50 protein-coding genes (2 of these 50 only partly in view) are annotated in these 57,671 nt (G+C 57.2%); 25 read left to right on the plus strand and 25 right to left on the minus strand.

What is annotated here, in order from left to right; all coding sequences use genetic code 11:
* The 3 genes in view from NBV64_RS16135 to mutY are tightly spaced (each overlapping or abutting the next) and all read left to right on the plus strand, a layout consistent with a single transcriptional unit that may run on beyond the window.
* Window positions 1–70: the 3' portion of a cell division ATP-binding protein FtsE gene (locus tag NBV64_RS16135; protein ID WP_009460544.1), read on the plus strand. Its footprint begins 602 nt before the window's first position; 70 of the gene's 672 nt are visible here — the last part of the coding sequence; its start codon lies off the left edge, out of view; it ends in the stop codon at window positions 68–70.
* Window positions 67–975 (plus strand): cell division protein FtsX, encoded by a 909-nt coding sequence (locus tag NBV64_RS16140; RefSeq protein WP_009460542.1) that lies wholly within the window; start codon window positions 67–69, stop codon window positions 973–975. The genes NBV64_RS16135 and NBV64_RS16140 overlap by 4 nt, the downstream gene beginning before the upstream one ends.
* A complete protein-coding gene (mutY, locus tag NBV64_RS16145; protein WP_250756139.1) occupies window positions 975–2,066 on the plus strand; it encodes an A/G-specific adenine glycosylase in 1,092 nt (363 codons plus the stop codon). Before NBV64_RS16140 ends, mutY begins: the two co-directional genes overlap by 1 nt.
* Before the next feature lie 35 nt (window positions 2,067–2,101).
* On the opposite strand, the gene rodA is transcribed toward mutY, so the two are convergent.
* The 5 genes from rodA to NBV64_RS16170 form a co-directional block, all read right to left on the minus strand.
* Window positions 2,102–3,244 (minus strand): rod shape-determining protein RodA, encoded by a 1,143-nt coding sequence (rodA, locus tag NBV64_RS16150; protein WP_009460538.1) that lies wholly within the window; start codon window positions 3,242–3,244, stop codon window positions 2,102–2,104.
* A complete protein-coding gene (mrdA, locus tag NBV64_RS16155) occupies window positions 3,241–5,100 on the minus strand; it encodes a penicillin-binding protein 2 (protein WP_009460384.1) in 1,860 nt (619 codons plus the stop codon). Before mrdA ends, rodA begins: the two co-directional genes overlap by 4 nt.
* Window positions 5,101–5,114: 14 nt before the next feature.
* Window positions 5,115–5,696, minus strand: coding sequence for a rod shape-determining protein MreD (mreD, locus tag NBV64_RS16160; RefSeq protein WP_009460382.1), 582 nt, complete (start codon window positions 5,694–5,696; stop codon window positions 5,115–5,117).
* Window positions 5,680–6,561: a rod shape-determining protein MreC gene (mreC, locus tag NBV64_RS16165; protein ID WP_009460381.1), complete on the minus strand. Its 882-nt coding sequence runs from the start codon at window positions 6,559–6,561 to the stop codon at window positions 5,680–5,682. The genes mreD and mreC overlap by 17 nt, the downstream gene beginning before the upstream one ends.
* 61 nt (window positions 6,562–6,622) lie before the next feature.
* Window positions 6,623–7,666 (minus strand): rod shape-determining protein, encoded by a 1,044-nt coding sequence (locus NBV64_RS16170; RefSeq protein ID WP_003801946.1) that lies wholly within the window; start codon window positions 7,664–7,666, stop codon window positions 6,623–6,625.
* A gap of 270 nt (window positions 7,667–7,936) precedes the next feature.
* Between NBV64_RS16170 and gatC the strand changes: the two genes are divergently transcribed.
* From gatC to gatB, 3 genes are read left to right on the plus strand one after another with little or no spacing between them, the layout of a single operon-like run.
* Complete coding sequence (gene gatC, locus NBV64_RS16175; RefSeq protein ID WP_003801948.1) at window positions 7,937–8,245, plus strand: Asp-tRNA(Asn)/Glu-tRNA(Gln) amidotransferase subunit GatC; 309 nt, start codon at window positions 7,937–7,939, stop codon at window positions 8,243–8,245.
* A gap of 9 nt (window positions 8,246–8,254) precedes the next feature.
* A complete protein-coding gene (gatA, locus tag NBV64_RS16180; protein ID WP_035270405.1) occupies window positions 8,255–9,775 on the plus strand; it encodes an Asp-tRNA(Asn)/Glu-tRNA(Gln) amidotransferase subunit GatA in 1,521 nt (506 codons plus the stop codon).
* On the plus strand, window positions 9,775–11,232 hold the full coding sequence (gene gatB, locus NBV64_RS16185) for an Asp-tRNA(Asn)/Glu-tRNA(Gln) amidotransferase subunit GatB (protein WP_035270404.1): 1,458 nt from the start codon (window positions 9,775–9,777) through the stop codon (window positions 11,230–11,232). The genes gatA and gatB overlap by 1 nt, the downstream gene beginning before the upstream one ends.
* A 90-nt stretch (window positions 11,233–11,322) precedes the next feature.
* On the opposite strand, the gene pyrE is transcribed toward gatB, so the two are convergent.
* Together pyrE and NBV64_RS16195 are read right to left on the minus strand one after the other, a co-directional pair.
* Window positions 11,323–11,997 (minus strand): orotate phosphoribosyltransferase, encoded by a 675-nt coding sequence (pyrE, locus tag NBV64_RS16190; protein ID WP_026484434.1) that lies wholly within the window; start codon window positions 11,995–11,997, stop codon window positions 11,323–11,325.
* A 53-nt stretch (window positions 11,998–12,050) separates the two neighbouring features.
* Window positions 12,051–12,941 carry a LysR family transcriptional regulator gene (locus tag NBV64_RS16195; protein ID WP_022983609.1) on the minus strand — a complete coding sequence of 297 codons (891 nt, stop codon included), beginning with the start codon at window positions 12,939–12,941 and terminating at the stop codon, window positions 12,051–12,053.
* A gap of 219 nt (window positions 12,942–13,160) precedes the next feature.
* Between NBV64_RS16195 and NBV64_RS16200 the strand changes: the two genes are divergently transcribed.
* The 3 genes from NBV64_RS16200 (at window position 13,161) to NBV64_RS16210 (ending at window position 15,295) form a co-directional block, all read left to right on the plus strand.
* Window positions 13,161–13,562 carry a DoxX family protein gene (locus NBV64_RS16200; RefSeq protein ID WP_026484436.1) on the plus strand — a complete coding sequence of 134 codons (402 nt, stop codon included), beginning with the start codon at window positions 13,161–13,163 and terminating at the stop codon, window positions 13,560–13,562.
* A 56-nt stretch (window positions 13,563–13,618) separates the two neighbouring features.
* Window positions 13,619–14,428, plus strand: coding sequence for a DODA-type extradiol aromatic ring-opening family dioxygenase (locus NBV64_RS16205; protein WP_026484437.1), 810 nt, complete (start codon window positions 13,619–13,621; stop codon window positions 14,426–14,428).
* A gap of 72 nt (window positions 14,429–14,500) precedes the next feature.
* A complete protein-coding gene (locus NBV64_RS16210) occupies window positions 14,501–15,295 on the plus strand; it encodes an exodeoxyribonuclease III (RefSeq protein ID WP_250756140.1) in 795 nt (264 codons plus the stop codon).
* 24 nt (window positions 15,296–15,319) lie between these two features.
* Here the strand turns inward: NBV64_RS16210 and NBV64_RS16215 are convergent, their stop codons facing one another.
* The 8 genes from NBV64_RS16215 to NBV64_RS16250 form a co-directional block, all read right to left on the minus strand.
* Entirely contained in the window at window positions 15,320–15,649 is a 330-nt protein-coding gene (locus NBV64_RS16215; RefSeq protein ID WP_009460372.1) for a c-type cytochrome, read from the minus strand.
* Between the two features lie 196 nt (window positions 15,650–15,845).
* A complete protein-coding gene (gene nirK, locus NBV64_RS16220) occupies window positions 15,846–16,991 on the minus strand; it encodes a copper-containing nitrite reductase (RefSeq protein WP_009458792.1) in 1,146 nt (381 codons plus the stop codon).
* A 229-nt stretch (window positions 16,992–17,220) separates the two neighbouring features.
* Window positions 17,221–17,685, minus strand: a complete 465-nt coding sequence (locus NBV64_RS16225) for a MarR family winged helix-turn-helix transcriptional regulator (RefSeq protein WP_009458790.1) — start codon at window positions 17,683–17,685, stop codon at window positions 17,221–17,223.
* A gap of 128 nt (window positions 17,686–17,813) precedes the next feature.
* On the minus strand, window positions 17,814–19,589 hold the full coding sequence (locus NBV64_RS16230; RefSeq protein ID WP_250756141.1) for an acyl-CoA dehydrogenase family protein: 1,776 nt from the start codon (window positions 19,587–19,589) through the stop codon (window positions 17,814–17,816).
* Window positions 19,590–19,591: 2 nt separating this feature from the next.
* On the minus strand, window positions 19,592–20,962 hold the full coding sequence (locus NBV64_RS16235; RefSeq protein WP_009458788.1) for an MFS transporter: 1,371 nt from the start codon (window positions 20,960–20,962) through the stop codon (window positions 19,592–19,594).
* A 69-nt stretch (window positions 20,963–21,031) separates the two neighbouring features.
* Window positions 21,032–23,155: an acetate--CoA ligase family protein gene (locus tag NBV64_RS16240; RefSeq protein WP_250756142.1), complete on the minus strand. Its 2,124-nt coding sequence runs from the start codon at window positions 23,153–23,155 to the stop codon at window positions 21,032–21,034.
* 85 nt (window positions 23,156–23,240) lie between these two features.
* Entirely contained in the window at window positions 23,241–24,083 is an 843-nt protein-coding gene (locus NBV64_RS16245) for a p-hydroxycinnamoyl CoA hydratase/lyase (RefSeq protein ID WP_250756143.1), read from the minus strand.
* 267 nt (window positions 24,084–24,350) lie between these two features.
* A complete protein-coding gene (locus tag NBV64_RS16250; protein ID WP_009458786.1) occupies window positions 24,351–26,630 on the minus strand; it encodes a nitric-oxide reductase large subunit in 2,280 nt (759 codons plus the stop codon).
* A 306-nt stretch (window positions 26,631–26,936) separates the two neighbouring features.
* On the opposite strand from NBV64_RS16250, the gene norR reads away from it, so the two are divergent.
* Together norR and NBV64_RS16260 are read left to right on the plus strand one after the other, a co-directional pair.
* Window positions 26,937–28,478, plus strand: a complete 1,542-nt coding sequence (gene norR / locus NBV64_RS16255) for a nitric oxide reductase transcriptional regulator NorR (protein ID WP_250756144.1) — start codon at window positions 26,937–26,939, stop codon at window positions 28,476–28,478.
* A complete protein-coding gene (locus NBV64_RS16260) occupies window positions 28,471–29,169 on the plus strand; it encodes a Crp/Fnr family transcriptional regulator (protein ID WP_250756145.1) in 699 nt (232 codons plus the stop codon). The genes norR and NBV64_RS16260 overlap by 8 nt, the downstream gene beginning before the upstream one ends.
* 8 nt (window positions 29,170–29,177) lie before the next feature.
* Here the strand turns inward: NBV64_RS16260 and NBV64_RS16265 are convergent, their stop codons facing one another.
* Window positions 29,178–29,981 (minus strand): formylglycine-generating enzyme family protein, encoded by an 804-nt coding sequence (locus NBV64_RS16265; RefSeq protein WP_250756146.1) that lies wholly within the window; start codon window positions 29,979–29,981, stop codon window positions 29,178–29,180.
* Between the two features lie 173 nt (window positions 29,982–30,154).
* Between NBV64_RS16265 and NBV64_RS16270 the strand changes: the two genes are divergently transcribed.
* A complete protein-coding gene (locus NBV64_RS16270) occupies window positions 30,155–30,625 on the plus strand; it encodes a nuclear transport factor 2 family protein (protein WP_009458783.1) in 471 nt (156 codons plus the stop codon).
* Between the two features lie 64 nt (window positions 30,626–30,689).
* Here the strand turns inward: NBV64_RS16270 and NBV64_RS16275 are convergent, their stop codons facing one another.
* Window positions 30,690–31,346, minus strand: a complete 657-nt coding sequence (locus tag NBV64_RS16275; protein WP_009458777.1) for a TetR/AcrR family transcriptional regulator — start codon at window positions 31,344–31,346, stop codon at window positions 30,690–30,692.
* A gap of 143 nt (window positions 31,347–31,489) precedes the next feature.
* On the opposite strand from NBV64_RS16275, the gene NBV64_RS16280 reads away from it, so the two are divergent.
* The 9 genes from NBV64_RS16280 (at window position 31,490) to NBV64_RS16325 (ending at window position 41,141) form a co-directional block, all read left to right on the plus strand.
* Window positions 31,490–32,839 carry an NAD(P)/FAD-dependent oxidoreductase gene (locus NBV64_RS16280; RefSeq protein ID WP_250756147.1) on the plus strand — a complete coding sequence of 450 codons (1,350 nt, stop codon included), beginning with the start codon at window positions 31,490–31,492 and terminating at the stop codon, window positions 32,837–32,839.
* A complete protein-coding gene (locus NBV64_RS16285) occupies window positions 32,836–33,588 on the plus strand; it encodes a DUF1365 domain-containing protein (RefSeq protein ID WP_009458773.1) in 753 nt (250 codons plus the stop codon). The genes NBV64_RS16280 and NBV64_RS16285 overlap by 4 nt, the downstream gene beginning before the upstream one ends.
* Complete coding sequence (locus NBV64_RS16290; protein WP_250756148.1) at window positions 33,585–34,856, plus strand: SAM-dependent methyltransferase; 1,272 nt, start codon at window positions 33,585–33,587, stop codon at window positions 34,854–34,856. Before NBV64_RS16285 ends, NBV64_RS16290 begins: the two co-directional genes overlap by 4 nt.
* Window positions 34,849–35,418 (plus strand): chalcone isomerase family protein, encoded by a 570-nt coding sequence (locus NBV64_RS16295; protein WP_250756149.1) that lies wholly within the window; start codon window positions 34,849–34,851, stop codon window positions 35,416–35,418. Before NBV64_RS16290 ends, NBV64_RS16295 begins: the two co-directional genes overlap by 8 nt.
* Before the next feature lie 13 nt (window positions 35,419–35,431).
* On the plus strand, window positions 35,432–36,727 hold the full coding sequence (locus tag NBV64_RS16300; protein WP_250756150.1) for an MFS transporter: 1,296 nt from the start codon (window positions 35,432–35,434) through the stop codon (window positions 36,725–36,727).
* Window positions 36,724–37,284 (plus strand): DUF3833 domain-containing protein, encoded by a 561-nt coding sequence (locus NBV64_RS16305; RefSeq protein WP_003801994.1) that lies wholly within the window; start codon window positions 36,724–36,726, stop codon window positions 37,282–37,284. The genes NBV64_RS16300 and NBV64_RS16305 overlap by 4 nt, the downstream gene beginning before the upstream one ends.
* Before the next feature lie 5 nt (window positions 37,285–37,289).
* Window positions 37,290–38,081 carry an SDR family NAD(P)-dependent oxidoreductase gene (locus tag NBV64_RS16310; RefSeq protein ID WP_250756151.1) on the plus strand — a complete coding sequence of 264 codons (792 nt, stop codon included), beginning with the start codon at window positions 37,290–37,292 and terminating at the stop codon, window positions 38,079–38,081.
* Between the two features lie 12 nt (window positions 38,082–38,093).
* Window positions 38,094–39,653, plus strand: a complete 1,560-nt coding sequence (locus NBV64_RS16315) for a cryptochrome/photolyase family protein (RefSeq protein ID WP_250756152.1) — start codon at window positions 38,094–38,096, stop codon at window positions 39,651–39,653.
* Window positions 39,654–40,238: 585 nt separating this feature from the next.
* Window positions 40,239–41,141, plus strand: a complete 903-nt coding sequence (locus tag NBV64_RS16325) for a TIGR01777 family oxidoreductase (RefSeq protein WP_022983620.1) — start codon at window positions 40,239–40,241, stop codon at window positions 41,139–41,141.
* Window positions 41,142–41,324: 183 nt separating this feature from the next.
* On the opposite strand, the gene gltS is transcribed toward NBV64_RS16325, so the two are convergent.
* Window positions 41,325–42,554, minus strand: coding sequence for a sodium/glutamate symporter (gltS, locus tag NBV64_RS16330; protein ID WP_009458760.1), 1,230 nt, complete (start codon window positions 42,552–42,554; stop codon window positions 41,325–41,327).
* 253 nt (window positions 42,555–42,807) lie between these two features.
* Window positions 42,808–43,773, minus strand: a complete 966-nt coding sequence (gene ispB, locus NBV64_RS16335; protein ID WP_009458758.1) for an octaprenyl diphosphate synthase — start codon at window positions 43,771–43,773, stop codon at window positions 42,808–42,810.
* 173 nt (window positions 43,774–43,946) lie between these two features.
* Between ispB and NBV64_RS16340 the strand changes: the two genes are divergently transcribed.
* Genes NBV64_RS16340 through NBV64_RS16350 form a run of 3 tightly spaced genes read left to right on the plus strand, consistent with a single transcriptional unit; the run spans window position 43,947 to window position 46,529 of the window.
* Window positions 43,947–44,813 (plus strand): ATP-binding protein, encoded by an 867-nt coding sequence (locus tag NBV64_RS16340; protein WP_009458756.1) that lies wholly within the window; start codon window positions 43,947–43,949, stop codon window positions 44,811–44,813.
* Window positions 44,806–45,807: a Nudix family hydrolase gene (locus NBV64_RS16345; RefSeq protein WP_250756153.1), complete on the plus strand. Its 1,002-nt coding sequence runs from the start codon at window positions 44,806–44,808 to the stop codon at window positions 45,805–45,807. The genes NBV64_RS16340 and NBV64_RS16345 overlap by 8 nt, the downstream gene beginning before the upstream one ends.
* Window positions 45,804–46,529 (plus strand): spermine/spermidine synthase domain-containing protein, encoded by a 726-nt coding sequence (locus NBV64_RS16350; protein WP_247966405.1) that lies wholly within the window; start codon window positions 45,804–45,806, stop codon window positions 46,527–46,529. The genes NBV64_RS16345 and NBV64_RS16350 overlap by 4 nt, the downstream gene beginning before the upstream one ends.
* Window positions 46,530–46,853: 324 nt before the next feature.
* On the opposite strand, the gene NBV64_RS16355 is transcribed toward NBV64_RS16350, so the two are convergent.
* The 6 genes from NBV64_RS16355 to coaE all read right to left on the minus strand — a co-directional run bounded on the left by NBV64_RS16355 (window position 46,854) and on the right by coaE (window position 57,429).
* Window positions 46,854–48,329 carry an efflux transporter outer membrane subunit gene (locus NBV64_RS16355; RefSeq protein WP_250756154.1) on the minus strand — a complete coding sequence of 492 codons (1,476 nt, stop codon included), beginning with the start codon at window positions 48,327–48,329 and terminating at the stop codon, window positions 46,854–46,856.
* A gap of 6 nt (window positions 48,330–48,335) precedes the next feature.
* Window positions 48,336–51,440 carry an efflux RND transporter permease subunit gene (locus NBV64_RS16360; RefSeq protein ID WP_250756155.1) on the minus strand — a complete coding sequence of 1,035 codons (3,105 nt, stop codon included), beginning with the start codon at window positions 51,438–51,440 and terminating at the stop codon, window positions 48,336–48,338.
* On the minus strand, window positions 51,437–54,523 hold the full coding sequence (locus NBV64_RS16365) for a multidrug efflux RND transporter permease subunit (protein ID WP_026484447.1): 3,087 nt from the start codon (window positions 54,521–54,523) through the stop codon (window positions 51,437–51,439). The genes NBV64_RS16360 and NBV64_RS16365 overlap by 4 nt, the downstream gene beginning before the upstream one ends.
* Window positions 54,524–54,526: 3 nt before the next feature.
* A complete protein-coding gene (locus NBV64_RS16370) occupies window positions 54,527–55,798 on the minus strand; it encodes an efflux RND transporter periplasmic adaptor subunit (protein ID WP_203145432.1) in 1,272 nt (423 codons plus the stop codon).
* Between the two features lie 222 nt (window positions 55,799–56,020).
* Window positions 56,021–56,776, minus strand: coding sequence for a cell division protein ZapD (gene zapD / locus NBV64_RS16375; protein WP_026484449.1), 756 nt, complete (start codon window positions 56,774–56,776; stop codon window positions 56,021–56,023).
* Window positions 56,777–56,826: 50 nt separating this feature from the next.
* Complete coding sequence (gene coaE, locus NBV64_RS16380; RefSeq protein WP_250756156.1) at window positions 56,827–57,429, minus strand: dephospho-CoA kinase; 603 nt, start codon at window positions 57,427–57,429, stop codon at window positions 56,827–56,829.
* Between the two features lie 134 nt (window positions 57,430–57,563).
* Between coaE and NBV64_RS16385 the strand changes: the two genes are divergently transcribed.
* Window positions 57,564–57,671, plus strand: partial view of a hypothetical protein gene (locus NBV64_RS16385; protein WP_009458742.1) — the 5' end (the start) only. Its footprint extends 531 nt past the window's final position; only the first 108 of its 639 coding nucleotides appear in the window; the start codon lies at window positions 57,564–57,566; its stop codon lies beyond the right edge, outside the window.

Here is a 57,671-nt window from a genome sequence, read left to right on the forward strand (position 1 = left end):
ACGCTATGCACGTCGAACCCTGTTGATTCAGGACGGCCGTTTTTCCGATCACCCAGGAGTGCTGGCATGAGAACCTGGCTGCGTCATCATCAATACGCCTTTCTGGTGGCCCTGCGCCGCCTGAAAGTGCAACCCTTCTCCTCCCTGTCCAACCTGCTGGTCATTGCCTTGACCCTGGCTGTGCCCGTTCTGGGAGCCAGTATCTTGCTGGCCGCTCAACCTGTCGTGCGCGAGATTCCGACCTCGCCCGAAATGACCGTGTTCATGAAGCAGAACAGCACGCTGGAACAGGCGCAAGCCTTCAGTCAGGCCGTGGGCAAAGAGTTTCAAACTGAACTGGCCCAGATCAGGCTGGTCAGCAAGGAGCAGGCGCTCAAACAACTGCAAAGCAACCCCAGCTGGACAGACGCCTTGGGCGCCTTGCCCAGCAACCCCTTGCCACACGCCATTGTGCTGACTCTGCATGAAACCCCGGACTTGGTGACGCGTGCCGACTCCCTGGCCAAGACCCTGCAAGGCCGCGAAGGCGTGGATAGTGTGCTGCTGGATAGCGAATGGGTGCAGCGTCTGGCTGCGATTCTGAGCTTCATCCGTATTGGCTTATGGATTCTGATGGCAGGTGTGGGCGTAGTGGTGATTGCCACTGTGTTCAATACCGTCCGTCTGCAAGCCCTGAACCAGCGTGAAGAAATTGCCGTGGCCCGTCTGGTCGGCGCCACCGAAGCCTTTGTACGCCGCCCCTTCCTGTATATGGGCGCGCTAACCGGCCTGACGGCCAGCGCTCTGGCATGCGGTCTGGCCCTGCTGGCACTGACCCCACTGAACAAAGCCTTATCCAGTCTGGCCCAAAGCTATGGCGTCCAGTTGACGCTCCGGCTGCCAGAATTTTCTCTGTTGCTGACAGCGGCTATTTTGGTCGCCATTTTGGGCGCCCTGGCAGCACGCTGGTCTGTTACCCGTAGTACCCAATATTGATGTCACTTCCTGAACCCCGTCCCCAAGATCTGGCCGAAAAAGTGGTGGCCTGGCAAAAAACTTCCGGCCGCCACCACCTCCCCTGGCAGAACACGCAAGATCCTTACCGCGTCTGGCTGTCCGAAATCATGTTGCAGCAAACCCAGGTCGCTACCGTACTGGGTTATTACGAGCGTTTTCTGGAACGCTTCCCCACCGTCAAGGATTTGGCCGAGGCCGAGCAAGACGAAGTCATGCCTTATTGGGCCGGTTTGGGCTACTACGCCCGCGCCCGTAACTTGCACCGCTGTGCCCGCGAGGTCATGGAGACATGGGGTGGCCGTTTTCCGGCTAATGCCACAGATCTGGCGACCTTACCCGGCATTGGCCGCTCTACCGCCTGTGCCATCGCCGCCTTCTGTTTTGGCGAACGTAGCCCCATCATGGACGGCAACGTGAAACGCGTGTTCACACGCTACTTCGGGATCTACGGGCCCATGCAGAAAAAGGCCGTGGAAAACGCTTTATGGGCCAAGGCAGATGAGGTCGTGGAACTCGCCCCCGCCAGCCTGGATATGGCGGCCTACACTCAAGGGCTGATGGACTTGGGCTCGCAATGCTGTACCCGCAGCAAGCCCACCTGTAGTCTCTGTCCGCTGCAAAGCGACTGCTACGCCCACACGCACCAGGCACAATCCGAGCTGCCCAGCCCCAAAGAACGCATTCGTCAGGATGAACGCTATGCGCATGTGCTGATTCTGGAGTTGAATGGCCAGGTTTTGCTGGAACAACGTCCTGACAAGGGAATTTGGGGTGGCCTGCTCACCCTGCCCCAGTTTGACGATGCCATCAGCCTGCAAACGGCGGCACTGCATTGGTCTAACGAGGAAGCTATTGCGCTGGCCTCTTTCCAGCATGTGTTTTCTCACTTCAAGCTGCACATCACCCCTTGGTTACTGCAAGTCGATGAATCTGTACTGGCCGAGCCAGTGGCAGGCCAGCAATGGCAGGACCATGAAGCACTGGAGCAGACCGCTTTACCTGCACCCATACGCAAGCTGCTGCTGGGTTTGTACCAGAGCAAGGATAGTGAACAATTACTTCTGAGCTAATGCCAAGATCCCCGGCCTAATCCGGGGGAATGGCGCTATGCAGGCCGCGCTGGCTTATCGTTGCTGATGCTCATCAGCATCCCGCAGGCTACACCCAAGGTCATCAAGGCCGTACCGCCATAGCTCAGGAACGGCAAAGGCACGCCTACCACGGGCAGAATTCCCGTCACCATGCCTATGTTCACGAACACATAAACGAACAGCATCATGGACATGGAACCGGCCAGCAAACGGCTGAATTGGGTGTGAGCCACAGCAGCAATCGACAAGCCGCGCAGGATCAACAAGGCGTACAGCACCAGCAGCATGATGCCGCCGTACAAACCGAATTCTTCGGCAAACACTGCAAAAATAAAGTCGGTTGTGCGCTCGGGCACGAAATCCAGATGGGACTGGGTACCCATCATGTAGCCCTTGCCGTAAACACCACCAGAACCGATCGCAATCATGGACTGGATGGTATGGAACCCTCTGCCCAAACGGTCACTACCGGGGTTCAGCAAGGTGCAGACACGGTGCTTTTGATAGTCGTGCAACACCACCCAATCCAGGTCTGGTACGCAGATATAGTCTTCGTAGTACAGCAAGGCGCTAATGCCCAGCACCAGCACCACCACAATGGGTACGATCAGCTTGAAGGACAGGCCTGCAAAGTAAATCACGCAGAAACCGGCCGCAAACACCAGCAAAGCCGTACCCAAATCCGGCTGACGCACGATCAGCAGGAACGGAATCATCAGCAAGATGCCTGCCACCATGAAGTCCAGCAGGCTCATCTTGGGCCGCTGATAGCGGTGGAAATACCAGGCCAACATCAAGGGCACGGAAATTTTGAGCATTTCCGAGGGCTGAATACGTGCCACCCCCAGGTCCAGCCAGCGCGTTGCGCCCTTGCTGGTTTCGCCAAAGAACTCCACCCCCAAAAGCAACACGACCCCGATCGAATACACCACCGGAGCCAGCTTCATCCACAAGGCAGGCGGAATCAGGGCGGCCAGCCACATCACACTAAAGGCCAACAGGAAATTACGCACCTGATCGGCAAAGCGCCAGTCTGTACCGCCCACAGCGGAATGCATGACGGTCATGCCCAGCGCAGCCATCAGCACCAGCAAAAGCAGCAAAGGCCAATCAAAGGCGGTGACGGCTCTCAGGCCCAGTTGCAAAAGTCGCTTCATTGCATCTGCCCTCGTTCCACCAACCAGTAATCAAAGACCTTGCGCACAATCGGTGCCGCAACCGACCCACCCCAACCTGCGTTTTCCACGATCAGGGCAACAGCAATTTTGGGGTTCTCTGCCGGGGCGTAGGACATGAACAAGGCGTGGTCACGCAAACGCTCATCAATGGCGTTGGCGTTGTACTTGGCACCGCGCAAGCTAAAAACCTGTGCCGTACCCGTTTTGCCAGCAGCCTGATACGCCGCACCCGCAAAAGCCCGGCGGGCGGTACCCAAACGCACCACATCCACCAGAGCACGTTTGACCACATCCACATTAGCCTGCTTCAGGGGGATCAGCTTGGCATCAATACGCACGGGCTGTTCAATTTCCGGATCATGGGGGCTGAGCGTCTGGGTGACCAGATGTGGAGGCCGCACAATGCCATTGCTGGCCAGCACGGCGGTCGCATGGGCCAGTTGCAGCACAGTAAACGAGTTATAGCCCTGGCCCACGGCCACCGAGATACTTTCCCCGGCATACCAGCGCTGTTGGGCCGGTTTTTTGTAGGCCTGACGTTTCCATTCAGTCGAAGGCAGAATGCCCTGGCGCTCGCCATCCAGATCAATGCCGGTTTGCTGACCAAAGCCAAACTGCTTCATGAAATCGTGCAGATTATCAACGCCAATTTCCGGGCCCAATGAGTAGAAATAGGTATCGGAGGATACCACCAGGGCGCGGTGCATGTCGGTAGAGCCATATACAGCGCCACCCGCGTTACGGAAACGCTGACCACCAAACTCAAAGTAGCCAGGGTCAGAAATACGGTCCGTCGCCTTGCGCTTGCCGGTTTCCAAAGCAGCCAAGGCCACAAAGGGCTTGTAAGTCGAGCCGATAGGATAGGTGCCGTACAGTGGGCGGTTAATCAGCGGGTGGTCGGGCGAGTCATTCAGCTTGCGCCAGTTCTCTACGTCAATACCGTCAATAAACAGGTTCGGATCAAAAGACGGGGCCGACACGAAAGCCAGCACTTCGCCAGTGCTGGGCTCGATGGCCACCAGCGCGCCGCGTCGTCCTTCAAACAGGGCTTCAGCCATTTTCTGCAGGCCAATGTCCAGCGACAAACGCAAGCTGGCACCCGGTACGGGGTCGACCCGGCTCAAGGTACGTACTGGACGGCCCGACGCGGCCACTTCCACTTCCTCTATCCCTGTGCGACCGTGCAGGGTCTTTTCCCAGGTTTTCTCGATCCCTTTTTTGCCAATGACCTGCGTGCCACGGTAGTTACCGGTTTGCCCGGTTTCTTCCAGGCGCTGCTGATCGCCCTCGGAAATACGGCCCACATAACCCAGCACGTGCGCTGCCGCCTCGCCCTGCGGATATTCGCGCACCCAGCGAGCCTGCAAGGTCACACCAGGGAACTTGAAGGCATGGGCAGCAAACCAGGCGGCTTCATCATCGCTCAGGTTATTGCGCAACAGAATTTCAGAATATCGACTGTTTTGCGCGACGCTCTGCTTGAATCGACGACGATCACGTGGACTTAGCTCCACCAGCTCGCCGACACGATCCAGCATATCGTCTACCGGCTCGCCCAAACTGGCGGGTACGGCCGACAAGGTGTAGTCCCGGTAATTACGGGCCAGTACCTCGCCATTGCGGTCCAGAATCTCGCCTCGACGAGGGGTAATCGGGATGACGGCAATACGGTTTTGATCGGCTCGGGCGGCAAAGCCTTCGTAGCGCACCACTTGCAAATACCACAAGCGCACGCCCAGCACCCCTAACAGTACGCAGGCCAGAACGGCCGCTACCAAGGCGCGAAACAGAATGCGCTGGCGCAACTGATGCGAAGTTTTTTTGAATTCAAACATGGCCGCCCTACCCGTCAGGACGAACCGGAGTCGGACTCGTCCAGACGCCGCTGCGGCAAGAACAGCACGCTATCGGCCAGCGGCCACAGGGCGGCGGTCAACAGGGCGCCTCCGGCCCACTCCCAGCCAGACCACTCCCCTACCAGCCAGGCGTGCAGAACCCGCACGATCAACTGGGCCAGCAGCATGACAACTGCCATGTGCAAGAAGTGAGTCCACATGCCAAAATTCAGGATGCGCTTGCGTAGCAGCAATGCGCCGTACACGACCAGAATATAGGTCAGGGCATGTTCGCCCAGCAGACTGCCATCGTGCACATCCACCAGAATGCCCACAATAAATGCCAGTGACATGGGAACACGGCGCGGCTCGTGTACAGCCCAGAAAGCCAGTACCAGCATCAACAGATCAGGCGCAAAGGGCAGCAGGCGCCAGGGCAGCATGGAAACCAGCCACATCAGCAGAATCGAGCCCCACACCAACCAGGGACTGGAAGCGCGCGAAAACGGGCTGCTATCAATAGGCTGCAAACTACTCAAGGATGAGGACCGGGTTTTACGGCCAGAGGTGTCCGAGGACTCAGCGCGTCGCATCATTGGCATCGTCCTGTTCAAGAGGGCGCTCGCTCTCGGGCACTAGCAAAATCAGAAAATGGCGATAACGCTCGGGGTGCGACAAAGGCGTCACCAAGGCCAGCGCAAAACCGGACGCATCATCGCGCTCGATACTGCTGACCATTCCCACCGGCAGACCGGCAGGGAACAAGCCCCCGATACCGCTGGTGATCAAGGTATCGTTCGGCTCCAGATCCACATCAGCCGTCAGAAAACGCACTTCCACTTTGCCACCGGGGTTGCCACCGAAGGCAATCAAACGCAGACCATTGCGCAACACCTGTACCGGCACCGAGACTTTATCGTCCGTGATCAGCGCAGCTTCCGAGGTAAAGCGCGTGACACGCACCACCTGGCCAACCACGCCGCCTTCGTCAATAACCGGCATACCGGGTCGAATGCCGCTGGCCGAGCCTTTATTGAAGATCAGATGACGGGCGTACCCATTAGGCGGTTCGTACAGAACCTCTACCGCGACAGACGGTTGGGTAACCGTATCGGCCACTTGCAGCAAACGGCGCAGCTGCTCGTTCTCAGCAGACAGCTGGGCGGCATGGGTAGACAACTGAGCCAGCTCGATACGCTGGCGTTGCAAGGCTTCTTTTTCGGAACGGGCGGTGGAGGCCGCGTCGGTCCAGCTGCTGAAATAAGTAACCAGATCACGAGGGGCCAGCATGACACGCTGAAAGGGATACAGCACAGTGGCCACGGCCTGCCGCACGGGTTCGAGCACAGCATAACGAGCGTCAGTAATCAACAAGCCCACAGCCAGCACCAAAAGAGCGGCCAGACGCAGCTCAGCTGATGAGCCGCGCCTAAATAGCCGGATGGAGCCTTGTTCTCGCATTACTCAAGCACTCGATCGCTTGCCCCCACAGGCAGACACTGCCGTGAAGGCCAAGCAAAGATCAATCGTAAATGAATACGGACTCCAGACGCTCCAGATGTTCCAGAGCCTCACCGCAACCCCGTACCACGCAGGTCAGAGGATCTTCAGCCACCACGACGGGCAAGCCGGTCTCTTCTTGCAGCAGACGGTCCAGGTCATGAACCAGAGCACCACCACCTGTCAGGACGATGCCCTTGTCAGTGATGTCCGCACCCAGTTCTGGAGGAGTTTGTTCCAGAGCGGTTTTAACCGCGGAAACGATTTGATTCAAGGGATCGGTAAGCGATTCCAGAATCTCGTTGGACGACACCGTGAAACTGCGTGGCACCCCTTCGGACAAATTACGACCCTTGACTTCAATCTCGCGAATTTCAGTGCCAGGGAATGCGGAACCGATCTCTTTCTTGATCAATTCAGCCGTAGGTTCACCAATTAGCATTCCGTAATTGCGACGGATGTAATTAATAATGGCTTCGTCAAACTTGTCGCCACCGACGCGAACCGATCCTTTATAGACCATACCGCCTAAAGAGATCACTGCCACTTCGGTTGTACCACCACCGATATCCACCACCATGGAGCCGCTGGCATCGGACACGGCCAGGCCTGCACCGATCGCGGCCGCCATGGGCTCTTCAATCAGGTAGACCTTGCTGGCGCCAGCGCCCAGAGCAGATTCTTTGATGGCACGGCGTTCCACCTGGGTGGAGCCGCAAGGCACACACACGATAATGCGTGGGCTGGGAGCAAACATGCTGCGTGGGTGAACCATGCGGATGAACTGCTTGAGCATTTGCTCGGTAACCGTAAAGTCCGCGATCACACCATCCTTCATGGGCCGGATGGCTTCAATATTGCCAGGCACCCGACCCAGCATTTGCTTGGCCTCCTGCCCAACGGCCTGAATGATTTTTTTACCATTAGGTCCACCTTCATGGCGGATGGCTACAACGGACGGTTCATCCAGTACGATACCCTTGCCGCGTACATAGATAAGGGTATTGGCCGTACCGAGGTCGATTGCCATATCGCTGGAAAAGTAACTGCGTAGGAATCCGAACATGGGCGCGCAAAGTGTAAAGTGTTTGGGGAAAAGGCAGGTAAATTCGGCGCGGAACTCAAGCGTAAAACGACAGGCACAAGAACCAGGCAACGAATTCAAAAATACCTGGGAAGGAAACGGTCAATGATAACTTATAATTGCTCTACATTAGGACTGTTTTAATGGTCAGTTAAGTTCTGTAACCCCCGCATTTGCTGTAAAAGTGCCAAACTGTCCCTAACTGACGGATTTCCGCTTTTTTTTATTACTCATTTTCCAGTACCCACCCACATGTCTATCACTGAACAGGATGTTGCCCGTATAGCGCAACTGGCGCGCCTTGATCTTTCTGCTGAACAAGCCTCCCAGGTCGAGCACGATTTGACGCGCATCCTGGGCCTGATCCAGACCTTGCAAACCGTTGATACTCAAGGCGTTGAGCCCATGGCCCACCCTTTGTCCGCCCGCCAGCAGATCAGTCTGCGTCTGCGCGAGGACAAGGCCCTGCCTTCCGGAACGGTAGAAAGCCGCCAGGCCATGATGCGCAACGCCCCCGCCGAGCAGGATGGCCTGTTTCTGGTGCCCACGGTCATCGAATAAAGCAAAACCATGTCTTTTACCCCTGAATTCGCGACTATTGCAGCGCTGCGCCAAGCTCTGCAAAACAAAACCGTCAGTGCCCGCGAGCTGGCCCAGCAAGCCCTGGACAACAGCGCCCGTCAAAAAGAGCTCAATGCCTTCGTGCAGCAGGACGCTGCCCTGACCCTGGCCCAGGCCGATGCCGCTGACGCCCTGATTGCTCAAGGCAAGGCCGGTCCACTGACCGGCATCCCTATCGCCCACAAAGATTTGTTTGTCACCAAGGATTGGCAGACCACTGCCTGCAGCAAAATGCTGGAAGGCTACGTCAGCCCCTTTGACGCCACGGTCGTGACCAAGCTGCAGGCAGCCGGTGCTGTCTCGCTGGGCAAGTTGAACTGTGACGAGTTCGCCATGGGCTCGCGCAACGAAAGCTCGGTGTTTGGCCCCGTGCGCAACCCTTGGGATCACTCCATGGTGCCCGGTGGCTCCTCGGGTGGTTCTGCCGCCGCTGTCGCTGCTGGCCTGGTAGCGGGTGCGACTGCAACCGATACCGGTGGTTCGATTCGCCAGCCTGCCGCCCTGTGTGGTGTCAGCGGCATCAAGCCCACCTACGGCACGATTTCCCGCTTCGGCATTATTGCCTACGGCTCCAGCCTGGATCAGGCCGGCCCGATCGCCCGCAATGCACGCGACTTGCTGGACCTGCTGGAGAACATGTGTGGTTTCGACCCGCAAGACGCCACCAGCCTGGAATTTTGCGACGACCAGCCCAATAACGGCGCGCGCATTCGTCAGCAATTTGAACAGCAACAGGCTCAACAAGAAGCCCAAGGCAGCCAGCCACTGAAAGGCCTGCGTATTGGTGTGCCCGCCCAGTTCTTTGGCCCCGGCCTGGACCCGGTCGTTGCCGACGCCATTGAAGCCGCCCTGAAAACCTACGAAAGCCTGGGTGCAGAGCGCGTCACCGTGCAACTGCCCCTGACAGAGCTGTCTGTCCCTACTTATTACGTCATCAGCCCCGCTGAGGCCTCCACCAACCTGTCGCGCTTTGACGGCGTACGCTTTGGCCACCGCGCCAGCCAGTACACCGATCTGAACAGCATGATTTCGCGTTCGCGCTCGGAAGGCTTTGGCCCTGAAGTGGTACGCCGCATCCTGGTCGGCACTTATGTGCTCTCGCATGGCTACTACGACGCCTACTATCTGCAAGCCCAACGCGTGCGCCGCATGATTGTGGACGACTTCCAGAAAGTCTTTGAACAGTGCGACCTGATCCTGGGCCCCGTCACACCGGCTCTGGGCCGCAAGCTGGGTGCCACCATCGAGGATCCCACCACCGATTGGCTGGGCGACGTCTACACACTGGGCGTGAGCCTGGCCGGCCTGCCCGCCATGTCCATTCCTTGCGGCTTCAGCAAGGATGAGCGCCCCCTGCCCATCGGCCTGCAAATCATTGGCAACTACTTCCGTGAAGGCCAATTGCTGGCCTTTGCCGACCGCTTCCAGCAAGTCACCGACTGGCATCAACGTCAACCAGGACAACAATAATGGAATGGGAAATTGTGATCGGGCTGGAAACTCATACCCAGCTCTCGACCGAATCCAAAATCTTCTCCAGCAGCAGCACTCGCTTTGGCGCCTTGCCCAACACGCAAGCCAACGAAGTCGATATGGCCTTGCCCGGCGCTCTGCCTGTCTTTAACCGTGGCGCTGCCGAACGGGCCATTCGCCTGGGTCTGGCCGTAGGCGGCCACATTGCGCCGCGCTCCGTGTTCGAGCGCAAGAACTACTTCTACCCGGATCTGCCCAAGAACTACCAGATCAGCCAGATGGAAATTCCCGTCGTCAGCGGCGGTACGGTCAGCTTCATGCTGGACGGTGAAGAAAAAACCATCAATCTGACACGCGCGCACCTGGAAGAGGATGCCGGTAAATCCCTGCACGAAAACTTCCGTGGTCCCTACGGCGAGTCCAGCACCGGGATCGACTTGAACCGCGCAGGCACGCCGCTGCTGGAAATCGTGTCCGAACCTGAAATGCGCTCGGCAGCTGAAGCCGTGGGCTATGCACGCGCCCTGCACAGCCTGGTAGTCTGGCTGGGCATTTGCGACGGCAATATGCAGGAAGGCTCTTTCCGCGTGGATGCCAACGTATCGGTACGCCCCAAAGGCCAGAAAGAATTTGGCACCCGTTGCGAACTGAAGAACATCAACTCCTTCCGCTTCCTGGAACGTGCCATTCAATACGAAGCACGCCGCCAGATCGAGCTGATCGAAGACGGTGGCAAAGTCATCCAGGAAACGCGCCTGTACGACTCGGACCGTGACGAGACCCGCAGCATGCGCAGCAAGGAAGATGCACACGATTACCGCTACTTCCCCGATCCTGACCTGCCACCTCTGTTTATCAGTGAAGAGTGGATCGAACAGGTTCGTCAGGACATGCCTGAACTGCCCGCCCAGAAACTGGCTCGCTTCGAGCAAGAGTTTGAACTGAGCCGTTACGACGCCTCGCAACTGACGGTAGATCGTGCAACGGCTGACTTCTTCGAAGCCATCTTGCAGGCGGGCTCCAAGGCTAACGCGAAGCTAGCCGCCAACTGGATTCTGGGCGAACTGTCGGCTGCCTTGAACCGTGAAGAGCTGAACATTGAGCAGTCCAAAGTCAGCCCAGCACAATTGGCTCAGCTGATTGCCCGTATTGCTGACGGCACCATCTCCAACAAGATTGCCCGTGACGTGTTCGCGGCGCAGTGGGACGGCGAGCTCAATGGCGATGTGGACGCCATTATCGACGCCCGTGGCTTGAAGCAGATCAATGACGTAGGTGCCATTGAGGCCATGGTGGACGAAGTACTGGCCGCCAACCCCAGCATCGTCGAGCAGCACCGTGCCGGCAAGCCAAAAGCCTTCAACGCTCTGGTCGGCCAGGTGATGAAGGTGGCCAAGGGCAAGGCCAATCCGCAGCAGATCAACGAAATGCTCAAGCAAAAGCTGGACGCCTAAGTCCGGACTCTGCGCTTAACGGATACAAAAACACCAGGCCTTGGCCTGGTGTTTTTTTACTGCTGAACTTTGCTTGCCAAACGCAGATGATCAGACACCGTAGCGATCGCGGTAGGCTTTCACTTGAGGAGCATGAGCAGCCAAGGTGGTGTCATCCGCCAGCACCGCCATGATGTCAGCCAAAGAGGCAATGCTGATCACAGGAATACCGTAAGTCTGTTCCACTTCCTGCACTGCAGAATGCGCGGACAGTTCCTGATCGTTACCGGCGCGCTCCATGCGATCCAGAGCAATCAGCACCGCGGCAGGTTCTGCACCTGCGGCCTTGATGATCTGCATGGATTCACGCACGGACGTACCCGCTGTGATCACGTCATCAATAATCACGACCTTGCCTTGCAAGGGAGCGCCCACCAGGGTGCCGCCTTCACCGTGGTCTTTGGCTTCCTTGCGGTTGAAAGCAAAAGGCACATCACGATCACCGATTTGTGGATGCTCGGCCAGGGCAATTGAGGTTGCGGCAGCCAGAGGAATCCCCTTGTAGGCGGGACCAAACAGCATGTCAAAAGACACGCCCGAATCCAGCAAAGCCTGAGCATAGAAACGGGCCAGCTGACCCACACTACGTCCCGTATTGAACAGGCCGGCATTGAAGAAGTAAGGGCTCAAACGGCCAGACTTGACCTTGAATTCCCCAAAACGCAGCACTCCCTGTTCCAGGGAGAAGCGCACAAAATTGCGACGATTATCGTTATTAGCCGACATGACAGAGTATGAAAAAGATAGAGACGAAAGGCATTTTAGCGTGATGTGAGCCATCACTTGGCAGGTTCGGCCAGTTCTTCCAGCAAGAAGTCGATAAAACTGCGCACTTTAGGTGTCAAATAGCGACGGCTGGCATAGACGGCATGCAGCTGCTGCAGCTCTTCGGTGTAATCGGGCAACAGGCGAACCAGCCGACCACTTTCCAGATCATCCATCACCAGCCACTCCGGCAAATAGGCCAGCCCTGCTCCACCCAACGCACTGTAATAAGTCAGATTGGTGTTATCCGAACGCATGAAAGGATTCAGGCGCAAGGACTCCGGCCCGTCCGGCCCCAAAAATTCAAAACTGGGCTGCTGTAAATAACTGGGGCTGATAGCCGGCAGACGCATCACCTCCGCACAGTTACGCGGCATGCCGTGCTGGGCCACAAACTCCGGGCTGGCCACCAGATGAAAGGGCGTGGGGCAAATAAGACGTGCAATCTGATGCGGCGCAGGCTCGCGCATCACCCGCAAGGCCAGATCAAAACCTTCCGCCACCAAATCCACTTTGTGATTGCTCAGGCTCATGTCCAGAGTCACTTCCGGATAGCGTGTTTGGTAATCCTGCAACAGCTGCGCCACTTTGCGGTTGGCAAACCATACGGGGGCCGTCACTCTCAACACACCTTGGGGCTGATGCTCAGAACCCGATAATGCCTGCTGTCCGCGCTCCAGAGTATCGAGTGCCTGCAAGCAATAATCAAAGTAGGTTTGCCCCAACTCCGTCAGGCTCAAACGACGGCTGCTGCGATGGAGCAAGCGGGCGCCCAGCTGTTTTTCCAGATTGGCCAAGTGCTTGCTGACCATGGGCGCAGACATATCCAAGCGTTGCGCCGCCGCTGCAAAGCTGCCCGCTGCGACGATTTCCCGGAACACCCGCAGACTCTGAATCGTATCCATGCTTTCCTAATGAGAAAGTAACTAATGAAAATAGGCCTGTTTATTTCCTGATAGTAATTGATTAATCTTGAACGAGCGCTAACCCGGTGCCTGTCTGGGCCTTGAATGGGCGGGACCAGCACCAGGATGTCATCACGTCATGCCTGACACAGAGCTTTTGTCACTACGCCGGGCCAGTGCTTCGTTTACCGATACTGTCAACTTTCCAAAGGAACATACATGAGCGCCCTTACCTCTAGCTGGACTCCTCGCATCCTTAGCCTGCTGCGCATCGTTACAGGCTATCTCCTGCTGACACACGGTACTGCCAAGATCCTGGGTTTCCCCAAAGTAGACATGTTTGCCAACCTGCAAATCAGCTCCATTTACGGCATTGCGGGCATTCTGGAACTGGTTCTGGGTGTCTTGCTGGTGATTGGTCTGTTCTCTCGTTTTGCAGCCTTTATTGCTTCGGGCCTGTGCGCTTTCGCTTACTTTATTGGCCACGCCAGCGGCAGCACCTTCGCAACCCCTATCCTCAATGGCGGTGAGGCGGCAGTTCTGTTCTGCTTTGCCTTCCTGTACCTGGCCTTTGCCGGCCCAGGCCCATGGAGTATTGACGCAGGCCGCGGCAAAGCCTGACGCCTTGTTCAACCCCTTATCCCCTGCCCCTATCAGGGCAGGGGCAGGAGATCATCATGACAATGCCCACCTACTTCATCTCGCATGGTGGCGGACCCTGGCCCTGGATGCCTGAAGCGCAAACCATGTACGCCCCGCTGCGTGCTGCCTTGCAGGATATTCCACGCCAATTGGGGCGCACACCCAAAGCGATCTTGATGGTCTCCGCCCACTGGGAAGCTCAACAAGCCAATCTGCTGGTTGCCGCCGCAGCACAACCGAGCATGGTGTACGACTATTACGGCTTTCCGCCCCACACGTACGAGATTCACTACCCTGCACCAGGCGATCCTGCTCTGGCCCAACAGGTCTGTAATTTGCTGGAAGGCGCTGGCCTGCCCACTCATCTGGATTCGCAGCGTGGCTTTGACCACGGTGCATTCGTACCGGCTTATGTGATCTATCCGCAAGCCAAAGTGCCTATGGTGCAACTGTCCATTCACGCGAACTACGACCCGGCCCTGCACTACGCCATGGGCGAGGCGCTTGCGCCTTTGCGAGACGAAGAGGTGCTGATTATTGGCAGCGGTCTGAGCTATCACAACCTGCGCAATATGGGACCTGGCGGTGTGCAGCCCTCTGCCCAGTTTGATGCCTGGCTGCATCAAAGCCTGAGCCTGGAGGACCCTGCCGCCCGTCGTCAGGCCTTGATGGACTGGGAACAGGCCCCGGCCGCACGTGTTGCCCATCCCCGCGAAGATCACCTGGTTCCCCTCATGGTGGCCGCTGGTGCTGCGCGTGGCGACGCAGCGCATCGCTTCCACCACGAAACCCAGGCCTTTGGTGGCTTGACCGTGTCCAGCTACCGCTTCGGCTCAGCGTCGTAACAAGCTCTGACGGCCACTGACATCCAGGCAGGTTACGGGTTAAAGTGCTGACGCTATAAGGAGAATTGCCACGTGTTACGCGTCACCTCGTTAAACGTCAACGGTATTCGGGCCGCCTTTCGTAAAGGCCTGCCCGCCTGGCTGGAAGCCCAGAAACCTCATATTGTCTGCATGCAGGAAATCAAGATCAGCGAGCCTGATCTGACCCCCGATTTGACCAACCCCGGTCAATACCACGGGCATTTCCACCATGCTCAGAAAAAAGGCTATAGCGGTGTAGGCCTGTACCTGAACCACAAGGCAGAAAGCGTGGCCGAAGGCATGGCCTGCGAAGAGTTCGATGCTGAAGGCCGCATTATCCGCGCCGACTGGAACGACCTTAGTGTGATCAGCGCCTACCTGCCCTCGGGTTCCTCGGGCGACGAGCGTCAAACCGCCAAGTACCGCTTTCTGGATCATTTTGAGCAGTGGATGAATGGCTTGATGCAGGAACACCGTGATACCGGCCGCGAGTTCATTATTTGTGGTGACTGGAATATTGCGCACCACGAAGCCGATTTGAAGAACTGGAAAGGCAACCTGAAAAACAGTGGTTTTCTGCCAGAAGAACGCGCCTGGATGAGCAAAGTGCTGGGCGAACTGGCTTGGGTGGACGTGTACCGCAGCCTGCATCCCGATACCACGGACGAGTGCTACACCTGGTGGAGCAACCGCGGCCAGGCTTGGGCCAAAAATGTGGGGTGGCGCATTGATTATCAAATTGCCACCCCAGGTATTGCTGCCAAGGCGCGCGGTGCAACGATCTATAAGGAAGAGCGTTTCAGCGACCACGCGCCACTGACGGTTGATTACGACTGGAGCCTGTAAATCCAGCCTGAAAAAGCCAGCGCCTTAGCTGGCTTTTTCAATCATGTAGCGCACAACGCTGCGCAATTGTTCATCGGTTGCTTTGGGAGCTGCACCGCGTGGGGGCATGGCGCCCTTGCCGTTCAGCACAACTTGCATCATGGCATCTTCGCCTTGGGCGATCAGGGGCTCCCAACGAGCCTTGTCACCCAAACGAGGGGCATTGGCCATACCCGATGCATGACAGACCATACACGAAGACTTGTACAGCTTGAGAGCTTCGTCCGAGTTGGCATGTGCTGCAGGTGCGGCGGCCAGCAAAAACAAAGCGGCCATTGCGGAGTACATCATGGTGGCGGGGCGATAGGTTCTCATGGGTTTACCCTTTAAACAGTCGGCATGAACGCATACCTGGCTGATACTTCGTTTTCTGTACAAGAGGCCCGTTTTTCATGGTTCGAACCTCTTGCGTTTTCACTAGCTAATCACTATCCAATAACTGCCTTGAAGCCCGGACGGAAATGATGGGTGTTTCTGGTTCTCAATTCCGCATACCGGGTGCCAACCCTGCTTAGCCCTTGATCGGGCCGGGAGGGCTGACTTGCTTCATCAAGTCGTCGTTCCATTCGCCTTCGACCAGAACGTGACCTGCTGCGCCCAGTTCCATGGCTTCGATCAGGTTGTGGTTCACATAGGCGTACACACCAGGCTGCTTGAAGGTGTAGAGCGCCACACCGGCCGAACCGCCGCGAATGAACCAGGTTTCCAGGTTCTTGGCAGGTGGATCATCAAACTTGCCCAGTTCCCAAACCCAGTCACCGTGCCCACCGATCAGGTGAGGACGGGTGTCGCGGTTGGCCTGCGAGTGAATGAACAGCACGGTTTCACCCACGTTGGCCTTCATAGCACCGTCGCCCATCAAGGCACCGACCTTGCCGTTGAACACCACGTGGCTGGGGATCAGACCACGCATGGCTTCCAGGGTATCGCCGTAGCTTTCAGCCGAGGAACCATACTTTTTGAAGTTGCCCTTTTCATCACGAGGGATGTAGAGGTCAAACTCGCCAATGGTGTAGACACGGTCGTAATGCAGCGAGTTGCCCGCCGAATCCTTCAGGCCGTCGCGTGGCAGCACCATGACGGTACCGTGCATGCCCTGGACCACGTGCCAGGCTACCGAGCCTTCGGGTGCGCAGTGGTACACAAACGTACCGGTACGGTCGGCCTTGAAGCGCAAGGTGGCTTGTTCGCCGGGGTTCACGTTGGTCAACTTGGCACCGCCCAGCGCGCCAGTCGAGGCGTGAAAGTCGATGTTGTGCGGCATGGTGTTGCTGGCTGGGTTGACCAGGGTCAGCTCCAGGTAGTCGCCTTCATGCACAACCATGGTGGGGCCGGGCATGGAGCCATCAAACATCATGGCGTGCATGGTGGTGCCATCGCGATCGACCACGATCTCTTTTTCCACGATGCTCATGCGGAACTCCACCACGCGAGGCTCGGGACCTACTTTCTGCTCGTGCTTGTGGACCATAGGAGGCGCAACCAGATCCACCTTGACCCGCTCCAGCTTGGCGATCTGGGCTTCTGTACGCGCGGCCAGCCAGGGCGCGTTCTTTTTTGGTGCAGCCGTCTCGCGGGCTTGTACTTGAGCCGCCAGCAAAGTCGTTCCTGCGGCGACACCTAGGCCAGCACTTTTCAAGAAATGACGACGTTCCATACTACCTCCGGTTTGATCCAGGCGTGATGCCTGCTGATTAAATAGTTGATTGCTCTAACAGTTACAGGATGTATTTGAACGTACTTGGCCCAAGCCATCTTTGTTGCAGCGCAAGCATTGGCGATGAACACAAAAAAAACCGCCTTAAAGGCGGTTCCAGAAAATACCTGTTAACGATACGCAGCCACCCAATCCGCAAGGATCATCTGCTTAGCCGTTCTGCAACTGATCAGCTTTCGCGACTCTCTTGGACTGCCATCAGTTTGTCCAGGGCCGAGAACAAATGGCGCCGCTCAGCGGCGGTGAGTATCTGTTCCAATTCCTCCTCCAGTTTTCCGACCTGCTCTTCAGCAGGCAAGAGCAAAGTCTGGCCTTGGGCAGTCAGATGTAATTGCTGTAAGCGTCGATCCCGCGGATCTGAATGACGTTCGATCAAGCCACGCTTGACCAGACGCTCGACCACCGGCACCAGATTGGATGGCGAGATATCCAGCGTTTCACCCAATTGGCGCAAATAGATTCCCGGATTAGCATCGAGCAAGATCAAAATAGAAAACTCACTGGGCTTGAGATCATGCTCGGCAACACGATGCGCAAACAACTTATGAATATGAATTTCCGTACGCGTGAGGCGATAGCCCAGAAAGCGGAGAAGGCGTGACTGGTCAACCGCGGATTCGAGAGCACTGTCCATGAGTTGGTGTCTGACTAAAAAAGAAAAATGCCTGCAAGACAGTGTCGACACAACATCGACACCATCCTGAGTGGCACACCGTTGATCGGTGCAGACATCAATCATAGAGCATAGACCCACCAACCGTCTCAGACGAGCTTGTGCACAGGCACCGCGCTTGTCACTGCCGCCTCGATCCTGCTCAAGTAATAGCGGGCATCCAGCAAGCCATGATCAAAGAAATAATCGGCACTAGCCACCTTGCGCTCGCACAAGCTGGTATCGGCATGCAAGCGACTGACCCGCCCTGCCCGTGCCCAGGCAAATGCCATACACACGATGCCGACCAAGCGCAGATAGTCCTCCGCACACCGGGCCAGTACTTGCGTATCGTGTTGAGCGCAGGTGCATAAATGGGTCGTCACTATGTACAGTTGGTCACTCCACTGTCTTAATGCTTTCCCCCATGGACATTCTGCCAACGCCTCCAGACAGGCATCCGCTTCCCAGCGCCAGGCCTGGAGCAAAGGTTGCAAGGCCTCGGGCCCCACGGCGGCAATCTTGCGCTGTAGCAGATCCAACGCCTGGATCTGGTTGGTTCCTTCATAAATCATGGCAATACGCGCATCTCGAAGCGTTTGCTCAATACGATACTCATGTACGTACCCATAGCCGCCAAAAACTTGCAGTGCGTCGCTGGCCAAGGAAAAGCCCCGCTCTGTAAATAACGACTTGACGACTGGTGTCAGTAAAGAGGCCAGATCCTGCGCCCGAGTCTGCTCTTCACCCTCTGGCAAGCTCTGCGCCAAATCAAGCTGATGCGCTGTCCATGCCGCCATCACCCGCATACCTTCCGTCCAGACACGCAAGTCGGCGAGAATGCGTTGCATAGCGGGATGATGGGCAATAGGATCCGCTACTCCATTGGCCTGTGCCGGGCGGGGTTGCACCCGCATCTGATAACGTTCGTGAGCATAAGAGCGGGCCAATTGCCACGCCGCTTCTGCATGACCTAAGCCTTGCAACCCAACATGCAAACGAGCCGAATTCATCATCACAAACATGGCGGCCAGGCCTTGATGCGGTTTGCCTATCAGCCACGCATGGGCTGCCTCGAAACGCATCGAGCAAGTAGCACTGCCTTTGATGCCCATTTTCTTCTCAAGGCCATCACAGTAAATCGTATTGGGCACAAGCCCCCCCTCCTTGGGAATCAGGCGCGGGGCCAGGAACAAGGACAGCCCCCGTGTCCCGGCAGGGGCATCAGGCAGACGTGCCAGCACCAGATGAACGATGTTCTCGCTCATATCCTGATCGCCACCGGAGATGAAGATCTTGTTGCCATGCAGGCGGTAAGAACCTTCTTGTTCGGGCAGCGCCTGGGTACGCAGCAAACCCAAATCGGAACCGGCTTGTGGTTCAGTCAGGCACATTGTGGCTAACCAGCGTCCGCTAACGATATGCGGCAGATAGGTGCGGCGAATGTATTCATCACCATGAGCATTCAGGCAGGCATAGGCACCATGCAGAATTCCTGGATACATGGCCCAGCCATGATTGGCTGATGCCAACATTTCATGCAAGGCCGTATCGAGCAACTGAGGCAGGCCCTGGCCACCCACGCCGGGATCGCAGGCCAACGCAGGCCATCCAGCCGCCATAAAATCTGTATAGGCCTTGGCAAACCCGTCTGGTGTCAAGACCCGGCCATTCTCTAGACGACATCCTTGCAAATCAGCTGGCCCATTAAGCGGAGCCAAGACGTCGGCACAGAAGCGACCGGCAGCCTCAACTACCCTATCTGCCGTTTCCTGATCCAGCCCTTCGTAAGCCGACAAACGGCACCAATCCTCCTCCGCCTGCAAGCAATATTGCTGTACAAAACGAAAGTCCTCTAATGGGGGCTGATAATGCGATGCTTGCATACTTAAGTCCTCTCTTGCTGCGCCAAAATGGCGACCAGTTGACGATACGGGCCAATCGCCCGGGCCAGGCACACTGCTGACAACAAGGCTGCCAAGGCAGAGACCAAACCCAATGACAGCCCTACTTTCTGTTCGTCATGGAAAATAAAATCCGTGAAAAAAGCGACCAGAAAGGGCCCCATACCCAAGCCAATCAAATTAATCAGAAGCAGGTAAATCGACGTGACTTGTCCCCGCAATTGATTGGGGGTAATGGCCTGCAAGATAGGGGGGGCCAAGGCAACGGGCATCCCCAGAAAGAAGGTCGTTGCTGCCACAGCCACCAAAGCAAGCTCGGCAGAAGGGGCGAAGGCCAGCGCCACTCCAGTCACGATCAAAACGCTGGTGGCGGCCAAGGAAATCAGGATCGAGCCTACCAGCTTGCCCCGTGCTGTCAGATGGTCAGCCAGAAAGCCACTGACCAGCATGCCACCAATGCCAAAGCTCAGAATAATGACCCCATAGGCTGGGCCAATTTCACCAGGAGTCCACCCCCACTGGCGGATAAAGGTGGCGGGCAGCCAGGCCGTGACGCCGAACGTGATCATGGCAGTCAAGCCGGGAGCCAGCAGCAGTGGAAAGTAAGCCCGTTTATGGCGCAGCACATAGCGCCAATCAGGAGCGGGAGCCGAACCGGCATGTGGAGTCGAGTCAGTCCCTTTCATGCCCCGCCGCACCGGCTCGCGCACGGTCAGCATTAGCAGAATAAGAGGAATACCGGGCAAAGCCACAAAGATGAAGGCCGCCTGCCAGGGTTTGAAGCTGCCCAGCAGCGGAAACATCAGCGTGCCTGATTGGCTGGTCGCTTCAATAACCAGCCCACCCACAATAAATGCAGTCGCCGATCCTATATAAACCCCTGATGTATAGATACTCATGGCGCGGGCCCGACGCTCGGGCGCGAAGTAATCGGCCAACATAGAATAGGCGGCCGGAGACAGGGCGGCCTCGCCAATGCCCACAAACATACGGGCGACAAAAAGCGATGCAAAGCCAGTCACATAGCCTCCTGCGGCAGTGGCCAACACCCACACCACCATTCCGATCACAATCAGGTTCCGACGATTCCAACTATCCGCCAAGCGGCCCAGAAAAATTCCAACAAACGTATAGAAAATGGCAAATGCAAAGCCGTGAACAATACTGAACACCCAATCTGACAGATGCAAATCCTTCTTGATGGGCTGCACTAACAGGCCCAAAATCTGGCGATCCACAAAAGACAGCGTGTAGGCCAGCAACAAGACAATCGTGACGTAATACGCATAGCCCAAGGTTGAAAGCTGGTTGGAAGCGGGCATGCGTACACGGCCCGGCAAGTAAGGCAGGCTCAAGGCAAACTCCTGTGAAGGATGGGGAAGGAAATTAAATGGACTGGCATGAACAGCCAGCCCTGGTGGGCCTCAGCCGCTTTGGCCCTGAAGCAGCATCAAGGCATCTAATGCAACTACACCCTGACCTTCAGGCAGCACAATGACCGGATTGAGGTCTATCTCGCTAATAGCAGGCGTCCCACGCAACACCTGCCCAAGACGGATGATCAACTCGGCCAACGCTTCGCGATCAAGTCTGGGGGAGCCTCGATAGCCATGCAACAAGGCCGCTGCCTGCAACTGATCGAGCTCATGCAATACCTCTGTCATGGAGAGATCAGCATCCAACAAGCGAACATCGCGCATGATCTCTGCCGTAACCCCCCCCATGCCTACTAAAATCACGGGTCCCCACTGCGGATCCTGACGCGCCCCTACAATCATCTCCAGGCCGCGCCGTCCCATGACCTCTACCAGCACACCATCAAGAACAATACTCACGTCGTAGTTAGCCACATTCTCATGCAGACGGTTCCAGGCCTGCTCTAAAGATGGCCTGTCGCCAACGTTGAGAATGACACCGCCTGCATCGCTCTTATGGCTTAACTGCGCAGACTGGGCCTTGAGCGCAACAGGCCAACCCAGCGTCTGGGCAGCCTCTACCGCCTGTTCCAGGCACGTAGCCAGTTCTCCACGGGCAAATGGTATGCCCGCTTGGGCCAGGATCTGCTTGGCCTGATATTCAGGAATGACGGTACGATCTGTCGGCAACACTAAAGCTTTGGGTTCGCTGTGACTACTGTCAAAGCTACGTGCTTGAAACGCTGTCAAACGTTGTACGGCACGCAAGGCCCGCTCGGTACTGGGGAAATATGGAACGCCCAGGCTACGCATTTGCTCAATGAACTCGGGAGGAACAGCCGCCCCCTCGTCCAATCCGGCAAGCACCACGGCTTTTCGGGGACGCAAGTCGTGTATGGCTCGCAGCACCGGTGGCATTTTGATGCCGCAGGTCACCGTATCGCCCTGAATCAGGCCAACAACAAGAGTGGAGAAGCGTTCGTCCCTCAGCAAAGCCGTCAAAGTACGGTAGTAAAGGTCCGGATCAACCAAACCTTGCGCCGTCAAGTCCAAGGGATTGCTCACACCCACAAAGCCGGGCAACACCGACCTTAGCTGCGGTGAGTCCTGATCACTGATCTCCGGCAGGTCCAGTTGCAGAGCCTCGGCCCAATCCAGGGTCAAGGCCTTGAAGGCCCCCGACTCACCCAGAACCGCTACGCCCGCAGCCGGCAAGGCAGGACAACGAATGGCAATCTCGGCGATATCACCCAGCTCTTCCAGCGTTTCAGCAAAAACAGCACCCGCACGCTCCATCTTGGTGCGCATCAATGAATAGTCGCCTGCCAGAACACCGGTATGTGTGGCCGCGGACGCGCGAGCCGCACTACTTTTGCCCGGATGAAGCAGTACAAGCGTCTTGCCCTGACTACGTGCCTGAGTAACCGCTGCCAGCATGCGCTCTGGATGACGAAACTGCTCCACAATCATCGCAATAACGCGGGTATGGCTTTGCTCCAGCAGGAACTCCACATAGTCCTCCGCAGCACTGGCCGCCTCATTGCCCGTCGAAACCGCGTAGGACAAGGGCAAGTTGCGACTGGACAAGGTGGTGCACAACACCGTCATCATCGCACCGCTTTGCGACACCACCCCAATGCACGGCTGTTGTTCCTGCGTCTTGTGCCGAATGTCAACTTGCACAAACGTCAATGGCACACCTTGCTGATAATTGATACTCCCCAAACAGTTGGGCCCTTCGATCACCATGCCAGCCTCAACCGCGATTCGGGCAATCTCATTTTGCTCGGCTTGCCCCTGTATACCGGCCTCGGCAAAACCTGCCGTAAAGATGATCGCCGCACCGACACGCCGCTTGGCCAGTGAACGAACGGTATCCAGAACGGCCGTTTGTGGAATCGCCAATACAGCCACATCCACGCCGTCAGGCAACTGCTCAACGGATGTCAAGCAAGGACGGCCTGCTATCTGGACTCGCCTGGGATTGATCAAGTAAATCTCGCCGGCAAAACCGTTTCGCTCCAGATTACCCAGTACCGATGCACCCAGTGCTCCGGGTGTGGCCGATGCGCCCACAATAGCTATGGAGCCCGGCCTTAATAGCCGCCCGATATCCGGCCGCTGAGCGGCCACCCTCTGTGTCCTTATCACTGCTGTCTCCCATTGAGTGGTGGCAGCTCTCTTTCAGACCAAAGAGGCTGTCCCCCTGCTGTGCCCCTTATCGGGCTTCTTGTTTGGAAAGGTCGTAGGTTCCCAAGCCAGGTTTGTATGTTTTGTCGTCCAAAAACTGCCGCATACCTTCTTTGCGACCTTCGTTATCAAAACTGTTGGCCGCCTCCTGAACACGCACCAGATAATCTTCCGCATTGTCGTAGGTCATCTCCTGCACACGACGGATGGCATCCTTGGTGGCCTTCAATGCAATCGGGTTTTTTTGCAACAAGACTCGGGCGACCTGTGTCACGCGCTCTTGCAAGCTCTCCAAGGGCAAGGACTCATTGACCAGCCCCCACTGGGCTGCCGTCCGACCGTCAATACTCTCACCCATCATGGCGTGATACATCGCATTACGGAATGACAACAACTCCACAGCAACTTTTGAGGCCCCTCCACCGGGCAAAATACCCCAATTGATTTCAGACAAGCCGAACGTGGCCTCATCCGCGGCAAACGCCAAGTCGCAGGCAAACAAGGGACCATAGCCTCCACCAAAGCACCAGCCATTAACCATCGCAATCGTCGGTTTCTGAAACCAACGCAGTCGGCGCCACCAACCGTAGCTTTCGCGTTGCGCCTTACGCGTCCCTTTCAGGCCAGTGGCTTCTGTTTCCCTGAAATATTCTTTCAAATCCATACCAGCAGTCCAAGCCGAGCCCTCGCCACTGAGCACCACCACACCAACGTCCTCGCGGAACTCCAGTTCATCGAGCACACGCATCATCTGACGATTAAGTTGCGGACTCATGGCGTTGCGTTTCTCGGGACGATTAAATTTCACCCAAGCGATACGGCCCTCTACCGTACACAACACGGTTTGCTCTTCTGTGCGTTCAATATTCATCAGCCTTCCTTGCTCTTTTAAAACTGAGTGTTTGATCAATTGATTCAATTAGATAATTATTATGATATATAACCATTATTGATCATCACAATACAGCGTTAACCCTAGGTGACTACAAATACAACCTTGCATAAGGTCACTATTCTGACCTGGTCAAGCGGTGCGCTCCCTGCTTGACCAATCTGCGTTCAATATGAAAAAAACCGCCCGAAGGCGGTTTTCTTGCAGAGACTCTCTCTTAAGATAAGAAAGCGTGAGGGAACAAGATCAGGATGTTTTGATAGCACCCGCAGAATTGGCCGAGATTGTCCGACGCCGTGCGGAAATACGTACCCAAACCTGCTGGAACACAATCAAGGCACCGGCAATGAACACAACGTCACCCAAGGTACGCCACCAGCGCAGGGATTGCAGGATAGGCTGCTGCATGAACTCTTCGCTGCGGGCATACCACATGCCTTCCGAGATGCTGGCCCAAGCCTGAATAATCCCGGCCGGCAGCAAGCTGACGAACATCATCAGCACCAGACCCAGGTTCAGCGTCCAGAAGCCCCAGCTCATCAGGCGATCGTTGTAACGAACCTCGGGCGAGATATAACGCACCACCAGCAAGACAAAGCCCAGAGACAGGAAGCCATACACACCGAACAAGGCTGCGTGAGCATGCAATGGCGTGGTGTTCAAACCCTGGATGTAGTACAGCGAGATAGGTGGGTTGATCAGGAAGCCAAACACACCAGCACCCAGCATGTTCCAGAAGGCCACGGCCACAAAGAACATGACAGGCCAACGCAAATCACTCATCCAGCTGGCTTGCTTCTGCATCTTCCAGTTATGGAAAGCTTCGTAGCCCAGCATGATCAAAGGCACCACTTCCAACGCGCTGAAGGAAGCACCAATGGCCATGATCGGCGTGGTCGTACCCGAGAAGTACAGGTGGTGCAAAGTACCAGGCACACCACCGACCAGGAACAGCGAGGCCGCTGCCAAACCCGCAATCGTGGCACTACGCTTGGAAACCAGACCCAAGGTCAGGAAGATAAAGCCCATGGCAACCGTTGCAAAGACCTCGAAGAAGCCCTCAACCCACAGGTGAACCACCCACCAGCGCCAGTACTCCATGATGGTGATATTGGTGTGCTCGCCATAGAACAAGCCAGTACCGTAGAACAGACCAATGGCCACGGTAGAGATGGTCAACAGAACCAATAAATGGTTGTCGCCCTTGTCACGACGCAAGGCAGGCCACATGCCACGCAACATCAGCAGGAGCCAGAAAGCCAGGCCAATGAACTTGATGATCTGCCAGAAACGGCCCAGATCCAGATACTCATAACCCTGGTGACCGAACCAGAAGTTCAGCTCGGGGGGCAGGATGTTTTTGATGGCCAGGAAGTTGCCGGCAAAAGAACCAATAAAGAGCACAACCAGAGCGCCGAACAGAACGTCCACACCCAGACGCTGGAACTTCGGATCCTCGCCCCCGTTAATCAATGGCACCAGGAACAGACCAGCGGTCAGGAAGCCACTGGCAATCCACAAAAGGGCTGCCTGAATATGCCAGGTACGGGTCAAGGAGTAAGGGAACCACTGCGACACGTCTATGCCATAGAACATCTGGCCTTCGACCGTGTAGTGCGCCGTAAAGCCGCCCAGGAAGACCTGGATGACAAACAGGGCAACCGTCAGGAAGGCATATTTTTTCAGGGCACGCTGCGAAGGGGTCAGGCGGAAAGCCAGAACCGGATCAGTGGCCGGTGCAACAGGGGCTTCCTCTTCTTTGTGCGTAAAGGCCCAGATCCAGACCAGCAAACCAATACCGGCCAGCAAGAGCACGATACTGACAATGGACCAGACAATATTGGCCGTGGAAGGATGGTTATCCACCAAAGGCTCATGTGGCCAGTTGTTGGTATAGCTGACGGTAGTACCAGGACGCTCCGTTACCGTGGCCCAGGACAGCCAGAAGAAAAAGCGGGTCATGTCCTGACGACGCTGCAGCTCTGGCAAGGTGTTGTCCTTCATGGCGAAGCTTTCGCGGCTGGACTTCAGCTCAGGCGCGTCGCCAAACAGGTCGATGTAATACTGGGCGGTGGTATCGATGGCCTTGGCGCGACGTTCGCTGATCTGCAATACGCCCGTCGCTTCATCAATGCGGTTGGGACGGTATTCGTCCTGCAGTTCCTGCCGCAAAGTGGCCTGCTGACTGGATGTCAGCTGATCGTAGTTCAGCGAGTAGGTTTGCTGGGCAGCCAGATCCAGCCAGGCCAGAGCCTCGCGGTGCAACCAGTCGGCGCTCCAGTCCGGAGCCTGGTAGGCCCCATGCCCCCAGATCGAGCCCAGCTGCATGCCGCCGGTACTTTGCCAGGCGGACTGGCCACGATGTATCTGTTCCTGTGAGGTAAATTCACGGCCATCCGGTGTGACTACCTTGACGGGCATGGGGGGTGCCTGGCGATACACCTCCACACCTGTCCATCCCAGGATGGCAAAGGTCACCATGGTGACTGCCACCAGGGACCACCATAGTTTTTTATAGCTACGCATTTTCTTCTCCGTCTCGCTGATGAATCAAACGACCCAATCCAAACAAGTCCTGGCAGGACCCAGTTACCTGGTCAAAACCTGTTTGGGTACGGCCCCGGAACGGGGGACGGACCGAAGCACACGCCTTGTAGCGATGTTCTGCTAAGTCGGGGGTCATGTCATAGTCCTTAAAAATGTATGACAAAACATCTAAAGCAAAGACCGTGCCAAGTTCTGGACGACATAGATCAAAGGATTGCAATCAGCCTGGGTATAAACTACCTCGACAAAACTGGGTATTTTTCACCATAAGGGTATTTTTCACCCATGCTAGATCTCTTGATTGCCGACCTTGCCACCGAGATTCCGGGGCCTTTACGCCTGCAGCGCATGGTGCATTTGCTGGCACGGCACTTTGGCTGTGATGCGGCGGGTTTGCTGAAGCTGGACGACACGGTGCTGCGCATTGTGGCGGCCAGTGGTCTGGGCCATGACACTTTGGGGCGTCACTTTGTCATTGCAGATCATCCCCGACTGGCGCGGATCCTGAACTCCCACAGCCTGACCCGCTTTGAACCCAACTGTGCCCTGCCGGACCCTTATGACGGCCTGCTTGATGACAAGCTGGGCCAGCCCCTACCGGTGCATGATTGCGTGGGAATTACCGTGCAAGTCCAGGGCACGCCCTGGGGCATTCTGACGCTGGATGCCTTGCGACCAGGGACGTTTTCAGCCTCCACGCTGGTGGAACTCAAGCACTGGTGTCTGGTGTTGGAAAGCGCAATTCGCATCAGCGAGCTGGAAGAAGAAAACCGCAGCTTGCGCCTGCTCTCCACCTTGCCGCCCGATTACCTGTCGCGCAATAACTCGGCCGCCATCATTGGCAACAGCAAATCCCTGCTGGAGGTCATTCAATTGCTGGACACGGTGGCCACCTCCGAGCTGCCTGTGCTCTTGCTGGGTGAAACCGGCGTGGGAAAGGAGTTATTTGCACAACGCCTGCACCAACGCTCACCACGCCACAACAAACCCTTGATATACGTGAACTGCGCTGCCCTGCCCGAGTCTCTGGCAGAAAGCGAATTATTCGGGCACGTAAAGGGAGCATTCTCGGGTGCCCATGAGAATCGGGCCGGGCGCTTTGAAGCGGCCCAGGGCGGAACCCTGTTTCTGGATGAAATCGGCGAGTTGTCTTTAACGATACAAGCCAAGCTGCTGCGTACCTTGCAGAACGGCGAGATTCAGCGCCTGGGGGCGGACCATCCCATCAAATTGAATGTACGTCTGGTTGCTGCCACCAACCGTGATCTGAGCCAGCAGATCGCCCAAGGTGGTTTCCGGGCGGACTTGTTTCACCGTCTGTCGGTTTTCCCCCTCACGATCCCCGCCTTGCGCGAGCGCCATCAGGACATTCTGCTGCTGGCAGGCCACTTTCTGGAAACCAACCGTTCTCGTTTGGGATTGCGCGGAATTCGCTTATCCCCCGACGCAGAAACCGCTTTACTGGCTTATCATTGGCCGGGTAATGTTCGCGAACTAGAACATTTGATCAGTCGGGCAACCATCCGCCTGCTGGTCGATACGCCAGATCGTAACCAAATATTTACGCTTGGCGCCGATAATCTCAATTTGTTACCTTCTACCCACCAGCCTGTCGCAACGACCAGTACGGCTATTGGTGCACCTCGCCAATCCTTGCGTCAGTCCGTTGAGCAACTGCAAAGCCGGCTGATCCGGCAAGCTCTGGATGAGACCGACGGTAACTGGAGCCAGGCTGCCCGGCAGCTAGGCATAGACCCCAGCAATCTGCACAAGCTGGCCAGCAAACTAGGGCTTAAAACCCGCTCAGAAAGCTTAAGTGATGACTGACATATCCTACCCCTCCTTGTTAGCCAGCCTGCCCGTTTTCTCCCAGCTGAACGCAGCCAGCATTAACGAACTGTGGCAGGAGGGGCGCCTGATCCACTACGACAAGGACAGCCAGGTCTTTCGTCAGGAACAAAGCAGCGACCACTTTTTTGTTCTGCTGCAAGGCCTGATCAAAGTCGTACGCACCATGCCCAATGGCTCACAACTCCTGGTACGTTTTGCCTTGCCCGGCGACGTAATTGGCATTGCCCCTGCCCTGCGCCGTCGCAACTATCCGGCAACCGCCATTAGCGTGACCACCAGCGCCGCATTGGCCTGGCCTGAAAAGTCCTGGGACAGCCTGACGCAACGCTTTCCTTGCCTGCTCAGTTCTGCACAAGACACGGTCGCACAACGACTAAGCGATGCCGATGATCGCCTGCTGGAGATTCATAGTCTGGAAGTGGAGCAGCGGCTGGCTCACAGCCTGCTGCGCTTGATTCGCCAGGTGGGCCAAAGCGGCGCACAAGGGACGTCCTTGAGTATTCCGGTAACCCGGCAAGATCTGGCCGACCTGGCCGGGACCACCTTGTACACGGCCAGCCGCGTCGTCAGCAGCTGGGATCATCAAGGTTTGATTCTGGCAGGCCGCAAGCAAATTACGATTGCGGACCTGGACAAGTTTGCACAAGCGGTTCTGGAACGCGGCTAAGCGCGGGTTTAGTCTTCAGTGACCAGACGCAGACCCAAGTAACGCGGCGGCACACCAACCGAACACGCCCCGGTTTTTGGGTCGCGAATAAAGTCAGGCATCACAGCAATGTGCTCGCCCCCCAAGGTACGGACACCGCAGTTTTCCAGGCGAGACTCTGCGCGCGGCATGCTGATGCGGTGTACCCGGACATGGCAGGTATTGGTCCATTCAGCCACCTGCCCACCCGCATCAAACACCCCATAAGCATTGGCAACGCCCTGCCCCAAAGGCGCCAAGGGCACCTCTTGCTCCTGTTTGCGCTTGTAGCTTTCCTGATATTCCTGCAGCCACAAAGCGGCCTGCTCATTCTCATCCAGCCCACCCTGCGCCGATTCAGGTACTTTCTGATCGGCGAAATAGCTCCATTCCATATACTGCGGCAAACGGAATGTCTTGCCTGTACGCTCGCTTAACCAGGCAGCGTAATCCTGTCCGTCCTGCCAGCTCACCCCGACAACCGGCATATTCTTGGCCTGCCCTCGACCCACTGCATCTGCAGCCTTGCAACGTTCTGCACGAACGCACTGATCGTACTCGTACTGGCTGACTTGATATTTCATCGCTTTCAGGGTCGGGGCCGGGGCATACATCACCGTATCGGACGCGACCAGGCGGCCATCGAGCAAGTACTCGCCAGCCTGCATGAGCTCACGGGCCGGGCCAGCCACTTCCACCAGTTCGGGCAAAGCGGACGGATTGCTGGACTCCCCAGCCGAACATCCGGCCAAGATGGCCGCTAACAGCACGGTTCCCGCTACACGACTTTGCATTGTGAACTCCCAAGAGACAGCCACCATTGAAACGTAGCCAGTGGTTCATGTCCTTGCGCCAAGGCAAACAGCGTCCTTAAGGCATCAAAATTCTCCGCTCACACGTTCCTGCCCCTTCCTTGAGCCTTATACTGCTGGTCTCCCATCGCTCCTTGAACCCTCGGGCCAAAAAAATGAATGCTGACTTGACGACAGGTTCCGAAGATATGGCGGCGGCAGTGCGCCGCATTGTCCATCTTTATCAAGGGCTGACGCCAGACCGGCTATCCGAGCTGGAGGTCTGCTATGCGCCTGACGCCCATTTCAAGGACCCCTTCAATGAGGTAGAGGGCGTTGCAGCCATCCGCGGCATCTTCGAGCACATGTTTACAGCGTTGCACTCGCCACGCTTTGTCATTACGCAGCAGATCGTCCAGGACCAACGAGCCTTTCTGGAATGGGAGTTCCGCTTCTGCATCAAACGCTGGAAGCCGGATCTTGAACACTGCATCCGGGGAGCGTCAGCGCTGTCCTTTGATGGACAAGGTCGGGTGACCCATCATCGAGATTATTGGGATGCGGCAGAGGAGCTTTACGAAAAGCTACCCATGCTGGGTTTATTGATGCGCTGGCTGCGACGTACGATGTCCACATCGGAAAAGTAGCCCCCCCCCTCACACTCCGTACCCAACACCGGCAGGGGGTGCCGGACGGATTCCGGAGACTGTCTTACTGTGCCAAGGACGTACGGCCCGAGCCTGCCAGACCATCAAAGGTGGTGCTGCTCACCCATTCAATGATCTGCTCGTGGGTGTACTGCCCCGACTCTTTGAGAAGGCTCACCACAGGGTCACATGCACGCGCAAACAAGGTGTAGAGCACCAGCTCGACTGGCAGACCCGATTGCAGGCTGCCTGCCGTCTGCGCCTCGATAATCCAGGTGCTCAGACGATTACTCAAGGCAATCAGGCGATCCATGTACTCATCATTTGACTGGAGCGAGGCGCTAAGGCTTGAGTTCTGCGCGGGCAGCGACGGCATTTCCCCTTGCAACTGGGTATCCATCGTCCAGCGCACCACAGATTTGAGCTGATCAATCGCCGTAATGGGTTGGCCTGCTTCTGCAGCATCCTGAGCCTGTTTGCGCAGCTCATCCACAAAAGCCAGGGCGCGATCGAGCACGCCCACCATCGCCGCAGCGGCCAATTCTTCCTTGGACGTAAACAGCTTATATAGGCTGGCCTTGGCCATGCCTGCCTCGGCGGCGACTTGGTCGACCGTCATGGCATCGTAGCCTTTGGTCGCCAAAAGACGGTTAACAGCGGTCACGATGGCTTCTACGCGTACGCGCTGGATTTGTTCTTTGATTGAGGATCGAGCGTTCATGGGTTCTATTTTAGGACGAATGAGATCATCTTGCATACCAAATAGTGCAAAAATATTATTTAAGGTTTATAGTTTGAACTAATGAGTTCACTGTTTGATCTTTCCGGTTCACAACCTCCTGCGCAACACCCTAAGGAGCTGCCATGCGTCGTATCGCTGTAATCGGTTCGGGCATATCCGGCTTGGCCGCTGCCTATCGTCTTGCTCACTCCCAAGACACGCATCGCGTCTGTCTGATTGAAGCCAACTCTTATTTCGGCGGACATGCCAATACTGTCGAGCTCAGCCTGGATGGTATTAGTCACGGGGTGGATACCGGTTTTTTGGTGTTCAACCACCGCACCTATCCCCTGCTCACAAAGCTATTCAAGGAGCTGGAGGTAGAGACCGCCCCCTCGGAGATGTCCTTCTCCGTGCAGATTCCCCACCCTGATGGCAGACCGGGGCTGGAATGGAGCGGTAGCTCTCTAGGCAGCGTGTTTGCACAGCGCAGGAACTTGATAAGCCCACGCTTTATTGGCATGTTGCTGGAAATTTTGCGCTTCAATCGTCTGACGACGGATATCGCCCAGCGCCAGCTTGAGTCACAACTCAATACGCCCATAGAAACCTTTCTGGATCTGCATGGCTTTGGCAGCACATTTCGCAACAACTACCTGTTGCCCATGATTGGCAGCATCTGGTCTTGTCCGACCGATCAAATGCTCCGCTTCCCCGTCGCTACCCTGATTCGCTTTTGTCACAATCACGGACTAATCCAGATCACCAACCGTCCCCAGTGGCACACCGTTCGAGGCGGCTCTCAACGCTACGTACGCCGCATCATTGAGCGACTGCAAGAGGACGGCCGCCACGAAATCCGATTGAACGCCCCTGTGTTCAGCCTTAAACGTGAAGCCCAAAGCGTCATGGTAGAAATGCCTCACGGTACCGAGCAGTTCGATGCTGTCGTGCTGGCCTGCCATAGTGATCAGGCATTGCGCCTGCTGGGCCAGGACGCAACCCAGACAGAGCGTGCCGTGCTGGGCAGCATTCGTTATCAAGCCAATGAAGCCGTATTGCATACCGACACTGCCGTCTTGCCACAGCGCCAAGCCGCCTGGGCGGCCTGGAACTATGAACGCGCCAGCTCGGCGGCTTCAGAGGAAACCGGAGTTTGCCTGCATTACCTCATCAACCGCCTTCAGCCACTGCCCTGGCAGCAAGCCGTCGTGGTCTCGCTCAATCCGGCCCGTCCCATAGCCGCGGACAAGGTACATGCGCGCATTACGTACAGCCACCCAGTCTTTGACCATGCCGCCATCCTGGCACAACAACAGCTTGAAAAGTTGCAGGGCCAACGCCGGACCTGGTTCTGCGGTGCCTGGTGCGGCTACGGATTTCACGAGGACGGTTTGCGTTCGGGTCTGAGCGCCGCTGACCAGGTTCTGCTGTCCCTGAACCGTGCAGAGCAGGCGGCCAACACTGATCTCAGGCAGGAGGAAACCGTATGAATGCCTCCGCTCTCATTGGCTTTGGTCATATCTGGCATCGGCGGCTGCGGCCAGTCGAGCACGCCTTTCATTACCCTGGTTATTTCCTGCTGCTTCCCATGCGTAGCCTGCGGGAACACCCAGTCCCCGTCCTGCGCCGCAACCAACGCGGCTGGATCAGCTTTCATGACAGCGATCATGGCAATGGCGGTAATGACGCTCTGGCCTGGTTTGAATCTCTGTTAGAGCAGGAAGGTATTGAGGATGCGGATGGCGAGATCTGGCTGCATACCTTTCCGCGCGTCCTGGGTTATGTCTTCAAGCCCGTGAGCTTCTGGTACGCCCATCGGGCCGACGGTTCGCTGGCGGCGATTCTGGCCGAAGTCAACAACACCTTCGGTGAGCGTCATGCCTATCTCCTGGCAGGGCCGCATCTGGGCTGGGATTGCGAACAAGTTGCCAGCAAGCAATTTCATGTCTCCCCGTTTTGCGAAACCCACGGCGAGTATCGCTTTCGATTCTCGCGCAATGAAACTACCAACCTGGCGCTCGTCGATCTGTACGACGACGCAGGCCCCCTGTTACGCACAGGTGTTCAAGGAACGCTACACCCCCTGAATGCGGCTACCGTACGCAGGGCATTTTTTGGCACACCGCTGATGACCCTGGGGGTCATTGTTCGCATCCATTGGCAAGCACTACGCCTGTGGGCAAAGCGGCTTCCCTTCCATCGCAAACCACCAGCGCCCAAGCGCTCTGTCACACGATGAATACAAGCACCGCCACTCTCTTGAGCAAGTCCGCAACAGCAAGCAGCGACTTGTCACCTCACGCGAACCGCGTCCTGAAGCTCTTGACGCATTTGCCTCATGGCCAGTTGGAGCTTCAGTTGCCCGATGGGCAAGTGCGGCATTTTCCCAAGAAAAATGCAGTGGAACCCGACGCCTGCTGCGCAATCGGGCAGTGGGAGGCGCTGGACCGCATCTTGAGCTCGGGCGACATTGGCTTTGCGGAAGGCTATATAGAAGGTCAATGGGACACCGATGACCTAAGCGGCTTGCTGCGTCTGTGCATCCGCAACCGCAATCACCTGGAACAACTGGTGTACGGTCACTGGTGGGCTCGACTGGGCTTCAGACTGCGCCATATGCTTCACCGCAACACGCGGGCGGGCAGCGCTAAAAACATTCATGCTCACTACGATCTGGGCAACGACTTTTATCGACTCTGGCTGGACCCAAGCATGAGCTACAGCGCTGCCTGGTTCGAAGGTCTTGACGGCTCGGCCTTGCACGAGGCTGATCTGGAGCAGGCTCAAGGCGCAAAAACCAGACGGGCGCTGCGTGAGACGGGACTGCAGCCGGGGCAACGACTGCTGGAAATTGGCTGTGGCTGGGGAGCGCTTGCCCAGACAGCGGCCACGGAGTTCGGCGCGCAGGTGACAGGGGTCACCTTGTCACGCGAACAGCTTGACTGGGGCATGCAGCGCATAAGCAAAGCCGGCCTGCAGGAACAGGTTGATCTGCGTTATCAGGACTACCGGGATCTGGCGAAAGAACACGCGGCGCAGCCCTTTGACGCCATTGTCTCCATTGAAATGTTCGAAGCTGTCGGGCATGAATACTGGCGCACCTACTTCAAGACTTTGCATGATTGCCTCAAACCGGGCGGCTATGCCTGCGTGCAATCCATCACCCTGCGCGAAGACCTTTTTGCCCGTTATTTGCACTCCTCCGACTTTATCCAGCAATTCATTTTTCCCGGAGGGCTGCTGCCCAGTGTCACGGCCTTCGAGCGCGAGGCCCAGCGAGCTGGCCTGACCGTGGTCAGAGCAATGAGCTTTGGCAAGGATTACGCCGAAACACTCCGACGCTGGCGTCAGGCTTTTGAGCAAAAGCTCGATGCAGTCCGCAGCCAGGGCTTTGACGAGCGCTTTGTTCGCATCTGGCGATTTTATCTGGCCTATTGCGAGGCTGCCTTTGATATGGGCAACACCGATGTAGTCCAGTTCACCCTGAGAAGGCCTGACCATGACTGATATTCGACGACGCCAGGCCCTGATCGTGGGCATCAGCCTTCTCGCCCCTACCCTTATTGCCATGACCCCTAATCTCTCGGCGGCCGCAGCGGCTGTCCCCCAGGAGCTGCGCTCCACCCTGCCCTCTGCCCATCTTGTTGGCAGTGGTCCCATGCGCTTTTTTGGACTGCGGGTTTACGAGGCGCGCCTGTGGGCAATGCCGGACTTCGAGCCCAAAGAGTATGCACGCCAGCCCTTCGCCCTGGAGCTGATCTATGACCGCAAACTGGAAGGCGAAGCCATTGCCGAGCGTTCAGTTGCCGAAATGCGGCGTGTGGGCAGTTTCTCCGAGCAGCAGGCTCGCCAATGGCTGCTCCTGATGAAAAAGGCTTTTCCGGATGTCCTGGCACAAGATCGCCTGCTGGGCGTGACAGACGGAACCGGCGATGTCCGCTTTTTCCATAATGCACGTGAAACCGCCCGTATTCAGGACGCAGAGTATGCGCGCCTGTTTTTCGGAATTTGGCTGTCTGAGCAGACTTCTGCACCGGGCTTGCGAACAGCCCTCTTAGGCAAACGCTGATAAAGGCGCAACCATGCTCCCCCCAGGCTCCCGCCCCTTAAAGCCGCTGCATTGGCGTACGGGACTCTCCTATGGAAGTCTTGGCCTGCCGCTGTCGTTCGTGTCGCTCCCTTTATATGTGAACCTGCCGCATTACTACGCGGCGGTGGCCGGGGTGCCGCTGGCGGGCCTGGGCGCCGTGCTGCTGGCTACCCGAGCCGTTGACGCGGTGCTAGACCCTGCGCTGGGAAGGCTGGCCGATCGTCTTTTGCATCGAGGCCTGGGCCAGGCCTGGCTGGCCGCTTTGTTGGGCAGCATGATTATGGGCTTGGGTTTTGCAGCACTGTGGCATCCTCCCGAGGGTGGCCCACAAGAGATGTTGATCTGGCTGGCACTCAGCCTGCTGGTATGCACCTTGGCCTATAGCGCCGTAAGCATCTTGCATCAGGCCTGGGGGACTCGCTGGGGTGGTGATCCCAATTGGCGTGCGCGTGTCACCGCATGGCGTGAAGGCGCCACGCTTCTTGGTGTCTTGCTGGCCAGCGTATTGCCCACCTGGTTAGGCTTTGATGCGACCAGTGTCGTGCTTTTTCTAGCCTTGGCCATAGGCCTGTTCGGGCTACATCGCCTGCCGCTCGCTACCGCCCACCCCATGGATTATGCACTTGGGCACAGCAGTTCTGCATCAAGCACCTCACCCTGGGCTGATGCCAGTTTCCGCAGGCTGTTATTCGTCTTCATGCTCAACGGCGTAGCCGCCGCCATACCCGCTACCTTGTTGCCCTTTTTCGTGGCAGACCGCCTGCAGGCCCCGGAGATGCAGCCGCTCTTTCTTCTGTGCTATTTCGGCGCCGCCGCGGCAGGGCTGCCTTTATGGGTACGGGCTGTCTCGCGCTGGGGACTGGCACCCAGTTGGCGGGCCGGCATGCTGACAAGCGTTGTCGCCTTTTCCCTGACACCCTGGCTTGATGCCAGCGACGGTGACGCCTTCCTCGTTATCTGCCTGGCAAGCGGGCTGGCTCTGGGTGCGGATCTGGCCTTGCCAGGCGCCCTGCTGACCGGTGTCATCCATGAATCCGGTCAGGGCGGCTCGGGCGAAGGACGGTATCTGGGCTGGTGGACTTGTGCTGCCAAGCTCAACCTAGCCTTGGCAGCCGGTCTGTGCCTGCCCCTTCTTTCCGCCCTGGGTTACCAGAGCGGCACAAGCGACCCGTCTGGCCTGCAGGCGTTGGCCTGGGCTTATGGGGGCCTTCCCTGCCTGTTCAAACTATTGGCGTGGGCTGGCCTGTGGCGCGCCGAGCATCTGCACTCATCCTGGAGACTGATATGAAACTGACAAACAGCCTTGTCTCAACCCTGCCCTGGCGGCGCGTTGCCCTGGGACTGACACTCATGGGCACACTGGCCGGATGCGTGGGACCCACGGTCCAGGACTATGCCCAGGAACGCCCTGAACTGGACCTGCGTCAATATTTCAATGGCCCCTTAACCGCCCACGGCCTGTTCACAGACCGTTCCGGCAAAGTGGTCAAGCGCTTTACCGTGCGCATGACGGGCACCTGGAAGGGCGATGAAGGCGTGCTAGACGAGCACTTTGTCTACAGCGATGGCACCACTCAGCAACGGATCTGGCATTTGAAGCATCTGGGTGATGGCCGCTACAGCGGACGCGCTGACGATGTGGTCGGCCAGGCCCAGGGCCAGACCGCTGGCAACGCCTTTCATTGGAATTACGTGCTGGCACTGCCGGTGGACGGCAAGGTCTGGAACGTGAACATGGATGACTGGATGTACTTGATGGATGGCCGCACCATGCTCAACCGCGCTGCCATGAGCAAATTCGGCGTTCATCTGGGGGATGTGACACTGTCCTTCATGAAGGAGTAAGTGTGATGACACTGCTACACGCAAAACTCAATCCGCCGCTCAGTCACTGGCAAGGAAAATACGCCTGGATTGTCGGTGCCTCATCAGGCATAGGCAGAGCCACCGCGGAGGCGCTTCATGCGCAAGGCGCGCAGCTCATAGTCTCGGCCAGAGACACCGATGCGCTGCACGAGCTGGCCCAAGGCCGGGAGAGGTTTGTCGTCGTCCCGCTGGATGTCACCGAACCTGAAACGCTGGCTGCGGCCAAGCTGAAAGTACAAGCCTGCGTCGATATGGCGCCCGATCTGGTGCTGTATTGCGCAGGCAGGTACCTGCCCCAACGGGCGACCGAGTTCAATCTTCTGGAGATGCAGAAACATCTGGCAGTCAATTATGTGGGCGCGCTGCATCTGCTCGATGCGGTCATCCCGATGCTGCTTGAGGCCGGACGCGGCCACCTGGCCCTGGTGGGTAGCGTGGCGGGCTACCGCGGGCTGCCAATGTCCCTGGCCTATGGGCCCACCAAAGCCGCACTGAATAATCTGGCGGAGAACCTCTATTTGGATCTGCACCCGTTGGGACTGGGCATTTCCATTATCAACCCCGGTTTTGTAGACACCCCGCTGACCGTCCAGAACAGCTTCAAGATGCCCGCGCTCATCACCCCAGAAGAAGCAGCCCGTCATATCCTGCATGGCTGGAAACAGGGACAGTTTGAAATGAACTTCCCCCGTCGTTTTACCCGCTGGGTAAAGCTCATGCGATGCCTGCCCGATAGCTGGTACTTTTCGGCGGTACGTCGTGTCACTGGAATGTAAACGCAGCCGCACATGGAGACAGCACACCCCGCGCACTACCGCGCCCACACTCTGCGCCTGATACTAGGCGACCAGCTCAACCCACAGCACAGCTGGTTCCAACAGGTGGACAGTCAGGTGGTCTATGTACTGATGGAGGTGCGTCAGGAAACCGACTATGTCTTGCATCATGCACAGAAAATTCTGGCCATTTTCGCTGCAATGCGTGACTTTGCGCAGCAGTTGCGAGCCGCTGGCCATCGTGTGCGTTATGTGACATTTGAAGACCCCAGCAACCGTCACTCCATCACCGACAACCTGACGGCGCTCGCGGCGCATTACGGTGTCCACCAGGTGCAATGGCAACAAGCCGACGAATGGCGACTGGATACTCAATTGCAACAGTGGGCAGACACGCAGTCCCTGAGTTGCTCAGGGGTGGATAGTGAACACTTTCTGAGCCGCCGCGATGAGCTGGCGACCCAGATGCGCGGTCGACGCCAATGGCTGATGGAGCATTTCTATCGCCGTATGCGTCGCCGGTACCGGTTGCTGCTGGACGACCATGAGCAGCCGGTCGGTGGCAAGTGGAACTTTGACCATGAGAATCGCAAACCCTGGCCCGGCACTCCGGCTGAACCCACCGACTGGCGGCCCTGCCACGACCACAGTGTGCTTTGGGAAAAGCTGCAGCGTTGTGATGTGCCCAGCTTTGGCGATCCCCAGGCCAACGCCTTTCGCTGGCCGCTGAACCGCCAGGAAGCACTGCACTGTCTGGAGGCCTTCATCACCCATGCTCTGCCGCATTTTGGCGACTACGAAGATGCCATGTCCAGCCGAGCTCCTCGGCTGTTTCACTCGCTGCTCTCGTTCGCCCTGAACGTCAAAATGCTCCACCCGCTTGAGGTGCTGGAACGGGCCGAACGGGCCTGGCGAGAGGAACAGGCCCCCTTGGCTGCCGTGGAAGGCTTTACACGCCAGATCCTGGGTTGGCGCGAATACGTACGCGGCATCTACTGGGCTCACATGCCGGGCTACGAAAGCCTCAATGCATTCGGGCATGATTTGCCACTGCCGCACTGGTTCTGGACTGGGAACACCCGCATGCGATGCCTGAAACAGTGCATTCAGCAGTCCTTGCACAGCGCTCATGCTCACCATATCCAGCGCCTGATGGTGATTGGCAACTTTGCTCTGCTGGCCGGACTCGACCCGGCTGCTGTCCACCGCTGGTATCTGGGCATCTATATTGACGCTTTTGAATGGGTGGAACTGCCCAATACACTGGGTATGAGTCAGTATGCCGACGGTGGCCTGATCGCCACCAAGCCTTACATCAGCAGCGCCGCCTATTTACAACGCATGAGCGACTACTGTCAGGGTTGTGCCTACAAGCCCAAGGAGAAAACAGGGCCACACGCCTGCCCCTTCAATGCCTTGTACTGGGATTTCCTTGCCTGCAATGCCCAAGAACTGGGAGGCGCGGGACGGATGGCATTGATGTATCGCCAATGGCAGAAAATGGCCCCCGAGCAACAAGTTGCCCTACGCACCCACGCAGGGCAACTGCGCAAGAACCTGGATACTCTGTAAGCCACCCACACTGACCGAGGCATGACATGCAATCCCTGCCCACCGCTTACCGTGCCCTTATCCTGGGCAGCTCCGGCGCCATGACCGCCCAGCTGGCCGCCGATCCTCGCTGCGGCGAGCTGGTTAGCCTGCATCGGCGCAGCACACCCGCCCTGGACTTCGATCAGCCCGAGACGATTGCCACAGCGGCCCAAACCTTGAGCACACAAGGACCCTGGCATCTCATCGTGCTTGCCACCGGCATGCTCAGTAGCCCTACCGGGGGTCCTGAAAAGCGCTTGGCCGATCTGAATGCCGCCCACCTGATGGCCAACTTTAGCACCAACGCGATAGGCCCGGCCCTGGTACTGGCCCATTTTGCACCGTTGCTCCCCAGACACGAGCGCTGCACCCGGCACTGTTACCTCAGCCTTGTCGGCGCCCTTTCGGGGCGCTCAAATCGGCCGCCCGCCTGCCGATGCGGCGCAAGCCCTGCTGGCCACGCTAGACACACTCAGCCCAAAGGACAGTGGTGGTTTCTGGGCCTACAATGGTCACGGACTGCCTTGGTAAGTTCTTTGCTCACCTTCACACACGGAGAATTCCATGCGCATCCTTCTGACAGGAGGCACGGGCCTCATTGGACAGGCCCTTTGCCAACACTGGCAACAATACGGCCACGAACTCTGGGTGTGGAGCCGAAACCCCCAGCAAGTCCCCCAATTGTGCCCAGGCGCAACGGGTATCGCGGTGCTGGACGAGCTCAATGGCAGCGCGCCGTTTGACGCGGTCATCAACCTGGCCGGAGCGCCCATTGCCAATCAACGCTGGACTGAGGCACGGCGCCAGCTTCTATGGCAAAGTCGGGTCGATCTGACACGCCGTCTGGTGGACTGGATGGGGCGACAAGCGTCGGTGCCCCCCGTCTTGATCTCGGGCTCCGCGGTAGGCTGGTACGGGGATGGCGGCGAACAGCAACTGACTGAGGCCAGCGCACCCGGCAACAAGGACTTTGGGAGCCAACTTTGCGTGGCCTGGGAGCAAGAGGCTGAACAGGCTCGCCAGTGGGGGGCGCGCGTGGTCTTGCTGCGCACCGCGCCCGTCTTGGCCAGAAACGCCGGGATGCTAGCTCGGCTGCTCCCCTCGTTCAAGCTAGGATTGGGTGCCAGACTAGGTGATGGTCAGCAGTGGATGCCATGGATACACATTGAAGACCAGGTCGCTCTCATCGACTACCTTTTGCACAGTCAAAGCTGTGAAGGCCCCTATAACGCGTGTGCGCCGCAGCCTGTGCGCAATGCGGAGTTCACCCGCATCCTGGCGCAAGAGCTGGGCAAGCCAGCCCTGTTTCATGCCCCGGCCTGGGTGCTACGGCTGGCATTGGGAGAGATGTCTGTTCTGCTGCTGGGCGGACAACGACTGATTCCGCAACGCGCCCAGCAAGCAGGTTTCAGTTGGCGTCACCCTGAACTGTCCGAGGCCTTAAGGGATGTGCTTAACAAAGCCTGAACGGATCGTTTACAGAGGTGGTCTTGCCATCTTGCCCATCAAAAAACGGCGTACGCTAAGGTTCGGGCATCGCCTTTGCCCAAGCCGTCCCGAGCAAAATCCACACACCCCCTGTCCGTGACGCCCAAGGGCCCTGCCACGAGACACTGCCGCGCCGAACGGCGCGGCCTGAACCTTGCGCGCTTACGTCAAAAAGTTCACAAAGCCGGTAATGATCACGGCATTGAAGAAGTCGATGAACAAGGAGCCCACCAGAGGAATCACAAAGAAGGCTTTGCGTGATGGACCATTATCTTCCGTGAAGGCCTGCATATTCGCCATGGCGTTAGGCGTTGCACCCATGCCAAAACCACAATGGCCAGCCGACATCACCACAGCATCGTAGTCCTTGCCCATGACCTTGAAAGTCACGTAGCTGGCAAAGAAGAACATCATGACAGTCTGGGCAATCAGGATCACCAAGAGCGGACCTGCCACTTGAGCCAGCTCCCACAGTTTCATCACCATCAGCGCCATGACCAAGAAGAAAGCCAACGACACATTGCCGATGATCTCAAACTCTTTTTCCGGCAAGCGGTAACGACGCCAGTCGATCACGTTACGGATGATGGCCGCCACCAGCATGGAGCCCAGGTAAGCAGGCAAGACAATGCCACGATCGCCCAGCCATTCAATGATGACACTGCCCACACCAATCGCTATAGACAGCAGCACTACGGCGTATACCGGCATTTCAAAGCCGCCATCATCAGCCTGAACGGTTTGCTTGACCGTAGTCTCCATCGCATGAGGCGCATCTGTACCTTCGTGCTGACGACGATGACGACGGTGTGGAGCAGGACCGTCGATATTGTATTTTTTCATCAGGCGCTTGCCCAAGGGGCCGCCGATGACACAACCCATTACCAGCCCCCATGTCGAAGCGGCAATGGCAGCAGGCAAAGCCCCAACAGCACCAGCATTTTCCAGCATTGGACCAAAGGCAGCAGAAGTACCGTGGCCCCCCGTCATGGAGATCGAACCGGCGGCCAGACCCAGCAAGGGATTGGCGTCCATGAGGGTCGCCAAGGTCACGCCCATCACGTTCTGCAAAATAATCAGGACAACCGCGCAGCCCAGGAACAAAGCAACGGCCAGACCACCCTTTTTCAGCAACTCGAAGCTGGCTGAAAAACCGATGGTCGTGAAAAAGGCCATCAGCAAGAAATTGCGTATATCGTCGTTAAACGTAAAGTTGAACGAGCCGGTCTGATGTCCAACCAAGGCAATCAAGGCAAAAATCAATCCGCCGATAATGGGGCTGGGAATAAAATAGCGGGCCAATACAGCAACGCGATTCTTTATATATTCTCCCAGCACGAGAAAAACAGCCGCCAAACCTACCGTTTGCGCTATATCGAGCTGAATGTTCATCTATCCGTTCCTTACATCTTTGGAATAAGGGGCCTGCACCTGTGTGTCTGACAGAGGCTTCAAACCAATTTGTTCAAATAGGCATGTCTATCGTCGCTACTTCGTCCTTGTGGGACAAAGGCATGACCACCAACAGCGTAGTAAAACCGAGAAAAATAACATGAACAGGCGCCTAATGACGCCAATTTCCCTGAATCGGCCCGCTTTATTACAAAAAAACCCGCCATGTGGCGGGTTGGGAAAGGCTGGAGACTTAGCGGTCGCGCTCGATGGAAAACGCGCACAAGCTCAGTAATACCTGCTTGAATTCGCTCTCGGGAACATCAGCCAAGGCCTGAACAGCCAGCTGGGCTTCTGCCTTGGCCGCTTCACGGGTATAGGCCAAAGCATCGGTTTGCTCGATAGCCTGTGCAACAGCGGCAAAATCCGCATCACCGGTTTCAATGGCCGACTTGATCAGCTGAACCTGCTCGGGTGTGCCAACTTCCATGACACGGATCAGTGGCATGGTGGGTTTGCCTTCGCGCAGATCGTCACCCACGTTCTTGCCCAAGGCCTGGGCATCACCGGTGTAATCGAGCACGTCGTCGACCAATTGGAAGGCGGTACCCAGGTGGCGGCCATAGGCGGCCATGGCTTCTTCCATTTCAGGCGAAGCACCGGCCACAATCGCCCCCACTTGCGCCGCCGCTTCAAACAGCTTGGCTGTCTTGTAGCGTACGACTTGCAGATAACGTTCCAGGGAAACGTCCGGGTCGTGTACGTTCAGCAGCTGCAAAACCTCGCCTTCGGCGATCACCGTAGTGGCTGCCGACAGCACGGCCATGGCCGGCATGGAGTTCGATTGCACCATCATCTCGAAGGAGCGCGAGTACAGGTAGTCGCCAACCAGCACGCTGGCGGCATTACCGTAGACCGCATTGGCCGTGTGGCGACCGCGTCGCATATCGGATTCATCGACCACATCGTCGTGCAGCAAGGTGGCGGTGTGGATGAACTCCACCACACCTGCCAACAGATGGTGCGTGCTCCCCTGATAAGCCAGCGCGCGGGCTACCAGCAACAGCAGCGCAGGACGCATGCGCTTGCCGCCAGCACTAACGATGTATTCGCCGATTGTGCGTATCAGCACCACATCCGAATTCAAGCGCTCACGAATGACGACATCAAGAGCCTTCATGTCGTCGGCAATAGGTTCAATCAGGGTGGACAGGTTCAAAACAGAATTCCGGACGAGTAAGGGAGGGGGCCGCTATCGGCCAACCGTAACTTGATGATTATACGATTTTGAATCGCTTTGGGCCTATTGTTACGCGTCAAGCACAACAGTGATCACAGAAAAAGGGGCCAAATTAGCGATAATAAGCATTTCAACCTGAAACGGAGACTGTCTTGAGTTCGCAAGACCTTAGTACCCTGATCAGCCGGGCCGAGCGGGTTCTCGCTCAACTTGAAGCCTGGCTGCCCCCTGCTCCACCCCCCATCAACTGGGATTCCATCGCTTTTCGCTGGCGTACCAATGGTTCGCGCGGCTGGCTTGAAGGTGTCCAGCACGTAGCCACCATCCAGACCGAAGACCTGCATCATATCGAACGCCAAAAGGGCATTATTGAGCGCAACACCCGCCATTTCCTGGCAGGCAAACCGGCCAATAACGTCTTGATGACAGGTGCTCGCGGTACGGGCAAAAGCTCGCTGGTCAAGGCCATGCTGGCCAAATTTGCCGATCAGGGCCTGCGTCTGATCGAAGTGGACAAATCCGATCTGGGCGACCTGGGCTACATCATTGACCTGATCAGCACCCGCCCCGAACACTTCATCATCTTCAGCGACGACCTGTCCTTTGAAGAAGGTGAAGCCGGTTACAAGGCGCTTAAATCCGTGCTGGACGGCTCGCTGGCCTCCCCTGGCGACAATGTACTGATCTACGCCACGTCCAACCGACGTCACCTGATGCCCGAGTACATGAAAGAGAACCTGAGTGCCTCCACGTCTGCAGACGGCGAGATCCACCCCGGTGAAGCCGTTGAAGAAAAGGTATCCCTGTCCGAGCGCTTTGGACTATGGTTGTCGTTTTACCCCTTTAAACAAGACGACTACCTGGACATTGTGTATTACTGGCTTGGCGCTTTGGGTTGCCCTGCAGAACACATTGAAAGCTCGCGTATGGAAGCCTTGCAATGGGCTCTGGAACGTGGCTCTCGCTCCGGCCGGGTAGCACGTCAATTTGCTAGAGATTGGACCGCTAGACATGTCTAAACCCACGTTGGAAGTGGCCGTTGGCGTTTTACTGAACCAACACGGCCAAGTGCTACTGGGAAAACGCCCAGCCGATAAACCCTGGCCGGGCTGGTGGGAACTGCCAGGCGGCAAGATTGAGGCGGGCGAGAGCGTCATACAGGCGCTGGTACGGGAACTGCGCGAAGAACTCGGCATTGAAACCACCCACGCACACCCCTGGGTTACCTATACACACGAATACCCCAAGAATTTCGTCAAACTCTCTTTCTGTCTGGTGCGGGAATGGGAAGGCGAACCCCAGTGCCTGGAAGGCCAAGAGCTTGCCTGGGTCAACCCTGAAGGTCCTTTGGAAGTCGGCCCTGTACTGCCTGCTACCGAACCGCCACTTAAATGGCTGCAACTGCCCGAACGCTATCTGATTACCAACATCGACGAGCCGGCCCGCTTACCCGCCTATCTGGAACAACTGGAACAAGCCCTGCAACAAGGCCCGGCCCTGGTCCAGTTTCGTGAGCCAGCCTGGGCTACCCGGCCCGATGCCGAATTCCATTTGCACCAAGCGTTCCTGCAAGTTGTGAACCTGTGCCAGCGCTACCAAGCGCGCTGCCTGGTCAATAGCCTGCACCCCGAGAGCTGGTGGGACCATGCCGATGGTGTGCATTTGCGCGCCAGCGACGCCCAATCCCTTTCCGCGAAATGCCACGACACCCTGACGACATTTCCCGCAATCAGCAAAGGCCTGATCGGCATGTCCACGCACAATGAAAGTGATATTGAAATAGCCCGCAAAATCCAGGCGGACTTTCTGGTTCTGGGCCATGTCCTGGAAACCTCCTCCCATCCCGGCGATCCCGGCATGGGCTGGGCCCGTTTCGCCAGCCTGGCGGAACAGGCTGGACTACCTGTGTTTGCCATAGGCGGACAGTCGGCCAAGACTTTGGCTGACGCCCGCAACCACGGTGCACACGGTATTGCCGGTATACGCCACATGCTGGACAACGACCCGGCATGACGCCACACGTCACTATTTCGGAACACGAAGGCGTACGCTACCTGCACCTGGGCTCTGCCTGGGTGCAGGGTGCGATGCGCCTGGATGCTCCCGATCAGCTAGAGCTGCACTACATTCGTCAAATGATGATCTGGACCTTGTTCCAGACCGATCCGCGCCGTATTGCCCAACTGGGCCTGGGCGCAGGCAGCCTGACGCGCTTTTGCTACCAGCACTTCCCCCAGGCGCGCATCGACGCCGTGGAAATCAACCCGGAAGTGGTGCAGGCCAGTCGCCTGCTATTTAATCTACCGCCCGACGATGAGCGCCTGAACGTGCACACGGTAGACGCGCTGGACTATCTGGATGCCGTCTACGGCGAGCTGGATGTGCTGCAAATTGATGTGTACTCCGACCAGGCCGAACACCCTGCCCTGGAAAGCGCAGCTTTCTATCAGGCCTGCCGCAAGGCTCTGGGGCCACAAGGACTGTTAACGGTGAATTTGCTGGGCTCGGAACTGGTCCATGCGCGCAATCTGCATGCGCTTCAAGAAAGCTTCCCGGCCGTGGTCTGGTTACCTGAAACGCACGATGGCAATCTGGTCGCCCTGGCTTTTGCTGACCCGCCAAAAATTGACTTTGATGACTTGTACCAGCGGGCTGAAGAGATCCACGCCACCTTGGGCTTGGCCGACGGCGAGGAATGGGTTGACGGGCTGTATGCCTGGATGGACCAGGACTGAGGCGGTTTCCACGCCATATCAAGCAAGGAATGAGCCGCTGTTGAACGCTAAGCAAGCAAACTTCAGCCCCAAGCTTGGGAGGTAGTCCAATCTTTACTTGGTCCATACGGGGCAAACCGGGCGTTGAAGCTCCGGCCCAGCCAGGCCGGAGAGCACAATGAAACGGCCAAACTAAACCAAACCAAGCGCCAAGAAGTTCAGCCAACGCCGAACCACCTCAAACCAAACTAAACCAAACTTGATTAAGACCAGATTGGATCGGGTCAGGTCAGGTCAGGTCAGGTCAGGTCAGGTCAGGTCAGATTAGTGTAGGTCAGGCCGAACCTATCCTGCTTTAGCGGCTGGATCAGCTTCCACCGCGTTCGGCTCTTCGGGGTTCAGACCTGTCGCTACATCCCAACCGCCGCCCAAGGCAACCATCAGCTTGACCGCAGCCCGCAGGCGTTGAGACTCCAGGTCCAAAGCCTGCCGCTCGGCCGACAGCGCCGTGGCCTGGGTTTGGGCCAGACTCAGAAAATCCACCAGACCGGCATCAAACTGATTGCGTGTCAGCCGCAAGGACTCGCGTGCCGCGGCCAGAGAACGCGCCTGGCTGGCTTGCTCCAGCTCCAGGCCATTGCGTTCAGACAAGGCATCTTCCACTTCCTTCAACGCATCCAGCACCGTCTGACGGTAGGCAGCCAATTGTTCGTCATAGCTGGCCTCGGCCTGCTCGACTTGCGCACGGCGTGCCCCAAAATCCAGCAAGGTCAGGGCAAAGGCAGGACCCAGGGACCAGACACGCGCGGGTGCCGTCAGCCATTCGCCAAGATCACTGCTGCTGAACCCCCCACTGGCCTTCAGGCTCAAACTGGGAAACCAGGCAGCCTTGGCCACACCAATCTGGGCATTGGCCTGCGCCATGCGACGCTCGGCACGGGCCACATCGGGGCGACGTTCCAGCAAACTGGATGGCAGACCCACCGGAATATCCGGAGCAACAGGCCAGGGCGCATGAGGCACCACCTCAAACTGGGAAGGTGCGCGGCCTACCAACACAGCCATCGCATGCAGGTAGGAGGCCTTCTCGCGATTCAAGGCCAAGCGCTGGGTGCGAGCCCCCTCTAGCTGGCTTAAGGCTGCGGCCACATCTCCCGGTGCCGAAAACCCGGCGTCCAGGCGATTCTGATTGATTTGCAAAGAACGCTCGTACGCGGCCACGGTTTCATCCAGCACTCGCTCGCTGGACTCCACACTGCGGTACTGCAAATAGGTCTGCGCCAATTGAGACTGCAGGCTCAAGCGTGTGGCAGCCATATCCGCAGCACTGGCTTGCAGGCCAGCATCACCTGCTTCTACCTGACGGCGAATCCGCCCCCACAAGTCCACTTCCCAATTCACCGTAATGCTGGCGTCATAGGCGCTGCTGCTTTGGCTGGTATCACCGGACCCACTGCCACGCCTTGTCGTGCCGACCGAACTGCCTACTTGCGGGAACTGGGTCGAACGCGTGTTGGACAGAGTGGCCTGCGCCTGACGAACGCGTGCCTGTGCCTGCTGCAAGGTAAAGTTCTGCTCATTAAGGCTTTGCATCAGGGTGTTGAGCACGCCATCGTTGAAGCTTTCCCACCAGGGGCCGCGGTCTTTCAAATCAGCCGGTTCGGCCTGCTTCCAGGCCGTGGACCGTACCTCTTCCCGGAAGTGCTCGCCCACCGGCGCTTCGGGCCGCTGATAATCAGGGCCAACAGCACATGCGGACAGGAGCAGCACCATCCCAGCCAGTGCGAAGCGCGGAAGAATCATGGCGTTAGAAGTAGGCATATCAGCTTATATATTCAAAGTTGTCTGGTTCTTGCGGCGCATGAAGCGATGGCGCAAACGATCCAGATAAAGATAAACCACCGGCGTGGTGTACAAGGTCAGGATTTGACTGAGCACCAAACCACCCACAATGGTGACGCCCAAGGGCTGGCGCATTTCCACGCCCGGCCCGGAGGCCAGAATCAAAGGAATAGCACCAAAAATGGCGGACAAGGTCGTCATCATGATGGGGCGGAATCGCACCAGGCAGGCTTCGTAAATAGCTTCACGCGAACCCATGCCGCGCTCACGCTCCATTTGCAAGGCGTAATCCACCATCATGATGGCGTTCTTCTTGACGATACCAATCAGCAAGAACACCCCGATCATGGCAATCAGGTTGAACTCGCCACTGGTCATCATCAGGGCCAGCAATGCCCCAATCCCAGCCGAAGGCAAAGTGGACAGAATGGTGAGCGGGTGCATATAGCTCTCGTACAGCATCCCCAGCACGATATACAAAGCCACCAAGGCGGCCAGGAACATCATGGGTTGCTTGGCCAGGGCATCGAGCATCTGCGCCGTATTACCTTCAAACCCGGCCTGGATCTCGCGTGTAGGAAGCTGAATACGAGCCATGGCCTGCTCAATGGCCGCCGTTGCCTGACTGAGGGTGACGCCTTCGGCCAAACCGAAGGACACAGACTCGGCCACCAGCAAACCCATATGGTTAATGCTGCGCGGCGCGGTGCCGGTCGTAAAGCGCGTAAAGGCAGACAAAGGAACGCGGGTGCCGTCTTTGGCAACGACCTCGATTTCCTTCAGGGACTCCAGATCCTGCGCAAAACGCGGCTCCACTTCCATGACTACGTAATACTGGTTCAAGCGGCCAAAAATCGTGGAAACCTGACGCTGGGAAAAGGAGTTATTCAAGGTCCCCGCCACCATGGACATATCAATGCCCAGGCGCGTGGCCATATCGCGGTCAATTTCCAGCTGGACCAGGCCTGCCTTATCGTCCGTGCCAGTGTCCACGTCCACCAGCTCTGGCAATTCGGCCATGGCTTGCTGAACCTTGGGCAACCAGGTTTTCAACAGCTCCAGATCACTGCCCAGCAAGGAATAGTCGTAAGAGCCACTGCGCCCACCGCCCCCGCTACCGACCGGAATATCCTGCTGCGGCACCATGAACATGCGCGCCCCCGGCGTGGTAGATAAAGGCTCGCGCAGACGATTCACAATATCCGTCGTGCTGGCCTTGCGCTCGTCCATAGGTTTGAGCTCAACCAGAATAAAGGACGAGGTGCTGCCACTGCGGCCACCGGCAAACACGGCCACCGAACGAATGTCCGGGTCCTGATTCAGGATAGAACGGAAGTATTCCAGCTTGGGCACCATGGACTGGAAAGAGGTCCCCCGGTCGACTCGGAAAAAACCCATCAACTGGCCAGTATCCTGCTGTGGGAACAGCCCCTTGGGCACTACGGCGTAGAGGTACACATTCAGGCCAATTGTGACGAACAAGGAGAACAGCATCAGTCGATGGTGCTTGAGCGCCCACCCCAATGAACGACGGTAGCCACGCCAGCTGACACTGCCTATCCAGCCCAAAAAACGACTGACAGGGTTGGTGGACTCATGCTCTTGCGGCCCAGGACGCAGCAGGCGCGATGACATCATGGGAGTCAGCATCAAGGAGATCACCAGGGACACCAGCACGGCGGTACACAAGGTGACGGCAAACTCCATGAACAAGCGCCCCGCCAGCCCCCCGATCAGCCACAATGGAATGAACACGGCCACCAGCGACAAGCTCATGGCCGTGACGGTAAAGCCCACCTCCCGCGTCCCGCGCAAGGCTGCCCGCATGGGGGACAAGCCTTTTTCCAGGTAACGCATAATGCTTTCCAGCACCACGATGGCGTCATCCACCACAAATCCGGTAGCGACAATCAGGGCCATCAGGGAAATGGTGTTCAACGTAAAGCCGAACAAATGCATGAAGGCAAAGGTACTGATCAAGGACGCCGGGACGGCAATAGCCGGAATTAAAGCAGCGCGCCAGTTTCGCAGGAACAGCAAGACCACCAGCACCACCAGGGCCACCGCAATAATCAGTGTCAGTTGGGCCTCTTCCAGCGTAGCGCGAATACTGGGCGTACGATCCTGAGCCACTGTCAATTGCGCCTGGGTGGGCAGCATTTCCTCGATACCAGCCAGGCGTTCACGAATGGTATTGACCGTCTCGATAATATTGGCGCCCGCCTGACGACGCACAATCAACAGCACCGCTTCCTGGTTATTCCAATAACCCATACTGTGAATGTTTTCGACAGAGTCCTCGACCTTGGCGACATCCCCCAAACGGATAACCTGCCCATCCTGATTCTTCAGAATCAAGGGGTCAAAAAACCGTGCCTGGTTGTACTGCTTACCCGAGTTGATCTGCCACTGGCCCTGCTCGCTTTCCAGATAGCCATTAGGACGCAGACTGTTGGCGTTATTGATCACCGAACGCACATCGTCCAGCGCAATGCCAGCCGAGGCCAATGCCTTGGGATTCAATCCCACCCGCACTGCTGGCAAGGAGCCACCGCCCACGTCTACCGAACCTACGCCCGGAATCTGAGCGAGCTTCTGCTGCACAATGCCGCTGGCCATATCAAACAGCTGGGCCTTGTTGGCCGTCTGCGAGGTCAAGGCCAACACCATGATAGGCATGGACGACGGGTTGACCTTCTCGTAGGTGGGCACGCTGGACATGCCCGAAGGCAACATGGGCCGGGCCTGGTTGATAGCGGCCTGCACATCGCGTGCAGCCCCTTCAATATCCCGGTCCAACTCAAATACCAGCATGATCTGGGTGGAACCCTCGCTGCTGCGAGAGCTCATTTCCGACACCCCAGCAATAGAACCTAAAGCCTGCTCCAGTGGCGTGGCCACACTGGAAGCCATGGTTTCAGGGCTGGCACCGGGCAAATTGGCCGAAATCGCAATCACCGGAAAATCCATTTCCGGCAAAGACGCCACGGGCAAGAGCCGCAAGGCCAATGCGCCCACCAAGACCATCGCCAGTGCCAGCAGGCTGGAGCCCACTGGCCGGAAGATAAATAGCCCTAACAAGCGTTTCATGTCGACTCGCGTACCGACTTGGCGCCATTACGGGTAAAGCGGTCAAAAAACAGATAGATCACGGGAGTCGTGAACAGGGTCAGCACTTGGCTAGCCAAGAGACCGCCCACCATGACCAGTCCCAAGGGTTGACGCAGCTCTGCGCCAGAGCCGGTGGCCAGCATCAAAGGGATGGCACTGAACAAGGCCGCCAGAGTCGTCATCAAAATGGGGCGGAAACGCAGCAAGGCGGCTTGATGAATGGCCTCTTGCGGTTTCATGCCCTGCTCGCGCTGCGCCTCCAGGGCGAAGTCGATCATCATGATGGCGTTCTTTTTCACGATACCAATCAGCAGAATGATCCCGATCACCCCCACCATGTCCAGATCCCGCCCGGCTAACAGCAAGGCAAGCAGCGCGCCGATGGCAGCCGAAGGCAGCGTCGACAAAATAGTGATGGGGTGGATATAGCTTTCGTACAAAACACCCAGCACGATGTACATGGTCAGCACGGCGGCCAACATCAGCCACAGCGTGCTGGACAAAGAGGCATGGAAGGCCTTGGCGGCACCCAGGTAGCGGGTATCCACCGAGGATGGCATACCGATCTGGTCGGGCACGGTTTCAATGGCTTCAATGGCGTCGGACAAGGAATAGCCATCAGCCAGGTCAAAGGACACATTCACGGACGGGAACTGTCCCAAGCGCTCTACCGATAACGTTGTGGGAACCAGCTGAATGCGCGCCAGGGAAGTAATCGGCACAGGTGTACCTGCCGCTGTCATTACATGAATATTTTCCAGATCCTGCGGGCCTTGGCGATATTGATCCTTTACCTCCAGCACGACGCGGTACTGGGCAGACTGCGTGTAGATCGTGGAGATCAAACGCTGTCCGAACGCGTCGTACAGTGCATCGTCGATATTTGCCTTGGTCACGCCCACACGGGCTGCCGCATCCCGGTCTATATCCAGCAGCACTTGCAGGCCATCGTTTTGCAGGCTCATGGATGCATCTTTAATCTGCGGCAAGGCATTGACGGCATCCAGCCAACGCGGCATCCAGGTCGTCAGCACCTCTGTTTCCGGGTCCGACAAGGCCATCTGGTACACATTACGGCTGATCTGATCGTCTACCGTCAGCTCCTGAATGGACTGTTGGTAAACCGACAAACCGGGAATATCTTTCAGACGCTCATCGAGCCTGGCCATGATTTCATTGGCGCTGGCCCGGCCTGAACCAATGGGCTTCAAAGCAATTTGCAGACGGCCATTGTTCAAGGTGGCGTTCGTGCCATCTACCCCGATAAAGGACGTGACGGCTTCCACATCCGGATCTTCCAGCACAATCGCAACGGCTTGCTGCTGCAAATTCCCCATTGCGCGGAACGACGCGGTTTGCGGTCCTTGGGTAATCGCCTGAATCAGGCCGGTATCCTGTTGTGGGAAAAAGCCTTTGGGGACGATCACGTACAGCAGGCCCGTCAACACCACTGTGCCCAGAGCTACCCACAAGGTCAGCGTCTGGTGGCGCAGCACCACAATCAGGCCACGGTCGTAAGCCGCAATGATGCGGTCCATCTGATCACCCAACCAGGTCGTGAAACGGCCATACTGGCGCTCGTCCTCGGGCTTGAGCATACGCGCACACATCATGGGCGTGAGCGTCAGCGAAATGAACAGGGACAGCAGGATGGCGACGGCCAGGGTAATGGCAAACTCACGGAACAAACGGCCGATGACATCACTCATGAACAGCAACGGAATCAGCACTGCGATCAGGGAGATGGTCAGTGACAGCAGGGTAAAGCCAATTTGCGCCGCGCCCTTCAAAGCGGCCTGCAAGGCGGTTTCGCCCTTTTCGATATAGCGGGCGATGTTCTCGATCATCACGATCGCATCATCAACCACAAAGCCGGTGGCAACCGTCAAGGCCATCAGGGTCAGGTTATTAATACTGAATCCCCACATCAGCATGATGGCAAAGGTGGCGATCAGGGAGATAGGCACGACAACGCTGGGAATCAGCGTAGCCGTCCAGGTGCGCAGGAACACAAAAGTCACCAGCACCACCAGCACAATGGCCAGCATCATTTCCTTTTGCACATGGTCAACCGAGTCCCGAATGGTCTGGGTGCGGTCCGTGGCGACTTCCACATCCACACCGACCGGCAAGGAACGGCGTATCTCGGGCAGCAGGCTTTGAATCTGGTCCACTACATCAATGACGTTGGCGCCAGGCTGACGCTGAATATTCAGCAAGATCGCAGGCACAGTCCCCATCCAGGCGGCCTGACGCACATCCTGTGCATCCCGCACCACCTTGGCCAGTTCGCCCAGACGCACAGCAGCACCGTCCTTGTAGCTGACGATCAGATTTTCATAATCCTGTACCGTTTTCAGTTGTTCATTGGCACCGATGCTGGTGGAACGCTGAGGCCCATCCAGATTGCCTTTGGGTTGGTTCACGTTGGCCGCGACCACCGCCTGCCGCAGGTGACTTAAGGTCAGATTGCGGACGGCCAAGGCGTTGGGATCAGCCTGAATGCGCATGGCTGGTTCCTGACCACCCGCAATGCTGACCAGTCCGACACCCGTCACCTGCGAGAGTTTTTGTGCAACCCGCACATCAATCAGGTCGCGCACCTCGTGCAGGGGCATATTGGGGGAAGTCACCGCCAAAGAAATAACCGGGGTATCAGCCGGATTGACCTTGTTATAGATAGGCGGTGCAGGCAAATCATTGGGCAGCATATTGGAGGCGGCATTAATCGCCGCCTGCACCTCTTGCTCGGCCACATCCAGGGGCAAGCCCAAATCAAACTGCAAGGTAATGCGCGATGCCCCGCCCGAGCTGGACGAAATCATCTGCGACAGGCCCGACATGCTGCCGAAGCGCCGCTCCAGCGGTGAAGTGATCAAGGCCGCCACTACATCCGGGCTAGCGCCCGGATAGAGCGTGACCACCTGAATAGTGGGGTAATCCACCTGCGGCAAAGCGGCTACGGGCAACATGCGATAGGCCAGCAAGCCGGACACCAGCAAGGCCACCATCGCCAAGGTGGTAGCCACCGGGCGCAGGATAAAGATACGCGACATGCTCACGGCTTACTCGCTTGCAGGACGTGGACGGCGACCCTCACCCGGACGTTTGCCTTGCTCTGGCTTGTCGGCGGCATCATCGGGCGCAGGCTTTTCCTTGACCTGACCATCTTGCTGCATCACCTCGACCTCCGAGCCTTCACGCAAACGGTCAGTCCCTTCAACCACCACACGATCGCCCTCTTTCAGGCCGGTTTTAATCAAGGTCAATTCCAGCGTGGCCGTACCCAATTCCACCACCTGGATATGGACCTTGTCCTCGGCATCCAGGGTGTACACATACGTGCCCACCGAACCCCGTTGCACAGCGTGCGATGGGATCAGCAAGCCTTGTTCCTGGCCCAAAAAGACACGGGAATTGACAAACTGATTAGCAAACAAGGTTTCATCGGCATTATCAAATTCGGCCTTCACTTTCAGCGTGCCGGTATTGATGTCGATCTGGTTATCCAGTGCCTGCAAACGGCCCTTGTCCGACAAGAGCTGACCCTTGCTGTCGATCAGGGACACCCGCAAAGGCGATTCGCTTTGTTTCATGGCCTCCAGCAGGCTGCTCAATTGATTCTGCGGCAAGGAGAACTCCACGCCTATGGGATCCGTCTGGGTAATGACGACAATCCCATCGGTACTACCGGCAGACACCAGATTGCCCTGATCCAGCTTGCGCAAACCCAGGCGGCCATCCAAAGGCGCCGTAATACGAGTGCGATCCAGCTGGACCTGCGCACGGGCCACCTCTGCTTGATTGGATTTGATCTGTGCCTGCAGTTGCTGAACGGCCGTTTCCTTGGTTTCCAAGGCCTGGCGAGCAATAGAATTCTGTTGAAACAGGACGCGGTGGCGGGCCAGTTCCTGCTGCGCCCCTTTGAGCTGAGCCTGATTCTGCGCCAATTGGCCACGCGCCTGATCCAGTTGCACCTGATAGGTACGCGGATCAATCTCGGCCAGCAAATCGCCGGCCTTTACACGTTGGCCGTCCTTGAAGTGGATGCGTTCGAGCACACCATCAACTTCGCCGCGCACGGCGACTGTTTGCAAAGGTTTAACCGTGGCAATCGCATTGACCGTTTGGTCGATCAGGCCTTCCTTGACCGTGGCCACCTGCACCGGGACTTTAGTCGCCCCCATCATGCCGCGAGGCCCGCGCATGGGAGTGGACGTACTGGAAGGGGAAGACAGGGCGTAATAAACGAGGCCTGCTGTCACCAGCAGCCCCACCACCACCCAGACATAGAAGGATCGGGACCGCCGACCTCTGCCTGTGTTCAACTCCGACATGAATACTCCCCGGCTAAAACTTGATTGTCTCTATGCACGGTCTAAATAAGCGTTTAAGCCCTACCGATCGTGACGGCGACACGCATTATGCAGCCAAAACACGATAGCAATTAGTTTCAAACGATAAAGAGATACAAGCGCTGACAAAACCGCATCCCTGCTAGACCACGCTGGCACAGCAAGTATAAAAGCGGCAGTCTGAACCTTATATGAACAGCGTTTTCAGCCGAAGTTGCAACGGGCCAGCCTGAAGGGGATATCCCCCGTCACGGCCTGCGGTTTCAATTGATTATCTTGCTGCACAAAGCGTATCCAGATGACGTAGCGGTTAGCGCTCATTTCCGGATAGATGCACGCACCGGCGTCCACCCACACCCGCAGCAACTGGAAGGTCTTGCCTGCCAGCATTTCTTGATAGGAACCGTCACGGGCCAGTTGGTCTGCCGAGTCACCCGACTGACGCAGCAAGCGCAAAATCAAGGCCAGACCTTGATACAGTGGCAGGAAAGACTCGGACCAACGGCGCAAATCCTGGACACGATCGGCATCGGGGCGCTGTTGCCAGGAATAATAAGAAGGCATGTCCACCTGGGACGTGCCACCGGGCACAGCAACCCGGCCCCGCAAACTGGCCAACCATTCATTTTCACGCAGGCCCTGCCCCACCCGCCCCTGGGCCGAGAGGTCAGCAGAAGCGCGCACAATTTGTTCAATCATCTTGTCCAGCGCCTGCAGCTGAACACCGGGGTGTTCACGCAGCGCAGCCAGCGCCACGCGCTGACGCTCAAGGTCTTGAAGAACAGCAGAACGCAAATCGGTTCGATCCGAGATGTCCAGTAAATCAAACAAAGTCGCTACAGCGATCTGATGCGAGTACGCATCCTGGTTGGCCGAAAAATGAAACAGCCTATCGAACAAGTATTCGACTCTCAGTAAAGCCCGGACACGCTCATTGCAGGGGTATTCGTATAGAGTCACGCGTTTAAAAACCTTTTTTTGTCGACTGGAGGGTCAGACACGTCGTGTTGTCAGGCAGTCAAGGCACACCAGCGTTGGTGTACTGCTCGCGCCCGCTCTTCCAACAGGGGCAAAGTCGTCTGCCCATCATTCAGAACCACGTCGTCGGCCACATCCAGGCGCTGCTGACGTTGCGCCTGTGCTGCCATGATACGTTCAATTGTGGCCACTGCCAGCCCGTTGCGCTTTTGAACACGCTCGATCTGGGTCGCTTCATCACAATCCACAACGCAAATCCGGTCCACACGGTCTCGCCATCGTCCTGATTCCACCAGCAAGGGTACAACCACAACAAGATAACATCCTTGCGCTTTCAAGGTCTGTGCTTTTGTTACGTTCCAAATCAGGGGATGAATGATCGCCTCAAGTCGATGACGGGCATCAGGATCGGCAAATACACAGGCCCGCATCCAATCCCGATCCATGGAACCATCCGCGGCCAAGGCCTGTGCCCCAAAGGCAGCGCGAATCGGCTCAATGGCCAGACCACCGGGCGAGGTCAACTCATGCGCGATGACATCCGTATCCACGACAGCCGCCCCCCAAGAGGCAAAAAAATTGGCCACCTGGCTTTTGCCCGATCCAATTCCACCAGTCAGCCCAATTGTCAGCATGCGCAATCCACGGATAAAAAACAAAACTGTAACGTACCCGCGCCAATCCTCCTACCCTGAATAGACCTGATACTGTCCCGCCGCCCCAGGTCTAGCGTAGAATTCAGCTATCAACCAGTCCACGGAAGCCCGCCATGTCTTTCACCAAGATTTCCCCCCTGCGTTCCCTTACCTTGCTTTCGGTCGTTTTGCTGGCAGCATGTGCCCAGGCACCCGTTCAGCCTACCCCCAACGAGGGTCGC

The organism is Alcaligenes sp. DN25, from assembly GCF_023674485.1.
Taxonomy (GTDB): domain Bacteria; phylum Pseudomonadota; class Gammaproteobacteria; order Burkholderiales; family Burkholderiaceae_B; genus Alcaligenes; species Alcaligenes phenolicus.

Coding starts and splice junctions, on each gene's coding strand:
- NBV64_RS16140 (WP_009460542.1), top strand. CDS start 67: ATGAGAACCTGGCTGCGTCATCATCAATACGCCTTTCTGGTGGCCCTG.
- mutY (WP_250756139.1), top strand. CDS start 975: ATGTCACTTCCTGAACCCCGTCCCCAAGATCTGGCCGAAAAAGTGGTG.
- rodA (WP_009460538.1), bottom strand. CDS start 3,244: ATGAAGCGACTTTTGCAACTGGGCCTGAGAGCCGTCACCGCCTTTGAT.
- mrdA (WP_009460384.1), bottom strand. CDS start 5,100: ATGTTTGAATTCAAAAAAACTTCGCATCAGTTGCGCCAGCGCATTCTG.
- mreD (WP_009460382.1), bottom strand. CDS start 5,696: ATGATGCGACGCGCTGAGTCCTCGGACACCTCTGGCCGTAAAACCCGG.
- mreC (WP_009460381.1), bottom strand. CDS start 6,561: ATGCGAGAACAAGGCTCCATCCGGCTATTTAGGCGCGGCTCATCAGCT.
- NBV64_RS16170 (WP_003801946.1), bottom strand. CDS start 7,666: ATGTTCGGATTCCTACGCAGTTACTTTTCCAGCGATATGGCAATCGAC.
- gatC (WP_003801948.1), top strand. CDS start 7,937: ATGTCTATCACTGAACAGGATGTTGCCCGTATAGCGCAACTGGCGCGC.
- gatA (WP_035270405.1), top strand. CDS start 8,255: ATGTCTTTTACCCCTGAATTCGCGACTATTGCAGCGCTGCGCCAAGCT.
- gatB (WP_035270404.1), top strand. CDS start 9,775: ATGGAATGGGAAATTGTGATCGGGCTGGAAACTCATACCCAGCTCTCG.
- pyrE (WP_026484434.1), bottom strand. CDS start 11,997: ATGTCGGCTAATAACGATAATCGTCGCAATTTTGTGCGCTTCTCCCTG.
- NBV64_RS16195 (WP_022983609.1), bottom strand. CDS start 12,941: ATGGATACGATTCAGAGTCTGCGGGTGTTCCGGGAAATCGTCGCAGCG.
- NBV64_RS16200 (WP_026484436.1), top strand. CDS start 13,161: ATGAGCGCCCTTACCTCTAGCTGGACTCCTCGCATCCTTAGCCTGCTG.
- NBV64_RS16205 (WP_026484437.1), top strand. CDS start 13,619: ATGACAATGCCCACCTACTTCATCTCGCATGGTGGCGGACCCTGGCCC.
- NBV64_RS16215 (WP_009460372.1), bottom strand. CDS start 15,649: ATGAGAACCTATCGCCCCGCCACCATGATGTACTCCGCAATGGCCGCT.
- nirK (WP_009458792.1), bottom strand. CDS start 16,991: ATGGAACGTCGTCATTTCTTGAAAAGTGCTGGCCTAGGTGTCGCCGCA.
- NBV64_RS16225 (WP_009458790.1), bottom strand. CDS start 17,685: ATGGACAGTGCTCTCGAATCCGCGGTTGACCAGTCACGCCTTCTCCGC.
- NBV64_RS16230 (WP_250756141.1), bottom strand. CDS start 19,589: ATGCAAGCATCGCATTATCAGCCCCCATTAGAGGACTTTCGTTTTGTA.
- NBV64_RS16245 (WP_250756143.1), bottom strand. CDS start 24,083: ATGAATATTGAACGCACAGAAGAGCAAACCGTGTTGTGTACGGTAGAG.
- NBV64_RS16250 (WP_009458786.1), bottom strand. CDS start 26,630: ATGCGTAGCTATAAAAAACTATGGTGGTCCCTGGTGGCAGTCACCATG.
- norR (WP_250756144.1), top strand. CDS start 26,937: ATGCTAGATCTCTTGATTGCCGACCTTGCCACCGAGATTCCGGGGCCT.
- NBV64_RS16260 (WP_250756145.1), top strand. CDS start 28,471: ATGACTGACATATCCTACCCCTCCTTGTTAGCCAGCCTGCCCGTTTTC.
- NBV64_RS16265 (WP_250756146.1), bottom strand. CDS start 29,981: ATGCAAAGTCGTGTAGCGGGAACCGTGCTGTTAGCGGCCATCTTGGCC.
- NBV64_RS16270 (WP_009458783.1), top strand. CDS start 30,155: ATGAATGCTGACTTGACGACAGGTTCCGAAGATATGGCGGCGGCAGTG.
- NBV64_RS16275 (WP_009458777.1), bottom strand. CDS start 31,346: ATGAACGCTCGATCCTCAATCAAAGAACAAATCCAGCGCGTACGCGTA.
- NBV64_RS16280 (WP_250756147.1), top strand. CDS start 31,490: ATGCGTCGTATCGCTGTAATCGGTTCGGGCATATCCGGCTTGGCCGCT.
- NBV64_RS16285 (WP_009458773.1), top strand. CDS start 32,836: ATGAATGCCTCCGCTCTCATTGGCTTTGGTCATATCTGGCATCGGCGG.
- NBV64_RS16290 (WP_250756148.1), top strand. CDS start 33,585: ATGAATACAAGCACCGCCACTCTCTTGAGCAAGTCCGCAACAGCAAGC.
- NBV64_RS16295 (WP_250756149.1), top strand. CDS start 34,849: ATGACTGATATTCGACGACGCCAGGCCCTGATCGTGGGCATCAGCCTT.
- NBV64_RS16300 (WP_250756150.1), top strand. CDS start 35,432: ATGCTCCCCCCAGGCTCCCGCCCCTTAAAGCCGCTGCATTGGCGTACG.
- NBV64_RS16305 (WP_003801994.1), top strand. CDS start 36,724: ATGAAACTGACAAACAGCCTTGTCTCAACCCTGCCCTGGCGGCGCGTT.
- NBV64_RS16310 (WP_250756151.1), top strand. CDS start 37,290: ATGACACTGCTACACGCAAAACTCAATCCGCCGCTCAGTCACTGGCAA.
- NBV64_RS16315 (WP_250756152.1), top strand. CDS start 38,094: ATGGAGACAGCACACCCCGCGCACTACCGCGCCCACACTCTGCGCCTG.
- NBV64_RS16325 (WP_022983620.1), top strand. CDS start 40,239: ATGCGCATCCTTCTGACAGGAGGCACGGGCCTCATTGGACAGGCCCTT.
- gltS (WP_009458760.1), bottom strand. CDS start 42,554: ATGAACATTCAGCTCGATATAGCGCAAACGGTAGGTTTGGCGGCTGTT.
- NBV64_RS16345 (WP_250756153.1), top strand. CDS start 44,806: ATGTCTAAACCCACGTTGGAAGTGGCCGTTGGCGTTTTACTGAACCAA.
- NBV64_RS16350 (WP_247966405.1), top strand. CDS start 45,804: ATGACGCCACACGTCACTATTTCGGAACACGAAGGCGTACGCTACCTG.
- NBV64_RS16355 (WP_250756154.1), bottom strand. CDS start 48,329: ATGCCTACTTCTAACGCCATGATTCTTCCGCGCTTCGCACTGGCTGGG.
- NBV64_RS16360 (WP_250756155.1), bottom strand. CDS start 51,440: ATGAAACGCTTGTTAGGGCTATTTATCTTCCGGCCAGTGGGCTCCAGC.
- NBV64_RS16370 (WP_203145432.1), bottom strand. CDS start 55,798: ATGTCGGAGTTGAACACAGGCAGAGGTCGGCGGTCCCGATCCTTCTAT.
- coaE (WP_250756156.1), bottom strand. CDS start 57,429: ATGCTGACAATTGGGCTGACTGGTGGAATTGGATCGGGCAAAAGCCAG.